This is a genomic window from Myroides sp. N17-2, from assembly GCF_002286775.1.
Classification (GTDB): Bacteria; Bacteroidota; Bacteroidia; order Flavobacteriales; family Flavobacteriaceae; genus Flavobacterium.
Genome location: NZ_NSGJ01000008.1, coordinates 1 through 57,671 on the forward strand (window position 1 = coordinate 1; position 57,671 = coordinate 57,671).

The 57,671-nt window shown below is 33.4% G+C and carries 50 protein-coding genes (1 of these 50 running past the window's edge); 31 read left to right on the plus strand and 19 right to left on the minus strand.

Annotated elements, in window-relative coordinates; translation table 11 throughout:
• Positions 1–108: 108 nt before the first annotated feature.
• On the minus strand, positions 109–621 hold the full coding sequence (locus CF599_RS05230) for a hypothetical protein (protein ID WP_121964992.1): 513 nt from the start codon (positions 619–621) through the stop codon (positions 109–111).
• Positions 622–666: 45 nt separating this feature from the next.
• Positions 667–936 carry a hypothetical protein gene (locus CF599_RS05235; RefSeq protein WP_121964993.1) on the minus strand — a complete coding sequence of 90 codons (270 nt, stop codon included), beginning with the start codon at positions 934–936 and terminating at the stop codon, positions 667–669.
• A 345-nt stretch (positions 937–1,281) separates the two neighbouring features.
• On the opposite strand from CF599_RS05235, the gene CF599_RS05240 reads away from it, so the two are divergent.
• From CF599_RS05240 to CF599_RS05280, 9 genes are all read left to right on the plus strand, one after another.
• Positions 1,282–1,581 carry a helix-turn-helix domain-containing protein gene (locus tag CF599_RS05240; RefSeq protein ID WP_121964994.1) on the plus strand — a complete coding sequence of 100 codons (300 nt, stop codon included), beginning with the start codon at positions 1,282–1,284 and terminating at the stop codon, positions 1,579–1,581.
• An 89-nt stretch (positions 1,582–1,670) separates the two neighbouring features.
• Positions 1,671–2,690 (plus strand): CBASS cGAMP-activated phospholipase, encoded by a 1,020-nt coding sequence (locus CF599_RS05245; RefSeq protein WP_121964995.1) that lies wholly within the window; start codon positions 1,671–1,673, stop codon positions 2,688–2,690.
• Positions 2,683–3,693 (plus strand): cyclic GMP-AMP synthase DncV-like nucleotidyltransferase, encoded by a 1,011-nt coding sequence (locus tag CF599_RS05250; protein WP_121964996.1) that lies wholly within the window; start codon positions 2,683–2,685, stop codon positions 3,691–3,693. The genes CF599_RS05245 and CF599_RS05250 overlap by 8 nt, the downstream gene beginning before the upstream one ends.
• A gap of 3 nt (positions 3,694–3,696) precedes the next feature.
• A complete protein-coding gene (locus CF599_RS05255) occupies positions 3,697–5,385 on the plus strand; it encodes a ThiF family adenylyltransferase (RefSeq protein WP_121964997.1) in 1,689 nt (562 codons plus the stop codon).
• Positions 5,375–6,013: a hypothetical protein gene (locus tag CF599_RS05260; protein ID WP_121964998.1), complete on the plus strand. Its 639-nt coding sequence runs from the start codon at positions 5,375–5,377 to the stop codon at positions 6,011–6,013. Before CF599_RS05255 ends, CF599_RS05260 begins: the two co-directional genes overlap by 11 nt.
• On the plus strand, positions 6,003–6,452 hold the full coding sequence (locus tag CF599_RS05265) for a diadenylate cyclase (RefSeq protein WP_121964999.1): 450 nt from the start codon (positions 6,003–6,005) through the stop codon (positions 6,450–6,452). Before CF599_RS05260 ends, CF599_RS05265 begins: the two co-directional genes overlap by 11 nt.
• Positions 6,433–6,897 (plus strand): Mov34/MPN/PAD-1 family protein, encoded by a 465-nt coding sequence (locus CF599_RS05270; RefSeq protein WP_121965000.1) that lies wholly within the window; start codon positions 6,433–6,435, stop codon positions 6,895–6,897. Before CF599_RS05265 ends, CF599_RS05270 begins: the two co-directional genes overlap by 20 nt.
• Positions 6,898–6,917: 20 nt before the next feature.
• Positions 6,918–8,369: an AAA family ATPase gene (locus tag CF599_RS05275; RefSeq protein ID WP_121965001.1), complete on the plus strand. Its 1,452-nt coding sequence runs from the start codon at positions 6,918–6,920 to the stop codon at positions 8,367–8,369.
• Between the two features lie 8 nt (positions 8,370–8,377).
• Entirely contained in the window at positions 8,378–9,205 is an 828-nt protein-coding gene (locus CF599_RS05280; protein WP_121965002.1) for a hypothetical protein, read from the plus strand.
• 781 nt (positions 9,206–9,986) lie between these two features.
• On the opposite strand, the gene istB is transcribed toward CF599_RS05280, so the two are convergent.
• The 5 genes from istB to CF599_RS05305 all read right to left on the minus strand — a co-directional run bounded on the left by istB (position 9,987) and on the right by CF599_RS05305 (position 15,633).
• Positions 9,987–10,715 (minus strand): IS21-like element helper ATPase IstB, encoded by a 729-nt coding sequence (gene istB, locus CF599_RS05285; RefSeq protein WP_121965003.1) that lies wholly within the window; start codon positions 10,713–10,715, stop codon positions 9,987–9,989.
• A gap of 18 nt (positions 10,716–10,733) precedes the next feature.
• Positions 10,734–12,287 carry an IS21 family transposase gene (gene istA, locus CF599_RS05290; RefSeq protein WP_121965004.1) on the minus strand — a complete coding sequence of 518 codons (1,554 nt, stop codon included), beginning with the start codon at positions 12,285–12,287 and terminating at the stop codon, positions 10,734–10,736.
• A 355-nt stretch (positions 12,288–12,642) separates the two neighbouring features.
• Positions 12,643–13,290 (minus strand): hypothetical protein, encoded by a 648-nt coding sequence (locus CF599_RS05295; protein WP_121965005.1) that lies wholly within the window; start codon positions 13,288–13,290, stop codon positions 12,643–12,645.
• Between the two features lie 5 nt (positions 13,291–13,295).
• Positions 13,296–14,402 carry an enoyl-CoA hydratase/isomerase family protein gene (locus CF599_RS05300; RefSeq protein WP_121965006.1) on the minus strand — a complete coding sequence of 369 codons (1,107 nt, stop codon included), beginning with the start codon at positions 14,400–14,402 and terminating at the stop codon, positions 13,296–13,298.
• A gap of 172 nt (positions 14,403–14,574) precedes the next feature.
• Entirely contained in the window at positions 14,575–15,633 is a 1,059-nt protein-coding gene (locus CF599_RS05305) for a DUF6266 family protein (protein WP_121965007.1), read from the minus strand.
• Positions 15,634–16,524: 891 nt separating this feature from the next.
• Between CF599_RS05305 and CF599_RS05310 the strand changes: the two genes are divergently transcribed.
• Entirely contained in the window at positions 16,525–17,433 is a 909-nt protein-coding gene (locus CF599_RS05310) for a DUF6268 family outer membrane beta-barrel protein (protein WP_121965008.1), read from the plus strand.
• Between the two features lie 215 nt (positions 17,434–17,648).
• On the opposite strand, the gene CF599_RS05315 is transcribed toward CF599_RS05310, so the two are convergent.
• Both CF599_RS05315 and CF599_RS05320 read right to left on the minus strand, forming a co-directional pair.
• Positions 17,649–18,392, minus strand: coding sequence for a LytTR family DNA-binding domain-containing protein (locus CF599_RS05315; RefSeq protein WP_121965009.1), 744 nt, complete (start codon positions 18,390–18,392; stop codon positions 17,649–17,651).
• Between the two features lies 1 nt (position 18,393).
• Positions 18,394–19,449: a sensor histidine kinase gene (locus CF599_RS05320; RefSeq protein ID WP_121965010.1), complete on the minus strand. Its 1,056-nt coding sequence runs from the start codon at positions 19,447–19,449 to the stop codon at positions 18,394–18,396.
• A 1,046-nt stretch (positions 19,450–20,495) separates the two neighbouring features.
• Here CF599_RS05320 and CF599_RS05325 point away from each other — a divergent pair.
• The gene (locus CF599_RS05325) at positions 20,496–20,963 is read left to right on the plus strand and encodes a copper resistance protein NlpE (protein ID WP_121965011.1); all 468 of its coding nucleotides are present in this window, start codon (positions 20,496–20,498) and stop codon (positions 20,961–20,963) included.
• A gap of 539 nt (positions 20,964–21,502) precedes the next feature.
• Here the strand turns inward: CF599_RS05325 and CF599_RS05335 are convergent.
• From CF599_RS05335 to tsaD, 6 genes are all read right to left on the minus strand, one after another.
• A complete protein-coding gene (locus tag CF599_RS05335) occupies positions 21,503–21,943 on the minus strand; it encodes a hypothetical protein (RefSeq protein WP_121965013.1) in 441 nt (146 codons plus the stop codon).
• Positions 21,944–22,230: 287 nt separating this feature from the next.
• On the minus strand, positions 22,231–22,809 hold the full coding sequence (locus CF599_RS05340) for a hypothetical protein (RefSeq protein WP_121965014.1): 579 nt from the start codon (positions 22,807–22,809) through the stop codon (positions 22,231–22,233).
• A gap of 156 nt (positions 22,810–22,965) precedes the next feature.
• On the minus strand, positions 22,966–24,144 hold the full coding sequence (locus tag CF599_RS05345) for a class I SAM-dependent methyltransferase (RefSeq protein ID WP_121965015.1): 1,179 nt from the start codon (positions 24,142–24,144) through the stop codon (positions 22,966–22,968).
• The gene (locus CF599_RS05350) at positions 24,141–25,235 is read right to left on the minus strand and encodes an AI-2E family transporter (protein WP_121965016.1); all 1,095 of its coding nucleotides are present in this window, start codon (positions 25,233–25,235) and stop codon (positions 24,141–24,143) included. The genes CF599_RS05345 and CF599_RS05350 overlap by 4 nt, the downstream gene beginning before the upstream one ends.
• Positions 25,236–25,245: 10 nt before the next feature.
• A complete protein-coding gene (locus tag CF599_RS05355; RefSeq protein WP_121965017.1) occupies positions 25,246–25,950 on the minus strand; it encodes a 16S rRNA (uracil(1498)-N(3))-methyltransferase in 705 nt (234 codons plus the stop codon).
• Positions 25,951–25,959: 9 nt separating this feature from the next.
• Positions 25,960–26,982, minus strand: a complete 1,023-nt coding sequence (gene tsaD, locus CF599_RS05360; RefSeq protein WP_121965018.1) for a tRNA (adenosine(37)-N6)-threonylcarbamoyltransferase complex transferase subunit TsaD — start codon at positions 26,980–26,982, stop codon at positions 25,960–25,962.
• 252 nt (positions 26,983–27,234) lie between these two features.
• Between tsaD and CF599_RS05365 the strand changes: the two genes are divergently transcribed.
• The 6 genes from CF599_RS05365 (at position 27,235) to CF599_RS05390 (ending at position 36,150) form a co-directional block, all read left to right on the plus strand.
• Entirely contained in the window at positions 27,235–31,620 is a 4,386-nt protein-coding gene (locus tag CF599_RS05365) for a translocation/assembly module TamB domain-containing protein (protein ID WP_254050241.1), read from the plus strand.
• Positions 31,621–31,691: 71 nt separating this feature from the next.
• Positions 31,692–32,678, plus strand: a complete 987-nt coding sequence (gene pfkA / locus CF599_RS05370; RefSeq protein ID WP_121965020.1) for a 6-phosphofructokinase — start codon at positions 31,692–31,694, stop codon at positions 32,676–32,678.
• A 23-nt stretch (positions 32,679–32,701) separates the two neighbouring features.
• Positions 32,702–33,703 carry a type I glyceraldehyde-3-phosphate dehydrogenase gene (gene gap / locus CF599_RS05375; RefSeq protein WP_121965021.1) on the plus strand — a complete coding sequence of 334 codons (1,002 nt, stop codon included), beginning with the start codon at positions 32,702–32,704 and terminating at the stop codon, positions 33,701–33,703.
• A gap of 13 nt (positions 33,704–33,716) precedes the next feature.
• Positions 33,717–34,562: a BadF/BadG/BcrA/BcrD ATPase family protein gene (locus CF599_RS05380; protein ID WP_121965022.1), complete on the plus strand. Its 846-nt coding sequence runs from the start codon at positions 33,717–33,719 to the stop codon at positions 34,560–34,562.
• Positions 34,563–34,570: 8 nt separating this feature from the next.
• Positions 34,571–34,957 carry a methylglyoxal synthase gene (locus CF599_RS05385; protein ID WP_121965023.1) on the plus strand — a complete coding sequence of 129 codons (387 nt, stop codon included), beginning with the start codon at positions 34,571–34,573 and terminating at the stop codon, positions 34,955–34,957.
• A 137-nt stretch (positions 34,958–35,094) separates the two neighbouring features.
• Positions 35,095–36,150: a linear amide C-N hydrolase gene (locus tag CF599_RS05390; RefSeq protein WP_121965024.1), complete on the plus strand. Its 1,056-nt coding sequence runs from the start codon at positions 35,095–35,097 to the stop codon at positions 36,148–36,150.
• A gap of 73 nt (positions 36,151–36,223) precedes the next feature.
• On the opposite strand, the gene CF599_RS05395 is transcribed toward CF599_RS05390, so the two are convergent.
• Both CF599_RS05395 and CF599_RS05400 read right to left on the minus strand, forming a co-directional pair.
• The gene (locus CF599_RS05395; RefSeq protein WP_121965025.1) at positions 36,224–36,604 is read right to left on the minus strand and encodes a Rid family detoxifying hydrolase; all 381 of its coding nucleotides are present in this window, start codon (positions 36,602–36,604) and stop codon (positions 36,224–36,226) included.
• 61 nt (positions 36,605–36,665) lie between these two features.
• Entirely contained in the window at positions 36,666–39,362 is a 2,697-nt protein-coding gene (locus CF599_RS05400) for a putative LPS assembly protein LptD (protein WP_121965026.1), read from the minus strand.
• Positions 39,363–39,484: 122 nt separating this feature from the next.
• Here CF599_RS05400 and CF599_RS05405 point away from each other — a divergent pair, with 122 nt between their 5' ends.
• From CF599_RS05405 to CF599_RS05445, 9 genes are all read left to right on the plus strand, one after another.
• Complete coding sequence (locus CF599_RS05405) at positions 39,485–40,660, plus strand: N-acetylmuramoyl-L-alanine amidase (protein ID WP_121965027.1); 1,176 nt, start codon at positions 39,485–39,487, stop codon at positions 40,658–40,660.
• Between the two features lie 56 nt (positions 40,661–40,716).
• Positions 40,717–41,682 carry an MlaD family protein gene (locus CF599_RS05410; protein ID WP_121965028.1) on the plus strand — a complete coding sequence of 322 codons (966 nt, stop codon included), beginning with the start codon at positions 40,717–40,719 and terminating at the stop codon, positions 41,680–41,682.
• Positions 41,683–41,746: 64 nt separating this feature from the next.
• Positions 41,747–43,072 (plus strand): (Fe-S)-binding protein, encoded by a 1,326-nt coding sequence (locus CF599_RS05415; protein ID WP_121965029.1) that lies wholly within the window; start codon positions 41,747–41,749, stop codon positions 43,070–43,072.
• Between the two features lie 49 nt (positions 43,073–43,121).
• Positions 43,122–43,913: a (Fe-S)-binding protein gene (locus CF599_RS05420; protein ID WP_121965030.1), complete on the plus strand. Its 792-nt coding sequence runs from the start codon at positions 43,122–43,124 to the stop codon at positions 43,911–43,913.
• 4 nt (positions 43,914–43,917) lie between these two features.
• Positions 43,918–44,403: an ABC transporter ATPase gene (locus CF599_RS05425; RefSeq protein ID WP_121965031.1), complete on the plus strand. Its 486-nt coding sequence runs from the start codon at positions 43,918–43,920 to the stop codon at positions 44,401–44,403.
• An 84-nt stretch (positions 44,404–44,487) separates the two neighbouring features.
• Positions 44,488–47,373: a glycoside hydrolase family 3 N-terminal domain-containing protein gene (locus CF599_RS05430; protein WP_121965032.1), complete on the plus strand. Its 2,886-nt coding sequence runs from the start codon at positions 44,488–44,490 to the stop codon at positions 47,371–47,373.
• Positions 47,374–47,787: 414 nt separating this feature from the next.
• Complete coding sequence (locus CF599_RS05435; RefSeq protein WP_121965033.1) at positions 47,788–50,148, plus strand: TonB-dependent receptor; 2,361 nt, start codon at positions 47,788–47,790, stop codon at positions 50,146–50,148.
• 9 nt (positions 50,149–50,157) lie between these two features.
• Positions 50,158–51,363 carry a YncE family protein gene (locus CF599_RS05440; RefSeq protein ID WP_121965034.1) on the plus strand — a complete coding sequence of 402 codons (1,206 nt, stop codon included), beginning with the start codon at positions 50,158–50,160 and terminating at the stop codon, positions 51,361–51,363.
• 315 nt (positions 51,364–51,678) lie between these two features.
• Positions 51,679–52,251, plus strand: coding sequence for a hypothetical protein (locus CF599_RS05445; RefSeq protein WP_121965035.1), 573 nt, complete (start codon positions 51,679–51,681; stop codon positions 52,249–52,251).
• 207 nt (positions 52,252–52,458) lie between these two features.
• Here CF599_RS05445 and CF599_RS05450 read toward each other — a convergent pair whose 3' ends face one another.
• Positions 52,459–52,986 (minus strand): thioredoxin family protein, encoded by a 528-nt coding sequence (locus tag CF599_RS05450; RefSeq protein WP_121965036.1) that lies wholly within the window; start codon positions 52,984–52,986, stop codon positions 52,459–52,461.
• A gap of 114 nt (positions 52,987–53,100) precedes the next feature.
• Between CF599_RS05450 and CF599_RS05455 the strand changes: the two genes are divergently transcribed.
• From CF599_RS05455 to CF599_RS05475, 5 genes are all read left to right on the plus strand, one after another.
• On the plus strand, positions 53,101–53,667 hold the full coding sequence (locus tag CF599_RS05455; protein ID WP_121965037.1) for a Crp/Fnr family transcriptional regulator: 567 nt from the start codon (positions 53,101–53,103) through the stop codon (positions 53,665–53,667).
• A gap of 67 nt (positions 53,668–53,734) precedes the next feature.
• The gene (locus CF599_RS05460) at positions 53,735–54,313 is read left to right on the plus strand and encodes an NAD(P)H-dependent oxidoreductase (protein ID WP_121965038.1); all 579 of its coding nucleotides are present in this window, start codon (positions 53,735–53,737) and stop codon (positions 54,311–54,313) included.
• A gap of 147 nt (positions 54,314–54,460) precedes the next feature.
• A complete protein-coding gene (locus CF599_RS05465; RefSeq protein ID WP_121965039.1) occupies positions 54,461–54,766 on the plus strand; it encodes a co-chaperone YbbN in 306 nt (101 codons plus the stop codon).
• 17 nt (positions 54,767–54,783) lie between these two features.
• Positions 54,784–55,284 (plus strand): DUF2938 domain-containing protein, encoded by a 501-nt coding sequence (locus tag CF599_RS05470; protein WP_121965040.1) that lies wholly within the window; start codon positions 54,784–54,786, stop codon positions 55,282–55,284.
• 10 nt (positions 55,285–55,294) lie between these two features.
• Complete coding sequence (locus CF599_RS05475; RefSeq protein ID WP_121965041.1) at positions 55,295–56,251, plus strand: helix-turn-helix domain-containing protein; 957 nt, start codon at positions 55,295–55,297, stop codon at positions 56,249–56,251.
• Between the two features lie 75 nt (positions 56,252–56,326).
• Here CF599_RS05475 and CF599_RS05480 read toward each other — a convergent pair whose 3' ends face one another.
• Positions 56,327–57,671 carry the 3' portion of a DHA2 family efflux MFS transporter permease subunit gene (locus CF599_RS05480; protein WP_121965042.1) on the minus strand. 230 nt of this gene lie beyond the right edge of the window, so the window shows 1,345 of its 1,575 coding nt (coding positions 231–1,575); its start codon lies beyond the right edge, outside the window; it ends in the stop codon at positions 56,327–56,329.

Below are 57,671 nucleotides of genomic sequence, written 5' to 3' on the forward strand. Positions count from 1 at the left end.
AAGTTACATTTGTCATAGAGAGAGTGTTTTTTGGTGTGCAACTCAAAGATAATTTGAGATCCTTAATTTACTCTCTTTTTTTTTGCCTTTTTTTAAGCGTTTAGGACGCTATTGATTCAAAATATCTTCATTACTTCTTTCTTTAGCATTAAATCTCAAAACTCTCTCGTATTCATCTTTAGAAATGAAAAGCTCCTTTATATCTAACCTATGTAGATTCTCTAAATACAAATAAAGTACTCTGTAGATAATAGGATCAACGTTACTACCATTTAAGAAGTCAAACATCATTTTATTGAATAACGCTTCGTTATTTTGATTAACGTTTAATGGCTTCTTAGATTCTATATGAACAGAAAATATTGCTGTCGTCAATAACACATCATTTTCAACTATGATTTTGATGATATCGGCTTTTTGCTGTTGTGTTATTGACTCCAAAAACTGATGAATACACTGGTAGAAGTGTTTACTTTGTTTTGCTTGAGCATACTCTTCCATAGATAAAAAGTACCCTTCAGATAATTTGATCCATTCATCTTCAATGACGACTTCTTTACTACTTGTTAAAATCAAGTTGATTAGTGGAACTATAACTGAATAATATTCTTTTGTTTTCATCAGCAATTAGATTTTAAAGTTTCTATTGAACATATCCTTATCAGTCTAATTCTTCCTTTCTTGACGTGTCGAATCTTTCTCTTGTTTAAATGCATCTTGAAAGATCTGTAGATCACTACGATGAGTTGAATCTTGCTCTCTTGCATTTAGATTAGCATTAAAGATACTGTCTTGTTTGTTTCTTTCTTTATAGAAAGCCTCTATACGCTGTTGCATACGTTTTAGACTTTCTTCCGCTAATTGCTTTTTTGTTTTCTCTTGTGCTATTGATGTAATAGAGAATAGAATTGATAATAAGAATACTGATTTTTTCATAGTGCCTTGATTTGTAGTTAATAAAAAAGCGTGGAACTAAAATCAATCGGAAACGGAGGTACTAGGATACCTTACACCACGACGACTCAGCCCACGCCAATATAAGGCACGGGCGTAAGTCTGTCGCTTTTTGGTGTATTGAGAAGATTCCTAGTTTTCCGTTACCAAAACGACAGCTCACGCTTGTTTGTAATATTTTCTAACGCAAATGTAGGAAATTATAGGTAATACTGAAAATGGTCTTTTTCTTTTCACAAGCTTTAATAATTTCATAGTTTTTCGTTACCATAAGTTTCTTAAATAAGAAACTTATGGTTAATTTAGTACTTATTAATTTATCCAAAAATGAAAACATATCCATTAGATCAAATTATTCAAGAACAAATAGGTTCTATTGGCACGAAGAAGAGAGATTTATTCGAATCTAAGATTCAATTTGAATTGATAGGTTCAAAAATTAAAGCTATCCGAAAAGAGAAAGGACTTACTCAAACTCAACTTGGTGAGCTCGTTGGAGTTCAAAAAGCTCAGATTTCAAAAATTGAGAATAATACATCTAATGTAAAGATTACGACATTATTAAAAGTATTGAATACTTTGGATGCTAAGCTGACTTGGGAGATTGAAGAAGAGCGTATAAAGTAAGTAACTTCTCTCAATTTTATAATAGTCTTACTCTTTTCTTTTAGTTTCTTATTTTTATAAATGCTATTTTAGCACTAAAATCTTATTTTATGAAAACTTTTAAAATTCTTTCAATAGACGGAGGTGGAATAAAAGGTTTATACTCAGCAAGAATACTTGAAAAATTTGAACAAAAATTCAAATGCAAAACATCAGATCATTTTGATATGATTTGTGGTACTTCAACAGGTGGTCTTATTGCTCTTGCTTTAACTAGTTTAATTACTGCTGAAAATATTTGCAAATTCTATGAAGATAAAGGAGAAATTATATTTCCTAGTTCTAAAGAATTCAAAATTCCATTTTTAGGAAAAACTAGCAAACGAGGAATTAAACAAATATTATGGAAAGGAAAATTTGAAAATGAAGGCTTAAAAAAATCATTAGATGAGATATTTGGTGATAAAATAATTGGTAATGCAAATAATCTATTATGCATACCTAGCTACTCCGTGACAGAAGCGAAACCTAAAGTGTTTAAATATGATCATAAAGAAGGTAACTTGTCTCGTGACAATAGAGCTAAGATGGTTGATATAGCTTTGGCTACATCTGCAGCTCCAACATACTTCCCAATGGCTGAGTTACCATATTATAATAATGAACAATTTATTGATGGAGGTGTTTGGGCTAACAACCCAACATTAGTTGGTCTCTTAGAAGCCTTAAATAATTTTGTTGGAAAAGATAAAGAGTATAAAAACATTAAAATACTATCATTAAGTAGCTTGAGCATTACTGGTGGAAATGCCACAGGATTAAAGAATGAAAGGTCTTTTAAAGATTGGGGAGCCAATTTATTTGAAACATCCATGAATGGTCAATCTTTTTTTACCGATTTTTTTCTTTCAAAAGTTAAAGAAATATCTGATATAGACATTGAATACACGCGTATACCATCTGCTGCCATTTCGAAAGAACAAGAAAGTATAGTCCAATTAGATGTAGCTAATAAAGAAGCATACAATTTAATGAAAATTAAAGCAGATGATCAAGCTTTAATATATGAAAAAACACCAGAAATAAAATATTTTTTCACAACTCCAAAAACCTATATAACTAATGGCTAATTTACATGATACATTTATAGAATTTAATGATATCGTTAAACTGAATTCTACTAAAAAAACCTCACTTAGAAAATCCAGAAATTCAATTCGAGATGATATAAAAAAATATTTTAACGATAAAAGAGAAAAACATTCCGTAAGTTTTAAAGGACAAGGTTCTTTTATGATGAACACTACAATCAAACCAATATCTAATGAATTTGATCTAGACGATGGTGTTTATATTTTCGGAAAAAAAGAAGATAGACCGACACCTCAAACTGCTCATAATTGGATTTTTGAAGCAGTTAAAAATAGAACAAGCTCCGAAAGTTTAGATAAGAACACTTGCGTGAGAGTAATCTATAAAAGTGATTATCACGTTGATTTACCAATTTATTATAAAGTAGATAAATCGGATGATGAATTTACTTTAGATGATGAAGTTCCTGAATTAGCACATTTATCGAAAGGATGGATTCAAAGTGATCCTTACGCTTTTAAGAAATGGTTTGATGAGCAAGCTAATGGTAAGCCACAGTTGAAAAGAATAGTTAGATATCTAAAAGCTTGGTCAGATAAGAAACAAGATGATAACGCAAAATTGAGATTTCCTAGTGGAATGATATTTACAATATTAGCTTCAAATAATTTTGTACAAGATGAAAGAGATGATATCTCTTTACTAGAAACAATGAAAGCTATCCAAAAAGAAATTGATGACACTAGATTTGATTATGCTTATTACGACTGTTATAGGCCAACTATAGATGAGAATGAGAATCTTTTAGATAAATATAATGCTAAAACTACTAAAGAAAATTTTCTAAATGCTTTAGATTCATTTATAAAATCTGGTGACCAAGCGATTGAGCTAGAATCTAAAAAAGATGCTTGCGCCAAATGGCAAAAACATTTAGGTGATCGTTTTCCATGTTCTTCTATTAAAGAAGAAGATTCAAAATCATCTGCAAAAATTTTCTCTAGCCCAGATCAAATTGGATTTGATAATAAATCTGCATAACTTATGATTGATAAGGTACGTGAATTAATTTCTAAAACTGAGAATACTAAGATTATAAACACAAAAGATATTGTAGGAAACAATACTATTAAAAAATATAATCAAGTTATATTAGTTGAAACTGAATTGTCTTTAAATAATGGTTTAAAGATAATTCAGTTATACATTGCCTTTAAAGAACCTTATTCTGTTTATTTACCTAAAATATATATTGATGAAAAATCATACGAAGAAATAAAATATCTTCCACATATAAATGGTGATTTAAGTATTTGTATTACTGAAGAAAGTGATAGTTTCTATTTTAATGTAGAAGAGTTACCTCAAATTGTTGTACAATTAATTTCTAATGCAAAAAAGATTCTGCGAGGTGCTGATGATGAAAATTATTTAAATGGTGAATTTGAAAAAGAGTTTCAAGCTTACTGGGATATTCAATATTCTAGTAAAGATAAATCACAAGAAATAGGGCTCGCTTTAATCGATTCTGATAATTTTGAAAACTTAAAAGGAATTAAGTTTGTTCAGGAATTTGGTATTTATAAATACTTGGTATATAATGAAAGTGACGAATTTACCTTGTTTAAAGATTATTTAAAATTTAGAAACATTAAATATCTTGAACTCCAAGTTTATTCAGCAAAATTTGACGACTTTAAACCACCCTATGATTCATCTATTCATAAATCATTAGATTTCCTAGATGGCAATAGTGATTTTAAAAATGAAATTAATAAGTTAAAAGCACATGATTTTCTAGTTGTTTTTAAAAACAATCATAATGAGCTATTTGGATGGTCTTATCCAATTATTAATAAAGCAATTAAAGGATTTAGACCTTTATCAAATTGGCAGTTTTTAAATTTAAAATTGTCAGAGCAATATTATATTGAACGAATCAGTTTTGCTAATATCTCTCCTAAGAGATTAGATGTTAGAACTAGTGGAATAGAAATTAATAGAAATCTAAAGGTAGCAATAATAGGTTTAGGTAGCGTTGGCTCGAATCTTTTACATTATTTAACTAAGTTTTCAATTTCGGAATACTGTATTATAGACCCCGATATTCTGAAAGTTGAAAATGTATTTAGAAATAAATTTGGTTTTAATTATTTAAATAAATTTAAAGCTTCTATTAGTAAAAACGAAATCTTGTCAAAAAATCCATTTACCAAAGTATTAAGTTTTAATAAAAACATTATAGAGATTTTAAATAACTCTTCTACAGCTTTAGAACAATATGATTACCGTTTTATTATTTTAGGAATTTCAAGAATTGAAAAATATCTAATTGAACATTTTATTAATATAACATCTAATAAACCTGTAATTCTAATCTGGGTTGAACCATACATGGCAAGTGGTCAATTAATCTATTTACGTCCTGATGATTTTCAAAAAGGAATAGATTTAATCAATGAATATCCTTATCATGTTTTAAAAAAGAATCAAAACTTATCAAAAAGAGAAGGTTCCTGTCAAACAGGATATATGCCATATTCTGATATGCACTTAAATTTATTTTTGAGTAGTATAAATGTGATACTCTATAATCTTATGATTGAAAAAAATAACAATACTTCTAAAATATTTTCTTGGATTGGAAATATTGATGAATTAGAAAATTTAGGTTTTGAATTTGAAGGAATATATAAAAATAAAAAATTTACAATTATAGAAAATGAATTTTAAAAATTATAAAACAAGTACATTAGTTTCCTTTATTGTAATTTTAGCAATATTTTGTAATTTTATTTATTTACAGCTAGACGATTTCTTAATGCAATTTCCTAAATTAAAAGAGATCTCAAATTATATTGAGTTCTTATCAATTTTAGGTTTAATGACATTAGTAATTAAATTAATTGATTCACATTTTTGGGCATTTGAAATAACAAATCTCATTATTGAAATTCCTGATTTAAATGGAAGATATGAAGGTATTATGACTTCATCTTATATTGATTCTGAGACACAAGAACCAACACAATTAGAGTGTGTTATGGAAATAATCCAAAATGCCTCTAGTATACATGTTTTTACTTATATCGGAAAAAAAGGTATTCTAACATCAAGCTCTGAGACTATTTGTGAAGTTTTAAAGAAGAAAGAAAATGGTTTTTACACACTCTATTACAATTATGGAAATAACTCAAATTTAAATGTAGAATTTAATGATCATAAAGGAACAGCTTATTTAGAATTCTTTCCTGATATAGTATCATTACGAGGTAATTATTTTAATGAGAGAAAAAATAACGGTACAATAGATGTGAAGTTAGTATCTAAAAAAATAATTGGACGATTCAATGAAAAATAATAAACTAATAAAGATAATTGATTTAATAATTAGTTCTAATAAATCTGACTTCACTGGATTAGGAATTATTATTTATGAAGATAAATTAGACTTACCTATTGAATCAATGAATGATAATTGTTGTTTAAAAAATTTAATCGATGAATCAGAAAATATTTCTAGCTTTTTAACAAAAATCAGTAACAAAAACAATGATTGTCATGATGGTTTTCATTTGATAAATAGTGATTTTCAGCTTACTGATATTTCATTTTATTTTTCAACACCTATAATATCTAATATAAAACCTAAGAAAAAAAAAGGAAGCAGATATAGAACTGCCTTTTATGGTTCGATGCTCAAAAACATTGTTTGTACAATTTCAATTAGTTCTAATATGGAAGCTTATATATTTATTAATGGAAAAGAATATACTATAGATGAATATAGAATGCTATAATTTTACTCTATCTTTATCGGATATAGTTCTGAATATCTTTAAAAAGCATGTTCAATATGATGTCCATTTACCTGAGTCTGGAGGTATTCTTACTGGTAAATTATACGAAGACTTAGTTGAAATATTAAACTGTTCAGAACCTACAGTTTCAGATAAACAATCTAGATATAATTTTAATAGATCATATAAAGCAGCTCAAATTTTTATTAATGAAAAGTTTGAGAAATCTAAAGGCAAGGAAATATATTTAGGAGAGTGGCATACTCACCCAGAAGATAATCCAACCCCTTCAGTAACTGACATTAAGAACTTTACAAAAACTATTTCTAAGAATAAACTAAACTCCAATACTCATTTTATGATTATAATAGGGATAAAAAGTATATATATAGGAATATACACAGAACGTAAATTAATTGAAAATAAAAACTTTATTATTGAATAATAATATAAATTATACTAAAAATGAGACTTATAAAATCTACTTTCAATAACTTCAGATGTTTCGAAAATTATAGTTTAGAATATGCTAAAGAATGTACTGTACTCATTGGTAAAAATGGCTCAGGAAAATCGAGTATATTATCAGCTATTCGAAGAGGAATGAGTTTTATGTTTGCTCAACCTAAAAATTTTGATCTATATCTTTCTACATCTAATAATTCAAAAGCAAAAGCATTCTATGCTTTAGAAGCTAATTTTGATCCGATAATAAGAACTTATAAATATCCTATTAAAAATACTTTTTCTGCTATTTATAAAGAAAGTGAACTTAATTGGTCTATGGCAATAAATGGTGAAGGAAAAGGTTTACTGTCTTCAAATTATTCAAATAGTTTAAATACTATACTATCTGACTATAATAAAAATCCAACTAGTAACTTGCCCTTGTTAGCTGTTTTTTCTGACTCATATCCACACCAGTTAATTAACTTGGGCGCAAAAGTAAAGAAGATTATCAATAATAATATATTACCAAGAGATTTTGGATATTATGGTTGGGATGATAGAACAAATTGTATTGAAATATGGATTGAACGATTTAATAAGATTTTTTTTGAAGAAAAAAATCTTTTGAATGAACTTGATAAACTTGAAAATTCAAAAAAATCTTTTGAAGAAAATGGTAATAGTGAAGAAACAGTTAAAGCTAAAGATACAATTCAAAAATTAGAGGAAACAATTTCTACACTTAAAAACACTATAGTGTTTAAAGAATTCCCTGAAGAAAGAAAATTTGTGCAAGATATATTGATTAATTTTACAAAAAAGACAAATTCCTATTCAGAATATGCAGGATATGATATAGAATTAATTAAAGTAGACGCGCATAAAATAGGGAATAAAAAAACTTTAGAATTTACATTTTCAGATGGAAGGATAATGAATTTTGATACTTTACCAATGGGGTACAAAAGGCTTATTTCAATTGTTTTTGATATTGCGTATCGTTCTTATACATTAAATAAAAATACTAATACAGAAGGAATAGTATTAATTGATGAATTAGAATTACACCTTCATCCTGCATTACAACAAGATGTCTTACAGAGATTTAAGACAACTTTCCCTTCCCTGCAGTTTATTATCACAACACACTCGCCTATAGTCATCACTAATTTAGAATTAAACGATAAGAATAAAATTATAAAATTAAAACAAGAGAAAAACAAGTATTCATCTGAAGAAGTTGTAAACACTTTTGGTCTTGACTATAATGATGGAGTTAGTGAAATTATGGGAGCGAATTATAGACAGGTTGAAATTGATAAACTAATTGACACTATTGTGATTCTTAAAAAATATGACAAATCAGATCAAGCTGAAAAACTATTAAATAAATTATATGATATAGTAGGATCTGAGAATCTTCATATCAATAAGGAAATTAATAAAAGAGTAAATCAAAATAAATAAAATTAATTATGATTTATTTAGATAAAACAAACACTTCGGCCATAAAATATGTAGAAGACTTTATTAATAATAATTGGCTTCCTTATAATGATAACGATGATTGTAAATATATAAATATTGATTTTCGTGATATAAAAAATCCTGTATCAACTTTTAAAGCTTTCTTTGTTGAAGAACAAGAGAATATATGTTGTTACTGTAGTAGAAAAATCTTAAATGATAACAATACAGAATTAGAACATATTATTCCTTACGCTTTATCTGATATACTAGAATTTCAACTTTATTATGACCTGAGTCCTATTTTAGAAAACAATGTAATGCCTCAGGATACTTTCATAAATACGCTTACAAAACGTATACTTCCTAAGTATCCTCATCGTATTGCATATCATAACATAGTCGCTTCATGTAATGGACAAACATTTAAAGGAAGTGAAGGTTTTACTTGTTGTAATCGAGAGAGAGGCAATGAATTCATTCCGCCTTTTAATTTAATACATAATAGTATTTCTTATCTTAAAGATGGAACAATTGTTTATTTAGAGGATTTAGAAAACCAAAATGGCATTAATATTTTAAATCTTAATAAACCCTTATTACAACATATTAGAAGATTATGGTATTTATTTTCTTTATCGGATTTAACTATTAATGAAATTTTTCAATACGAACTTCCTTTAGATGAACATATAGTTATCAATGCTATAAATCATTCACCACAAATTGAAAAAGATACAAACCTATTAAAAGTATTTACAAATGGACTATGGGATATTTTCACGCAATATTCTTTCTTTTTCAATTATTATAGAATAAATTATCCTTCTAATTAAACACCACATCCGCATCATATAATCCATACAAAACCCTGTAAATCAAAGTATATAAGATATTTTATCGAAAAAATTAAAATAAGTACATCTAAAAGTATCTTATATTACTAAATGTACTTATTCTGTACTAATTAGAGTAGCTAATTGACTGTATATTAGTATAGTATTACTTTCTGTATCGGTAAATAAAACAACAAAAACCCTCTACATGGGAGATGTAGAGGGTTTTTTTGTGCAACTGTATTTCCTTAATCAAGTTATAGTAAAGAGAGAGATAAACAATAATTGTGCGCGATTGTTTATTTAGTAAATTGGCTACTATCTCACTTGGGAATTGTAGCATACAGTTACTTTTAAGTTTTGTAGCCTAGGCTACTATATTTATATTACGTAAAGTCTAGTTAAAAAAAGCAGGAGTATTAATCACCTTAGCGCTATAGTTAAGCATGGGGATGTACTCTTGACTTTTGAGCAAATGTTCATATAAAGCTGTCGCTTTTTACAACAAATAGTAGTATTTGTTGTCCGTCTTATACTTATACAATCTTGTTTTTGGGGGAAGAAGTACCGTATCTTTTAATTATGGTACAAAATACGAAATTTATACGGATAAAGAATATGATTTAAAGCAGTTATTCTTAATTTAAATTGTTGTATATTAAGGAGTTTGGTAAAATCACCATACGTGATGGGTATTTCGGTCTGACCGTGCCACTCATTTCGGTCAAATGGTGCCACTTTGAAAAGTCTTACAATAATACAAAAAAAGTTACATCAAACTTTAAAAGTTTGTCTTTCTCATAGAATCACCGTTAAGTTCAATTCTATGAGAAGAGTTTACGATACGATCTAAAACTGCGTCGGCTATGGTGTTCTCGCCAATTAGTGGATACCATGCAGATACTGGTATTTGAGAAGATAGAACAATTGAGGCTTGATTATACCTTTGATCAACGATATCGAAGAGTACTTCCCTAATAAGATTATCAAAGGGTTGTAATCCAAAATCATCAAGAATAAGTAAGTCACATTTGAGTATTTTCTTCATTTCTCTTTGGTAAGTGCCATCTATTTTACTTGATTTAAGTAGATTAAAAAGGTTAGCTGTATTAAAATACAGGACTTTGTGTTCCATTAAACAAGCTTGATATCCCAGTGCTTGTGCTAAATAGCTCTTACCAACACCACTAGCTCCTGTTATGATAATGTTTTGTTTTTTAAGCATAAAATCTAATGTTGCTAATCGGCTAAACATATTCTTATCTAAACCTCTGTGATGGGTGTAGTTGATATCAGCTATACTGGCATTTTGCCTAAAATTAGCTTGTTTGATTAGTCTTTCTACTTTTCTATTCTGTCTGTTTTCATATTCGTGATCAGTTAATAATGCAATGTATTCATCTATAGTAAAGGATGTTGTAGTACTGTCCTTTAGGTGTCTGCTGTGCAGTGTAGCCATATCGTTTAATCGCATAGCTTTTAGTTTTTCGATCGTTTGATTGTTATCCATATAATTGATTATTAAAGTTTATTGATAAGAAGAAGCTCCTCTGATGTTATTATGTGAAGGGATGTGAGGAGTATCGGCATTGAGTTCTTGTATCGTTTCTTGGTTTAGATCCATCTTGTTCTTAAGGATGTTTTGAATATGGTTATAAGTAGCAATATTCTCTTTCAAAGCAAGTTCGCAAGCTTTGTCAAGTCTATGTGAACCATAGCCGCGATGTAGTTGTATAATCCCTAAAACTCGCTTATAACCTATCTCTGGATATTCAACATTATCCAGTGTTTTTTCAACGCACTTAACCACATTCTCACCATGTGCTTTAGCTTGTTTTTTAAAGTACTCAGGGCTCCAACTAGAATAAAACTGATGTGTACTAGATAGATGTTCCTTATCTGTGGTATAAATTCCTTTTGCAAAACTTCTTTTATGTGATGCTATGCGCAAATGATTGTAATAAATTTCTACCGTAGTATTGGTGTAATGAATAGTGGTTTGATTCCCTATATAGCGATATGGGACACTGTAGTAGCTCTTATCAGGTGAAAAATATACATAGCCTATCTTTTGGACTTTAGCTGTCTTATAATCCTTGATTTGATAATTAGTACTTGGTAAAGGTTTAAGGTATTGTCTTTCTATGGATTGATAAAGCTCTACACGACTTGCTTCTTTGCGTTGAAACAGAAGTTGATTATAATAAGTTAGTCTATTTCGTATCTCTGCGTTTAGTTCTTCTAAGCTAAAGAATGTCATTTCTCTAATGGGATAAGATATTCTTTGATACACTAGGTGAACTGCATTCTCTACAAGGGCTTTATCTTGTGGAGAGTAGGCTCTAGTTGGATTTACAACACATCCATAATGAGAAGCAAAGTCTTTAAAACTTCTATTTATTTCAGCCTCATATTTACTAGAACGAGAAACAGCCGATTTTAAATTGTCTGATACAATAGCAAGAGGAACTCCTCCATAAAAACTAAGTGCGTTAGCACAACATATTATCAAATCCTCTTTTTTCTGACTCTGACAGACTTGCACATAGGTGTATTGACTATGAGGTAGAATAGCTACAAATACTTCTACAGGTATTATTTCACCAGTACTTTTGTCAACATAAGAAAGTTTTTTACCTGCAAAGTCGATATACATTTCTTTTCCAGGTTCATGTTCTAATTTCATAGAACCTTTTATCTCTTTATACTTTCGATTATAGTGTTCCATAAACTGAGTATAACTATAGGGATTTACAACTGTATCAGCGTATTGACTATAATGATATAAAAAGGTAAAACCTGGGTGATTACGAGCTTTATTAACTGTTTCGAAGTACAGCATCAACTGGTTATGACGTTGTGTATCAACAGTTGTAAAACTTGAGAAAAGCTCTGATAATTGAGGTGTTTCAAACGATAACAATTGCTCTAATGAATAATCACTAGCAGCAAATAATTGCATATAGGTATTAATGGTGTTGCGGGAAATACCTAATGTATTGGCTATTTTTCGGTTGCTATAGCCATCTAAATGCAAGGTAATAATTTGTTTTAAGTCCATTGGATCAAGTTTATTAGCCATCTCTTATCGTTTTATAAACAACAAGATAGATGTAATTAACTTTCCAAAGTGGCACGGTTTGAACCGAAATAACTTTAAGAGTTATTTTTAGTGGCACAAATCAAACCGGAAATTGGCACCATTCGAAACGGAATAATGGCACGGTTTGACCGAAATAGGTGGCACAAGTACTCCGAAATCACTGGCACTAATCGAACCGTAATATCCACGTGAAGAGCGTGACGGTTTTATCACCAAATATCATATTACTTAGTCGTACTTGAGGCTTTTGGAACCTGTTTATTTATCCCAAAATAGGCAATAGACTAATTAGCTTGTAGTATTTAGTCTTTGCCTATTTTGGGTGTATATGAAGCTATGCGTTTTTTAGCATTGTCTCTGCTACAGTATCATAATCCAAGATAAGTGTATTCTCTGGTTTATATGTTTGTTGCCAAGGGAAGTTTACAATAGAAATCTTTTGAGTAGCGCTTTCATCCCATTCGGTATGAAGGCCGTTTTTATTTAGTATCTCTATTATTTTTTTACCCACAGCGATAGAGTCCTCATCTTTCTCTGAATTCATATCTTGGAATGCAAGTGTTAAGAAAGGATCTTTCTCTCTAAACGCACGTTGTAAGTCTTGTTCGTGGTAGAAGCATATCCCTGCTGACTTTTTACCTTTAGCCACTAGTTTTGTCTCTACTTGTTCTACTTCATAATATCCATCATCTACTGTATATCCTGTATAGTGAAGCGCTATGATATTGTGTTCGACTAATTGATCAAATGCCTTGATTAACTTTTGTGTAGTAGTAGGAACGTGCCAGTTTTTACTAGCTTTAAGAAGTTGTCTCTGTTCCTTTTGGATCATTTCTTGTATCCATTTGTCACTTACTGTACCTTCCAATTCATTATCGCGAATCTCTTCAGCGATAAATTCTGCTATCTCTTCAGTATCCCAAAACCCAGATTTAACTAAATAGCTTATAGAGTCAGCTATAAATTTTTGTTCTTCTGTCATATATGTTATTTTTTTAAATTTTTAAATGGGTGGTTATCCTCTGTCCACAGTGGTGTGAAGTGACTATCTACCCATTGTGAAGTAACTTGATTAAAGTTCTCAGGAGACCACTTCGGAGACTGATCTTTATCGATTAACAGTGCTCTAACTCCTTCAGAAAAGTCTGGATGTATAGTAAATTGACAAGTTAGGTTAAGCTCAGATCTAAATACTTCTTCTAAACTGTAGTTTTTACTCTCACTAAGTTGTCTAAATATTACTTGAGTAGAAGTAGGTGAGCCTTTAGTGAAGAAGGCATATCCTGCCGCAACCCATTCATCAGTCTTGGCTAGAGGCTCCACGATAGTGATGAACTCCTGTACTGAAGTGATCCCTTCTAATGCAGTTATTAGAGGCTGGTGCTCCATTGCTTGTGATAGAGGTAAGTCAGTCGTAGCTGTGCTTGCTTGTTCTAATAAAGCATTGATCTTTTCTGTAAGGTTATCACTACTACTTATTTGTATTAAATCATTTACAAGTGTTTCTTTTGCAGTAGAAGGTAGGCAATAGTCCGCTATACCTAGATATAAGGCGTCTGCTGCCGTAAATCTAGTTCCTGTTAGCCCAAAGTACATTCCATAGGCTGATGGCATCTTATTTAGGAAATAGGAAGCTCCTACGTCGGGATATAATCCTATGCTGATCTCAGGCATCGCTAATAAGCTGCGTTCTGTAACGATGCGGTGTGAACCACCTGCTAATAGACCTAGTCCACCACCCATCACGATACCGTCTCCCCATATAATTATAGGTTTAGCATACGTATGGATTAGATAATCGACACTGTATTCTGTAATAAAGTATTCCACACATAATGGAGGTACTTGTGTAGGATCTATTAAACGCTGCTCTTCTATAGCACCGCGTACTTGGCGAATATCTCCACCGGCACAAAAGGCTTTCGGTCCCGCACCTTGCAAGAATACACAGGTAATGGCATCGTTATGCAGCCAATCTTCTAGTGTTTGCTTTAGTGCGGTGACTATTTCTAAAGACAATGCATTAAGTGATTTCTCAGAATTAATAGTTATAATCCCTAAGTTGTTTTTTATATCTGTAAGTACTACACTCATAGTCTAAATGTTTTGTTTATAGGTTTTACCCTAGCTATATCAAAGTAACAAAGATAATCATACCAAACTGAACTTGTAAAGTAGAATCACTTTTATATGATAAGGTGTTGTGGCTTATGAGGTAATGTAAGCGAATACCTCTTATACACAGGGCTGTCATAACCTATTTACCTCATTCTTTCTGTTCCACTCTGATATCTGAAATTTCTAAAATAGAACGTGCGCCATCAATTATTCCAAAAGGTGAAGTGGGTGTATATTCTTTTTTATCTCCTTTTTCTTTTACCTCTTTAGGGTGTTTTATTATTTGTTTATTTATTCGACGTGTATAGCCTGGTGGGGTCCACTTTTTTAATTCCCCTTCATTGAAGGGGTGCCTAACAGGCGGGGTAGTCTCTCCTTCTTTTAAAGGTAGAGAACTTTCTGCTTCGGTAGTCGAAACCACCTCTTCTAGATACTGTTTTAAAGCTATTTCTTGTACTTGTTCAAGAGGCATAACCTCTGTTATTTCTTGTTGTCTGTTACCAGTTTCCTGCTCCCCGTTCCCCGTTTCCTGCTCTCCGTTCCCTGTTTCCTGTTCCCCGATAAGCTCTATCATCCCATGAAAACAGCTGGTACTATGTATGCTACCATCAGCAGACTTCCACATACTCCAAAAGTAAACTTTCCCTTTATTCCATTCTTGAGGTAGGCTGAAGTGAGCATATTTATCCCCACGATTTCCTATGTTAGGAATCGCAGTGAACAGATCCAAATCTTCGTTATACAGCATCATTGTAAGGGAATCGGTATCTAGTGTCAAGGCATTAACCAAGCTATTATCCCATTGCACTTTGAATTTGCCTGTTTTGAGGATATTGATTTTTCTAATCACAGCAGGAGCAAGGTTTCCGATAGATAAGATCGTTTTTTCTATAACGATATGTTGTAAGCCATCGATTATCGTAATGCCTTGCTTCATCAGTCTTGAGATCATTTGTTCTTTTCCATTCATCCATTTTTCACCATTGTGAACAGCAGGACAATGCGCATTGACAAAGTCTCTAAACTTGCTAGCATAGGTAGATACTAAACTCATCTTGTCCCACTGAAGTAATTGTTTCGGGGTTGCCTTTTTACTTGATTTTCGAGGTTTAGTGCGCAAATAATTTACTCCTCTCCAAATACATCCTACTACTGGACCTATTTTTCCTCTTACTGCACCTAGTATTCCTTGTTTAATTTCTGCCATGATCTATGTTTTTTTTGTGATGTTGTGATTTTGTTTTTTCGTGATGCTGTGATGTTGTTTTTCGTATTTGTAATATATAAAAATCAGCATACCAAGCACATAACTAATGAAAAATATTTATAGAGCATTCAGCCCAGTCATACTCTAGCTTGATCTTGATTAGCAGATAAATAGATCGGAATAAAAAGAGAAAAATGTACATCCATTTAGTCAAATACCGCTAATCTTACCCTCATTTTACTTCAAGAAAGTCTTAGTGTAGTTGTCCCACTAAAGGACAGTAAAAGATGAATAACAAGAGGATAGACGGGCAAAAATTTCTCAGCCCCTGTATAGTCCTAGTATTCTCCTATAAATGTCCTACAATTGTGTATCTGTACCCTAATTTACTAGGATTAAAGGGTGTTTTAGATAATAGAGGTAATTGGTGGTTATGAGTTAATGTGTTGTTTATTAGTTCATTGTGTTTAATGCTGTTTGAAAAAAATGTGCAAAAAAGCATGAGGGCATTATGCCAGATCGTCTGTAGAGCAGGTAGGTGAAAAAAAGTGATGTTTTAGAAAGGTGAAAAAGTGCTTTTATACTAAAAAACAGAAACTAATCTAAGAAAAGTGCGTGAAATAATGAGAGATGTAATTTAGGACTAACCCCAATTGCATTAGCTAAATATAACAATGCAATACTACTTTATAGCTCTTTCATTAGCTCTGGAGCTATACTATAATATGCTTGTATTGCTAATTCAAACCTATCTTGTAGTTTATATGTCTATCGAGTATTTCGGTTTTAAGGTAGTTCTATTGCTTATTTACGTCAATTAGAAATTACCATATGTCAAAATATTTTTACCACATGCTGATTCTATTGTTTGTTTGCACCAAAATGAATTAAATGAAAGCAATAAAGTATTTAGTAGTCGCTATAACATTGTGTTTAGGGATACTATCTGTGCAAGGGCAGAGCAAGTTTTTAGGAGAGTTTAAGATGGATTACGTACCGATGTCTAATTACATCAGACCGATTGATAGTGTGAAGACCGATTCTAAGAGTGATTTTAAACGAGCTGAATTAGCGATAGAGATTCCTATTTCGACTACTACAGATCACAGGGGAAAACCTAAAGTGTGGTCTATTGTGGGATATGGGGCATATGCTAGGATGGGGCATAAGGATTATGAAGAGCCACTATTTCCATCAGAGTTATTAAATGCTAGTATAGGAGTGAAGCACATCCGATCTATTGGTGATAGTTGGTCTTTAATGATTATGGGGTCTGTAGGGGTGTATACTGATATGGAACAGATTAATAAGGATGCTATATTAGGACAAGGGGGAGTCTTTTTTATTAAACACTTCCGACCTAATTTTGCACTTGGAGGAGGACCTGTTCTGACAAATAGCTTTGGGGTGCCGATGGTGCTACCGGGGATATATATTAACTGGGAGACGATGGGAGATTTTTACGTGAAGGTAGCTTTCCCAAAAGGAGTAGAGGCAGGGTATAAGTTCTCAGAGATGCTTAAGCTCAGCGCTGCTATTGATCTTCAAGGGATGACTGCTATCGTCAAACAAGACGGGGAGACAAAATTGCTAGGATTTCAACAGATAGTAGCAGGGTTAAGACCTGAGATCAAGTTTAGTGATAAGATGACTTTATCACTTACAGCAGGAACTACTTTAGTGAGATCATTCTCTTTTAATGAGAGAAAGATTAAAAATATCTTTAAAGAGAAGAAAGAAGCTGACCCTAAGTTCTCAACGACTTTATATGCGGCAGTATCCTTTAAATGGAGTTTATAATTTGCCCTTAAATCTGCAACTACCATTTACTGCGAATAAATTTTACTTTACATAGCTTCAATTAGCTCTTAAACCACACTACAGTGTGCTTTACTCACTAATTTTGCTCTGTTTTGTACAATATATTCTCGTTTAAATGTTTTCTGCAGATTTAAGTGTCAACAAGGGGTTGTCTATTAAGACAACCCCTTGTTGATTTATAATATTAGCAAAGGTTACTTACTCAATAAGTTTTTATAAACTACTTCATTCAGTAGGCTTTCTTTTCTCATTCTAGAGATTGGTAGCTCGATATCCTTGATGATGACTCTACCTCCTGATATAGAGTCGATGTGGTTGATATTGATCAGATATGATTTGTGAATTCTAAAGAAGTGATCTTTAGGGAGTAGTTCTTCTATCGCTATCATTGTTTGGTGGATGATTAGGCAGCGATCTTTAAGGTGTAGCTTTAGGTAGTTTTGCATTGCTTCGATATACATTATCTCTGTCCATTCTATTTTTACATAACTATCATCGTGCTTGACATAGACTGAGTTATCAGTGGTTGCAGGTGCCTCAGCTTTACTGCTAGTGGTTAAGCAGTATAGATCTTTTGCTTTAACTACCGCTTGGTAAAAACGCTTAAATGCAATCGGTTTAAGCAAATAGTCTACTACTTGTAATCTAAAACCCTCTAAGGCGTATTCAGAATAGGCAGTAGTAAAGATAACCATAGGAGGTTGCTTAACAGATTCTAAAAAATCTATACCGGATAGATAAGGCATATTGATATCTAGGAACATCAAGTCGTATTTGTTTTGTTCTATTAGTTCTAATGCCTCTATAGCAGAGGAGCATGAGTCTGTCACTTCTAAGAACTCTACTTTAGCGATATAATCTATTATAGCTCTTCTCGCTAGAGGTTCATCATCTACCACAAGGCATTTCAGTGATACTATTTTTTTATCTATTGACATTTTAGTTCTCTTTTAAGTTGACAGTAAGTTCTACTATGTGTTTTTCATCACTGTGACTGATGTTTAAAGTATGTGCAGTAGGATATTGCATTTGCAAGCGTTCTTGTACATTAATTACGCCTATACCTCCTTCTTTTTTATTGAGTTTATACTTATCACTGTATGAGTTTTCTATGTATAGGTTAAGTGTATCATTCTTTTCAGTAAAGTTAATGATGATATACCCTTTCGTATTAGGGAGCCTAGATACGTGCTTAAATGCGTTCTCTATTAAGGGTACTAAAAGTAGAGGAGCTATGACTAGGTCTCTGTTAGAGATATTCCACTGGCAGTCTACGTCTAACTCATCTCCCCATCTAATCTGTTCTATCGCTACTAGATCTTGTAGATACTGAATCTCTCTGTGAAGTAGCACCATCTTATGATTGCATTCATAGAGTTGATATCTCAGAATATCTGAGAATTTTAGCAGTACAGTAGAGGCTAGTTCTACATCACTCTGCATAAGCGTATGGATGTGATTTAAGACGTTAAACATCAGGTGAGGATTTATCTGATCCTGAAGTAGTTTTAAATGAGCCTCTAAGTGTTCTTGTTTTAGTTTAGCATTGACCTTTTCTATTTTATGGTGTTCCTCGTAGAATCTAATACCACAAGTAGTAGTGATAATAGCCATCGCAGAAGGGAATGCTTTATATAACTCAGATAAAAATTGTGCTTGTTGAGATAGGTGTATCTGTTGCATAAGCATCTTTTGCTGACTAAAGGAACTCGGAAAGAAGCTAAAGTTTAGGGCTAAGGTAAGTGATAAAAGCAAAGTGAAGAGTAACGCTTTTACAATAAACTTTTTTAGCTCCCCTTTTTTAAGTGCTTTAGGTAGTTCGTAATCACTTACATAGTGAGAGATGCTTATGGCTAAAATTATAAAAATAAATGTGGGTAATAAGGCTTTAAGAGGATTATTTGGATCTAGTATTTGAAACCCTACTGAGATAAATAGGGTTGTCCAAAATATAAAGTAGAATATCTTCTTTGGTGAGATGTTGTATTTTTTCACAAGATAATAAGTTTAGATCACAGTAAGCCTAGAATGAGTGTTAGCTATGTACTACAAAGGAATTTTACGTTGTCGCTCTTTCATTAGCTTTATTCTGTATAATTACTTTTCATTTATCTGTTTAATGTGTATTCAGGGTTAAAGTTAGAATATACAGTAGACAAATTGGTTTGTAGCATTTGACTATCACTTATCTAGTGATTAAAAGTTACCCTAAGGTATGATTAATAATAATGAGCAAGGTATGATTTCTTACTAAATTTAAAATGGGTGTTTGACTAATGGTAGTTTCTTTTTGACCAATGACATATACGGTGAATAGGTATAAATAAAAAATCCGAGCATGGAGTACTCGGATTTAAAAGCGCTAGTAAGAAAATTAAAATACTCTTTATTGTTTTGATAGTTCTTCGCTATATGTATGGATAGCGAAAATTCTATACTACTTTTAAAATTGTGTGCAACAACAAATAACTACAATAATTAATCAAATATAATGATTTTAATAGTAGCTTTCTTGTTGTGTTGCATATTTTTAGCACTTTTACTCGAAGTATCCATAATAAAGTAATTGCATAAATGTTAAATAAATTAAAAAAAAGTGTCAAAATAAGAATAAATGACACTGTTTGGCAGATATTGCTGTTTGAAGAAAGGGAAAAATATAATAATATAGGGTGAAGATATTTTCTAGATATTAGAAAAAAAAGGGGGGGATAAGTAGTGATAACGCGTTGTATTGAGTAATATTATAAAAAGTAAGGTAAGTTTAAAAGAGTATATTTTGTATGAATACAGTGCATATTAGAGCTGATTAGGTAGGTTTAGGGCACTTGATATAAGATACTCTACTAAATTAGAATAAGTATGAATGTTAACTTTTAAGTAATAAATGTAAACAAAAAGGATGTGTATATGTCTGTTTTTGTCGTAATTGTTAAAAAACAGGATAATACTATAATATTATCAAAAAAATAAGTAGACTTGTTGGGAGGAATGGAATTTGTTGTACTTTTATTACTCCAAATAATAAAAAAAATATCAAAATGAAAGGAAAAAAAATGTTAGCATTAGCTGTATTAGTTACAGGTATTGCATTCGTAGGATGTAAAGAAGAGAAAAAAGAAGAAACTGCTGCTCCAACTGAGCAAGTAGCTACTCCTGAAGTAGAAACTACTCCAACAGCGGATACATCTGAAACTTCTTTAGACTGGGCTGGTACTTATGAAGGTACTCTTCCTGGAGCTAACAGTGACATTAAAACTACTGTAGTATTAAACCAAGACAAAACTTTCGCTAAAACTTCTATCTACGTTGATAAGAAAGCAGGTGAGAAATTTGAAGAGAAAGGTACTTTCACTTGGAATGCAGAAGGAACTATCGTTACTTTAAAAGCTGAAGGTGGAGAAGCTGTTCAGTACAAAGTACAAGAAGGAAGTCTTTTACAGTTAGATCAAGAAGGTAAAGAAATTACTGGAGATATGGCTAAGCTTTATGAATTAAAGAAAAAATAATATATACACTTTAGTGTAAATAGAAAAACCTTTCGAAAGAAAGGTTTTTTTTGTTATCTATTGTTTGTAATTAGGACCACTTGTTTGGTTGACCTAGATTATAAGGTTTTACTTCATTCTTTTATACGAGTTGATCTTAAAAACATAGTTGATCCTATAACAAGCATTAAATTGCTAATTAAGATCTCCTTATCTAGTTCAGATGTGTTTAGTTGCTGTATAGCATCTATGTTGTCATTATAAAAATAGAGTTGAAACCCTAGTATAACTAGAGATGCAATTATGATAATGCAACTGGTGATTTTCAATTTTCTTTTCATACTACCTCTTTTTTATTATAAATTGAATATACTGAAAATATGTTAATTTCCAATACTTTTTGTTTTAATTTGTTTCTTACAGTATGTTTAGTGTTTAATTAGGTAACTGTTATTTATGTGTTTGCAAATTTCAGGCCAAAAAAAAACTCCCAATAAAAGGAGTTTTTATGTAATCAATATTATTTAAAAATATGTGGTGTTTTATTGCCGTAGCTATGATTATTTTATAGATATCATTTCTACAGTCGTTATGTCATTGTGATTTAAGGCAGTTAGGTTTGCTTCGTTATGAGTAAGCTTTTCAATTTTGAATTGTATCGTTTCTTTCGAAACACTAGAAGTAAGGATCAGTAGATTTTTATCTAGACTGTATGACCCCTTATCAGTTTTCTCACTATATCTATCATAGATACTGTAAGTGCCATTATCTAAACTAACTTCTACTGAAGATACCTGATAAGCCGTTTTAGTAGCTTGACTAACATTAGGTGTAAATTCGTAGAAAGTAGTGAGCCATTTTTTCTCAATATTACTATGAGTGATAGTTACAGTTTGTGGTTCTTGTAACTGGTTATTATCATCTGTTGAAGAACAGCTTTGTAGCAATGTAATCGTCAATATCGATAATAAGGAAACGGAAAGAGCAATTAATTTCTTCATAGTTTGTAAGTTTTATTATAGTATTATGTGGTGTCTTTCTTTATTAATTGTAATTAAAATTATTATAAAATTTTAACAAAAACAAATAATTTTTAGATAAATACTAATAAAAATAAAAAATAGTTATAACGCTATTCCTTCCTCGTTTCGCTAGTTCGGTATTTTATAAGAGCTTACGGTGTCAATATTTGACGTATAAAGATAAAAAAAGGTTTTTAGAAATACTAAAAACCTTTTAATTAAAATCGAGCAATGTGATTTTTTACAACAAAATAATCACATTTACACTATTCGATACACGGTATATTATCTATGAAAAAGTTCGTTGGCTGTGTTTTTACGTCAACTATTGTAGATTTAAGTTCGTTGTGGATATTAAATAATTCTGTTGTTCCTGCAAATCTTATTTGTATAATTGAAATCGGAGACTCCTTTAATAATTTTAGATGTTCTTTCTTGATGTAGAAGTTAGCATCTAGTATGCGGATATTCTTTTTGCCTACATTATCATAAGTGTAGGTGTCACATACATCCTGATCTATATAATGACCTGAGATAGTAGTACCGTTAACAAGTTTAATAGATATAATACTTTTCTTAGCTAAACAGTTAATTGGAATAAAGTCAGGACTCTTCTGTAAGTATTGAATATTTAAGAAGGGTACTCCATTGTTAGAGATAAGTGAGAAGAATAATGAACTAGTTGCAGAGACTCTGTCAAATTCATAAACTAGTACGTTGTTTGTCTTTTTAAAGTTAATCGAGTCATTGACTTCTTCATAGTCAATAGAGCATTTTTTAGTCTGTGCCGTAACAACAGATGTAAAACTTAATAGCATTAATAGTAAGAGTGCTGTTTTTTTCATTTGTATTTTGGTTTGGGGACAAATTATAATTTATTTTCTGAATAATCACCATAGTAATTAAAATACTACTGTATTCTTTAGATTTAAGTGTGTATGTAATAAAAGTAGGGAAATAAAAAAAGTCAAACTACATTATTATAATTTGACTTTGGATAGTTATGCTTTACTGCATACGATTATAATGCGTTCATTCTTGATATTGGTGGTAAAGAAAAGATAGCTATCTCCACCATCTTTCATTTTCCATTTCTTTCTTATTTCTTCTACCTTGATCGGGAAGTTACGTGTGGTAACATTTGCCTTGAGATTCGTTAAGTATTCTTTACCGACCTGTTTGTTATAAGGGAGTACTTGCTCTATCTTAAAACTTCTACCTGAGAAGACTATTAGGCTATCACTAGTGTAGAGATGGCTATGAGGATGAAGTTTAGCTAGGTCAAAATATTGACTTACTGCATCAAATTTACCCGTCTTTAAGATAGCTGCATTAGGTTCATATAGGTAGGCAAGTGGCTCGCGAAAAGTAGAGATAGATTCCTGCTCTAAAGGAGTAGAGAATACTTGTGTGTCTTCTTTTGTAATATTGACAGCTACTAAGTCTATACTTCCTGTGTATCCTTTCTCTAATACCCACAGTAGCTCTTTCACTTCATTCTGAAGAGCGACGATATGAATAGCTTTTACATTTCTCAGTTCACCTAATCCTGCTTGTATATCTAATAGGGGAGAGGTCTTGATAAGGATGTTATTACTTCTAGAGAATAGAAGATCTAGATGTTCTGGTACATTAGGCGCACAGTCGCTTAAGAAGAATACTTTCTCTTTCGCATCATTACGTCTATGTGGATCTACATAGATATAATCCCAAGACTGCGGATGCTCAGTTAGGTATGCTAAACTATCTCCTGTATGACAGTCAATATTAGATACTCCTAGTGCTGTAAAGTTAAGAGCGACTGTTTCACTTAGGTCTTGCTGCATCTCACAGTGTAGTACCTGTTTAATACTTTTGCTAAAATAATAACAGTCTATGCCGAAGCCCCCTGTTAGGTCTATCAGACTATCTCCTGATACTAATGATGCTTTATATGCTGCACACGCTTCAGAAGAGGTCTGTTCTATAGATAGCTTCTTAGGAAATAAGATGTTATCCGTCTTAAACCAAGTAGGAAGCTTGTCTTTTGATTTCTTTTTAGATTCTATTTGTGTCAAGAGGTCACTCATTTCTATGTGTTCAAAAGGGCTTTTCTTAAAAGCAATTTGAGACAGATTTGCGTCTAAGTGATCTTGTATATATTGTTGTACTTCTTGTGATAAGAATAGATTCGTTTTCAATATAGTTTTTTTGTAAGTAGTTGTACGAATTGGTTATTAGGTAAGAATTCTTTACCAATCACTTTAAGACAAGTATAAATAGGTATCGCTGCTATCATTCCGAATATTCCTCCGAACATACCACTCGCTAATATTACGATAAATATCTCTAAAGGATGAGACTTCACACTATTAGAGAATATTAAGGGTTGATTTACAACATTATCGATAAGCTGAATAGCTAAGAACCCAATCATTACTGTTATCGCTTTAGGTAGTGTTACTTCACTAAAGTTATCTCCTATAAAGCTAAGCATAGTAAATACTACAGATAGTATATTACCAATTAGCGGACCTATATAGGGTATGATGTTTAGGATAGCGACTAAGAAAGCAATCATCAGACTTCCTTTAACTCCAACTACTGCTAGTAGAATAAATGAAAGAACAAATATAATAGACATCTGAGCTACCAAGCCTAAGAAATAACGAGATAAAAGGTTGTTAATCTTATCGATAGAGTTTAGTACTTTATTCTCGTGTTTTAGTGGGAAGATCTTTTTAAACTGGTATTCTAGTAATACTTGGTCTTTTAAAAAGAAGAAAGTAATGAATAGTATAGCAAAAACGCCCATTCCGAACTCACTAAGTAAACCTAGAATAGTATTAAACAAATTAGGTACAAAGTCAAGCTTAAGATGTGAACGTACATTAGCTCCCTCAATAATCTTGTCTAGGCTAAATCCTTTAGTATCTAGGTAAAAGTCTATCTTCTGAATTAATCCATTAAAATCTTCTTGTAAATGAGATGTGTTTAATACAGAAAGGTTTTGCGCCTGAGTAGTAAACAAAGGAATAAACATAAAGATAAACCCTAAGAAAAAGGTTAAGAATACGAAGATAGTTAGCGTAACTGCGATTACTTTAGATAGACGTAATTTCTTTCTAAGGAATTCGACAATAGGTTTGCCTATTAATGCTAAAACAAAAGAGAATCCCATATAAACGAAGATTGAGCTTATTTGTAAAAGCATTGCACCTAATACTGTAAGGGCAAATAAAATCAAAACTGCGCGTACTATTCCATTAGAAATCGTCTTAGCATCTATCATAATGTGAGTTTTATTCGTTTGTAAATACGAAACTATGTACAGCTACTAGCGCTGCTGTTTCCGTTCTTAATCTTGTGTGTCCTAATGATACTGGACGATATCCTTTCTCTAGTGCTAAGTTTATTTCTGCTGTAGAGAAGTCTCCTTCTGGACCTACTAAAAGTAAGTAATTTTTATGAGTGTCTATACAGTCCTTTAATAATACTTTCTCTGTTTCTTCACAATGAGCAATATATAATTCCCCTTCGTGGTTTTGATTTAGAAATTCTTTTAATGTAATAGGTTCATTAAGAATAGGTAAATGATACTGTAACGACTGCTTCATAGCAGACTGTAGTATCTTCTCGAAGCGTTCTGTCTTTACTATTTTTCGCTCAGAGTGATCACAGATAATAGGTGTGATCTCGTGAATCCCTATTTCTGTTGCTTTTTCTAAGAACCATTCATAGCGCTCATTCATTTTAGTAGGCGCTACTGCTAGGTGTAGACGAAAGGGTGTAGGAGTCTGATCTTCTGAAGATACTATCTCTGTTACACATTTCTTATCTGAGTCTAGAGTTATTTTAGTTGTAAACAAGGTACCCTTGCCATTAGTAACGTGTAGGGTATCACCCATTTTACGTCTAAGAACTTTGATGATATGTTTGCTTTCATCTTTATCAAAAGTGAAAGTAGTTTGACCTTTTTCTATTTCAGGAGAATAAAATAATTGCATAGTGATAGATTAAAATTCAATACGAGCTTTAGATACAACAGATGAATCAGCAAAAAGAGATTCTTTATATTTATAATACCCTACAATACCTATCATAGCAGCATTATCAGTTGTGTATTCAAACTTAGGAACAAATGCCTTCCATTTGTACTTCTGTTCGCCATCTTTCAGGGCTTGTCTGATCCCTGAGTTAGCGGATACACCACCACCGATAACTATCTGTTTAATCCCTGTCTCTTTAACAGCAAGTTTAAGCTTGTCTAATAAGATTTGGATAATAGTGTATTGGATAGAAGCACATATATCTGCTCTATTTTCTTCAATGAAGTTAGGGTTTATCGCTACATTCTTCTGGATGAAATATAATATTTGTGTTTTAAGTCCACTGAAGCTAAAGTTAAGCCCATCCACTTTAGGTTTGGTAAAAGGGAATGCTTTAGGGTTTCCTTCTTTCGCATACTTGTCAATTAATGGACCTCCAGGATAAGGAAAGCCTAGTACTTTCGCTGACTTGTCAAAAGCCTCACCTACGGCATCATCAGTAGTCTCTCCTAAGATTTCTAAGTCAAAGAAGCTCTTTACTTTTACGATTTGCGTATGACCACCAGATATCGTCATTGCTAAGAAAGGAAACTCTGGTTTATCATAACCATCTTCTTCTATAAAGTGACATAAGATATGAGCATGCATGTGATTAACCGCTACAAGAGGAATGTCAAGTGCTAGAGATAAACTCTTAGCAAAAGAACCACCTACTAATAGAGATCCCATAAGCCCAGGGCCTTGCGTAAATGCGATGGCATCTAGGTCATCTTTAGAGATACCAGCTTTTTTAAGAGCGACATCTACTACTGGTACGATGTTCTGTTGGTGAGCACGAGAAGCTAGTTCTGGTACCACACCACCATATTCTTCGTGTATTTCTTGTCTAGCTACGATGTTAGACAATACTTTGTTGTCAGCCATAATAGCTGCGGAAGTATCATCACAAGAACTTTCTATGGCTAAAATATAGGTAGGTTTTGAAGACATTTTTTTATTCTATCTTTAGATAATTTATAAGGCTAAATCTACCCAACCCTATGGAAAATTATATAAATTTGCTAATTGTTGAGTTTCTTAAAGAAACGAAGGGTAGATTGGGGCAAATTTAAAACATTAAACGTTATCAAAAAATTTAATAAAATACTTTTTCGCCTGATATTAGGTGTGTTTGGCTTGATCATAATCATTGCGGGAGCATTGGCTTTACCTATGGTTCAAACCTTTCTAGCTCAGCAAGCTATGGACAAGATCAATAGTGAGTTTGGGACAAGATTAGAAATTGAAAAGCTATATATAAACATATTTGGGCAAGTAACGTTAAAAGAGGTTACAGCGAAAGATAATCACGATACCAACTTCATAGAGATAGAGGCTTTCTCTACTAATATACTAGATTTTAATGAGCTAATACAGGGGCGACTTTACTTTGGTAAGGCATCTGTAGATGGATTATATCTAAGAATTCATAAATATAAAGGAGAAGAACTGACTACATTAGACCATTTTATCAATGCTTTTGACGATGGTAAAGAGGGGCAAGGTAAGTTTAGATTAAAGTCTTCTAAAGTCAGTATAAAAAATACACATTTGATCATATCAGATGATACAGCAGCTACTCCTGTAGCTATAGATTTTAAAGATATTAATGGAGATGTTGAGGACTTCTTTATTAAAGGGCCTAATATCTATGCGACTATCTTAAAGTCTAGTTTTAAAGATAATTGGGGGTTAGGTGTAAAGAATCTGTCAGGTAAGTTTACACATACCAAGACTAGTATCTCTATGGAGAAGTTAGATCTTAAAACAAAAAAATCTGCTATAGAAGGGGATCTAGAGTTTACATATGCTTTAGGGGATATGAAGTATTTCGTAGATAAAGTAAAGTGGAATTTCGAGATACGTAAGGCTGCACTTAATTCTTCTGATATCAACGCCTTCACAGGAATATTCTCACAAAACAAAATGGTCTATGTAAGTGGGCATATTGATGGTGTGATGAATGATTTCTATATGAAGAATGTAAATCTAGTGGATCAGAATATGTCTAATGTCAGAGGATTGTTTCACTTTAAGAATGTGTTTGATAAAGACAAGCCTTTCTGGATGAATGCTAATGTCGATAGACTGTTTATCACAAGAGATAATATAGTAGGGCTAATGCCTGAAATATTAGCAGATAAACTACCTGCTGAGTTGTCAACTCTAGGAAGTGTAGATCTTCACGGTGAGATCGAGATGACTAAGCGTACCTTAAAGACTAATGTGGAAATGTTAACTGGTATCGGTAAAGGTAAAGCAGTAGTCGAAATAGAGAATTTAGATAACCCAGATCTGGCAAAGTATAAGGGTAATGTAGTATTAGAACAGTTTGACCTAGGAGGGTTTATTAAAGATAATAATTTCGGTGTTACTTCATTGGATTTAGAGATAGACGGTGTTGGTTTTAATCAAAAATCACTAAATACTTCTATTAAAGGAGATGTATTCTCATTTGTATTTGCTAAGTATAAGTATACTAATATTGCGATAGATGGGTTGATGAAAATGCCATACTACCGAGGGCTTGTACACAGTGAGGATCCTAATTTAAAACTTGATTTTAATGGGATGATTGACCTTAGTTCAAAGATTAAGAATTACGATTTTATTGCTCAGGTAGATTATGCTGACTTACACGCACTGCGCCTTGTGAATGATACGCTGTCTAAGTTTAAGGGAGAGTTTGAGTTTAAAGCTACAGGTAATACATTAGATGATCTAGCAGGAACATTTACAATGAAGAATACTGAGTATACCAATAGTAAGGATACTTATATATTCGAACACTTTACTTTGAATTCTGCTTTTAATGAACAAACTGAACGTCATATTTCTTTTAGTTCAGAAGAAGCTATTGATGGTTATGTAAAAGGTAAGTTCTTGTTTAAAGATCTAAGAGCATTATTTACGAATGCATTAGGTAGTTTGTATACAAACTATTCGCCTTATAAAATTAAAGAAGAACAATATTTAGACTTTGATATTACTGTACATAATAGATTAATAGAGGTTTTCTTACCTCAATTAACAGTAAGTGCTTCTACACACGTGGAAGGAAATATTGATAATGATAATAATGTATTTAAGCTAAACTTCTCTTCACCAAGTATAGGTATTGACGATTTTAACTTCTATAATATATTATTAGATGTTAATAATTCTAACCCATTGTATAATGCCTTTGTATCAGTGGATAGTATGAAGTCTAAGTTTTATAAAATATCAGACTTTAACTTACTTAATGTAACGCATAATGATACTTTATTTGTTCGTTCAGAGTTTAAAGGAGGTGCACATGGTAAGGATAAATTTAATCTGAACTTATATCATACTATTAATGAGGAGAATCTTTCTGTAGTAGGGTTTAAAAAATCAGATGTATTCTTAAAAGACTTTTTATGGAGTATTAACGAGAAGGATAATAAAGAGAACAAGATTGTCTTTAATAAGAAGCTAGAGGACTTTACGATAGATAACCTATCGTTATCTCATAATGGGCAAGAGGTTAATTTGAATGGGTCAGTGAAAGACTCTACTTATAAGCACTTTGATTTAGATTTTAGAAAAGTTGACTTGGCTAAGATTATGCCTGATTTAAGTAATCTTGAGTTTGCAGGTAATATAGATGGTGAAGTACATTTCTCTCAAATAAAAGATGTGTTCCATCCTAAAGTTAATATTGGTATCGAGAATCTAGCGATTAATAAAGTTAGGTTAGGTGATTTAGCTTTGAATGTAGATGGAGATGACCGATTAAAGAAATTTACAGTCAAATCTACTATTGTAGATAATGAAAAAGAGAAGTTCTATTTGAATGGAGATTTGGATATTGTCAATAAACAAATGCAGTTAAACTTAGAGTCTGGATTTAAAGATTTTGCAGTGAAGCCAATAGAGCCTCTATTAGCGTCTATTGTATCTAATGTTAGAGGAACGACTTCTGGTAAGATAAATATTCAAGGAACAGCTAAAAAACCTGAAGTTAATGGTCGTCTTCACTTGAATAATGCAGGTATGAAATCTAAGTTTACAGGTGTAGATTATAACTTCGAAGAGGATGCGGCATTAGACTTAACAGAGAGACAATTTATCCTACGCAAAGTCCGCATCATTGATAGTAAGTATAAAACAGAAGGTATTATAGATGGGGATATTTCTCATAAGATGTTTAATGAATGGGCATTAAACCTGTCACTATCTTCACCTAATTTATTCGCTTTAGATACGAAATATGAAGAGGGTAGTATTTATTACGGAACTGCTTTTATAAATGGTCTAGCTAAACTAAGTGGACCTGTTGAGATGTTGGCTATTTCTATTAATGCAACATCTAATAAGGGAACGGCAATTAAGATACCGCTGAAAGAAGCGCAAGGAACAGGAGAGAATAATTTTATCTACTTCTTATCTCCTGAAGAGAAAGCACTTCGATTAAAAGGAAAAGAAACTGATAATTATAGATACAGAAATAGTGGTATAGAGCTTGATTTTGAGTTTGTACTTACGCCAGATGCTCAGATAGAGATTATATTAGATAGAGAGTCTGGACACGCTATGCGTGGTAAGGGAGCTGGATTTATCACGATGGAGATAAACACACTAGGTAAGTTTAATATGTGGGGAGATTTCCAAGCGTATGAAGGAGAGTATAACTTTAGATATGGAGGACTTATAGATAAGAAGTTTATCGTTAAGAAGTATGGTACTATCCGTTGGGATGGGGATCCGATGAATGCGATACTAGACTTACAAGCGATTTATCATACTGATGCAAATCCAAGTGTGATTATCGACAACTCTATTATTAATAGAAAAGTACCTACGGATGTAGCTATTGTGTTGAACGGAAGTTTAAGTAGTCCAGAGGTTGACTTTGAGATTAACTTCCCGACAGTTAGTTCGGTTGTGAAGTCAGAGTTAGATTATAAATTAAGTGATCGAGACACTCGTGAGCGTCAAGCGATGGCTTTATTGGCTACGGGTGCTTTCTTCTCATCAGATAATTCTTCATCTACATTAGCAGGAAGTTTATTTGAGCGTGCAAGTAGTATTTTTGATGACTTGTTCTCTGATGAAGATGATAAGTTTAGAGTAGGATTAAACTATGCTCAAGGAGAGCGTAATCCTTATACACAAAGTGAAGGACGTGTAGGGGTGACATTCTCTACGAAGGTTAATGATCGCATCTCTGTCAATGGTAAACTAGGGGTACCTGTAGGTGGTGTAGAACAGTCTGTAATCGTTGGGGATGTCGAGGTAATGCTTCGTCTTAATGAATCAGGATCGCTAAGTGCTAGAGTGTTTAACCGTGAGAATGATATTAACTACATAGGAGAGGGAATCGGATATACGCAAGGTGTAGGATTATCATATGAGGTAGATTTTGACACTTTTAAGGAGTTACTTTCAAAAATCTTAAATAAAGCGGACGAAAAGGAAAAGGATAAAGGAGGTAAGACTAAGAAAGAAAATAGCAGATCAGAAGAATTGCCTGACTCTGATTTTAATAGAGACTTTATCAAGTTTTACGAGAATAGAAGAAAGAGTTCAGGGCCGTCAACAGAGAGTTATAATTTAACAAATTAGTAGTGTAATAAAGACAATCTAATTTTGTTAAAATGGTCTATTATTCGTAAATTTACTCAAAACGATAAAATATGAGTAAGGCGATTAAAAAGATCGGTGTCTTAACTTCTGGAGGAGATGCTCCAGGAATGAATGCAGCAATTAGGGCAATTGTTCGTACTTGTTCTTTTCACGATGTAATGTGTGTGGGAATATTTAGAGGGTTTCAAGGTTTGGTAGAAGGTGACTTTGAGGTACTTGGGCCCCGCGATGTAAATTATATCATAAATAAAGGAGGTACTATTTTAAAGACTGCACGTTGTGTAGCTTTCCGTACAGAAGAAGGACGTAAAGCTGCCTACGATAATTTAAAGAATGCAGAGATAGATGCACTTATAGTTATAGGTGGTGATGGTAGCTTTACAGGAGCGATGATTCTTAGTAAAGAGTACGATATCCCGGTAATGGGGATCCCAGGAACTATAGATAACGACATTCACGGTACAAGCCACACTATTGGGTTTGATACTGCATTAAATACAGTGGTAGATGCTGTAGATAAAATTAGAGATACTGCCAGTTCTCATAAGCGTCTATTCTTTGTAGAGGTTATGGGAAGAGATGCTGGACATATCGCGTTAAATGCTGGTATAGGAGCGGGAGCAGAAGAGATTCTTATTCCTGAGGAAAATATGGGTATGGAGCGTTTACTTGAATCACTTAAGAAGAGTAAAAAATCAGGAAAATCATCTAGTATTGTTATTGTAGCGGAAGGTGAGAAGTTAGGGAAAAACGTATTCGAAATAGGAGAGTATGTGGAGACTAATTTGCCAGAATACGAAGTGCGTGTGTCGGTTTTAGGACATATGCAACGTGGAGGTGCACCATCTTGTTTTGACAGGGTATTAGCAAGTAGATTAAGTGTTAAGGCTGTAGAGACACTGTTAGAGGGAGGTAGTAACTATATGGTTGGTTTAATCAACGATCAGGTAGCACTTACTCCATTAGAGCAGGCCGTTAAAGGACATTCACCTATCGATCAGGAATTATTAAGAGTTTCTGATATCATTACAATTTAAAGAAATAATAAAACATAAAGATTATGAAAACAAGAATTGGTATTAACGGTTTTGGACGTATTGGGCGTCTAATGTTAAGAGAAGCTGCTAAAAACCCTAACGTTGAGGTAGTGGCTGTAAATGATTTAATGGCAGTAGAGCACTTAGCTTATTTGATTAAATTTGACTCTGTACATGGGCGTTTTGACGGAACTGTTGAAGTAAAAGATGGTCATTTAGTAGTTAATGGGCAAACTATCCGCGTAACAGCAGAGAAAGATCCATCATTATTAAAATGGAATGAAGTAAATGTAGATATAGTAGCTGACTGTACTGGTATTTTTACAACATTAGAAGGTGCGCAAAAACACATCGATGCTGGCGCTAAAAAGGTATTGATTTCTGCTCCTTCTGCTGATGCTCCTATGTTTGTAATGGGGGTTAATGATAAACAATTAAAAGCGACAGATACAATAATCTCTAATGCTTCTTGTACGACAAACTGTTTAGCTCCGTTAGCGAAAGTTATCAATGATAACTTCGGAATTGTTGAAGCTCTAATGACAACTATTCACGCAACTACAGCAACTCAATTTACTGTAGATGGACCTTCTAAGAAAGATTATAGAGGTGGACGTTCTGCTTTAACTAATATTATCCCTGCTTCTACAGGTGCTGCAAAGGCTGTTGGTAAAGTTATTCCTGAATTAAAAGGTAAACTTACAGGTATGTCTATGCGTGTTCCTACAGCTGACGTATCAGTAGTAGATTTAACTGTAAAAGTGGCAAAAGAGACGTCTTATGAAGATATTTTAGCTGTACTTAAGAAAGCAAGTGAGAACGAGCTTAAAGGAGTTATGGCGTATACAGAAGATGCTGTAGTGTCTCAAGACTTCGTATCTGATACACATACTTGTATTATAGATGCTAAAGCAGGTATTGGATTAAACAGTACTTTCTTTAAATTTGTAGCTTGGTATGATAACGAATATGGTTATTCAGCTAAGATGGTAGAAATGGCTGTTTTAATGAATAGCTTAAAATAATTAATTTTTTTGAATGAAGATAATCGTCGATAGTGGTTCCACTAAGGCAGATTGGATTTTCTTTGACCAAAATAATAATGTTATAACTTCGGTGACTAGTCTTGGGCTAAATCCCGAAGTTATTACTTTAGATGAGTTCTTTACCCGTGTTAATACAGTGCCTGATATCTGTAAAAACAAAAACGAGGTTAAAGAACTTTATTTTTATGGTTCAGGGTGTGGATCTGATCGCACAAAGAATATAGTAAAGAATTTTGCAGAAGATTATTTTATCAACTGTACTAATATCAATATCCACGAGGATACTTATGCAGCTATTTATGCTACAGTAGGTAGAGGTGAATCTGGTATTGTTTGTATTAATGGTACGGGATCTAATGTCTCATATTTCGATGGCATGAAAGTACATCAACGTGTACAATCTCTTGGGTTTATGGCTATGGATGACTGTAGTGGTAGTTCATTAGGTAGGATAATGCTTAAGAGTTTGTTTTTAAATATGATGCCTGCTGATTTAGCTTCTGCTTTTAAAAGCAAATATGATCTGGATGCAGATGTGGTAAAGTATAACTTCTATAAAAAAGAGAATCCGAATGCTTATATGGCATCTTTTCTTCCTTTTTTGATAGAACATAGGCAAACTCCATTTTTTAAAGAGATGATTAGAAAAGAGATTACATTCTTTGCTAATCACTATATTAAAAATCATCCTGAGTATAAAGAGGTGCCAGTTCACTTTGTTGGTTCTGTCGCTTATTTTTTGCAAGATGACTTTAGGGAAGTTATGGCGGAGCAGAATATTGAAGTAGGTAAAATAATTCAGAAACCATTAGATGGTTTAATAGAATATCACAAATAAGATAAATTATGGAAATAGCTATTGTAGCACACGATGCTAAGAAGAAAGAAATGCTGGAGTTTATCAAAAAAAATAGAGCAATCTTATCGGCAGATGGAATTCAGTTAATTGCAACTGGAACAACAGGAAGCATGGCTCAAGACGTAGGTTTTGAAGTGAGAAGAATGCTTTCAGGACCTTTAGGAGGGGATGCTCAGATAGCTGGTCGTGTGGCAGAGGGAAAAACAGAAATGGTTTTGTTCTTTAAAGACCCACTAGGAAAACACGCTCACGAACCAGATATTAATATGTTACTTCGCGTTTGTGACGTTCACAACGTTCCTTTAGCGACAAATGAAGCATCAGCTCAACTGTTGTTAAATGCGATAAGTATGAAGAATGTAACTACGGAGTAGATTATTATTATAGCAAATAGATAAGGTGCATGGTGTTGCACCTTTTTTTATTGGCTTTAATTGGTATTGTTTTTGATTTGTAAGTATTAATCGTTCGAATAAAAAGATTAAATTAGTAGAAACAAAACTTGGTAAGTATGAATAGAATAAAAAGAGTATTAATGAGTGCTTTTGTATTTGGAGCATTCATATTTGGCTTATCTGAAGCTGAAGCCTGTACACGTGTTGTTTATAAGGGACCGAATAATACAGTAATTACTGCACGTTCGATGGACTGGAAAGAAGAGATTATGCCGAATATTTGGGTATTTCCTAGAGGTATGGAACGTACTGGTGAGGTAGGGAAGGCTTCTGTTAAGTGGAAATCTAAGTATGGTAGTGTGATTACATCTGCATTTGACATAGCTACAACTGATGGAATGAATGAAAAAGGAGTGGTGGCTAATATTCTATGGTTAGTAGAGTCTCAGTATCCTGATTATAATCCAGAAGGTAGTAATAAAGGGATTAGTTTAGCTGCTTGGGCTCAGTATGTATTAGATAATTATGCTAGTGTAGATGAAGCTGTAAGCGACTTACAGAAGAATCCATTAGTAGTCGTAACTGCAAACACGCCAGGTCGTACTACATTAGCTACTGTGCATTTAACAATATCTGATGCTAAAGGGGATAATGCTGTTTTAGAATATATAGATGGGAAATTAAAGGTATATCACGATGCTTCATATACAGTAGTGACAAATTCTCCAACATTTGATAAACAATTAGCGATAAGAGATTATTGGAACTATTTGCCTGGAAATAAAGTATTACCAGGTACAGGTAGATCAGAAGATCGATTTGCACGTGCTTCTTATTATGCAACGGCTGTAGAGCAAAGTGCTGATGAACGCGTATCTGTAGGTGCTGCTTTCAGTATTATAAGAAATGTATCTGTGCCTTATGGTGTGCATATCGATGGCGAGCCTAACTTGTCTTCTACTAAGTGGAGAACGGTCTCTGATCAAAAGAATTTAGTGTATTACTATGAAGATCCGATTGCATTAACGCCTATGTGGCTAGATTTAAAAGCAATTGACTTTAGTGCTAAAGGAGGTGTTAGAAAATTAGATGTATCTAAGAAACAACAACACGCAGGTTTAGTAAATAACAAATTAGAAGTAACGAAACCATTCCAGTTCTTAGGAATTTAATCGTTTCTATAGATATAAAAAGAGGCTATTTTAAGTAATTAAAATAGCCTCTTTCTTATGTTGTAAAGGATCCTTATTTAGAAGCGATCATTGATATTTCCACATTTACGTTTCTAGGTAGTTTTACTACTTGGATGCATTCTCTTGCAGGTGCTGTAGCTGCTGTAAAGAAGCTTCCGTATATCTCATTAACTTTAGCGAAGTCATTCATATCAGTTAAGAAGATAGTTGCTTTAACTACATTTTCGAAAGTCATATTAGCTGCTTCTAGTATAGCATTTAAGTTAGCCATTACTTGTTTTGCTTCATCCTCTATTCCTGTTGTTATAAGAGTCTCTGTAGCTTGGTTAAATGGGATTTGTCCAGAGATGAATAATAAGTCACCAGTCATAACTGAGTGATTATACGGTCCGATAGGAGCAGGTGCTTTGTCTGAATTGATTATTTTTTTCATAAGTTATCATTTAGATAAGAAGAGGAGGAGTATATAATACGCCTCCTCTTAAAAAGTTATTTTATCTATATAATTTGTCTGGAGCTTTTCGTTTCTCCCACTTGATATCACTTAACATTGAAGAGCGAATACCGATGAAGAATCCCCAGCTAGTATACGTTCCGATAGGTACCCAAGAGAAGTCCATTCTCCAACTCTTTAAATCACGTTCAAAACGCAACTGCGTAAAAGTAACCCCTTTTTGAACAAAATCATAACCGGTAGAAAAACCTACTTTCCAGTTAGGTGTGACTTCTATGTTACCAGACATCATGACTGAGTTATTGACTATCTCGTTTTGCCTTGATGAGTTATTATATGTCATGGAGTAAGCAAATGTCAAGTCCCAAGGGAGTTTTGCATTAAAGAATCCACCAAATGGTTTGTCATCATTCTCATCACCTAGTGTACTTTTGCGCTGATTACCTAGGTCTACCGCTCTACCAAATAAGTCATCTGCACGTCCACCATTATCTACCGAGTTCTGGTTCTTTTTGTCTTCAGCTCCACCGAACATTGCATCTTTACTAGACATTGACCAGTTTATGGTCATATTAGCACTTGTTAGACGAAATAAACTACCACCATTATTGATGTTATAAGTATCTATACGGCGGTTGTTGTTGTCTAATGCATACGGGTCAAGCGTAGCACCAAAGTTAATCTGCATCTTGTCTTTAAATATTGCTGTTCCTGCACTTAAACGCATTGGAGCCCATTTAAGAGAGTCAGCAGACATATTATAGCTTGTAGAAAGGTTAAGGCTATTTAAAAGCATTACCTTCTTTGGTTCTCCTTTTTCATTTTGATCATCACGAACTTTAGCTTCAAAAGTGTTGCTTAAGTTGAACGACATCATATTAGAGTTATATCTACCTGGTGCTCCGAATATACCTCCTTGGAATCGGGTATAGTCTTGCATTGTTTGTCCAGTAGCATCTATTGCATAGGTGTCGTAGTATTGCTCAAAACTAGGTGTGTATGAATACCCAACACTAGGACGCATTACGTGACGAATAGCTTGAATCCTTTTGTCTTCTCCAAAGTTGAAAGTACCATAGATAGTGGTACCAACACTTGCATTTGCACTATATGTTCTAAAACTATCAAATCCATTTACACGAATGTCATCTACTTTATTAGATTGAGCATTGTATTTTTTCTCTATTGTGTTAAAGTACCATACCTCGTTATAAGAAGCTCCTGCTGTAACTGAGAAGTGTTTAAACACTTTAAAGTTAGTAGCAATAGGAATACTGTGTTGGAATGCAGTGTTTAAACTGTCAAACATTTCTCTTTTAAAGAAATAGTCTTCATGTGTCTTAACACGGTTCTCTCCACGAACAGAGTATGAGAAGTTTAAGTTTTTGATGATTCCTTTTTTAGAACCAAATTTAGGAGCAAAAGGGAATACACGGTCTACGTTCACTTGTAGTGTAGGTAGAGTCATATTGATCTCTTTTGTATTTGTCGATTGAGAGTGTGTTGCTGTAAGTGACATATTCACTTGAGGTACACTTTCGAAGGTACGTTGGTAACTAACAGATGAACTCATCGTGTTGTTCATTGAAGCACCTACGTTATATGTGTTATTTGATTGTCTAAAGTATTGGCTACTACCTAAGTTAACAGAAGCAGAGAATCTTGAGTTAGGATTAGCTTTACCATCTTGACTGTGATTCCACTGGATGTTATAAAGCTTACTAGACATATAGTCTGGTAGACCTCTCTCTGAAAAGATATTATTCTCGTATCTAATTAATACTCTACCGTTATACTTATATCGCTGTGCGTATGAACTGTTTAAGCGTATTCCCCAACTTCCATTGGTATAGTAGTCTCCTAATACATTTAAGTCCATCTTATCGCTAATGGCAAAATAGTATCCACCATTTTGGATATAATAACCTTGTTGGTTTGTATCTCCGAAACTTGGGAATATAAATCCAGACTCCGCTTTCTCAGACATAGGGAAAAAAGCAAAAGGAAGTCCTAGTGGAGTAGGTACATCAGCGATAACCATATTAGTCACCCCTGTCACTACTTTTTTACCAGGTACTAGTTTTACTTTATTTGTACGGAAGTAGTATTCAGGATCATCTAAATCTTTAGCAGTAGTAAAGATTACATCTTTCATAAAGTAAACAGAGTCATTCTCTTTTTTACTTACTTGAGCTTTGATTCTGAATTCACCTTGAGAAGTACGAGATTTAAATACAAGGGCTTTTTTCGTTTTTGTATTAAAACGAATAGAATCAGGTTCTACAACTTGACCTCCTTGTTTAAATACTGGATATTGAGACATTTTACCAACACTATCTTTAATACCACCAGCATATATTTCGTTTTTCTCATAGTTGAAAACGATTTTACCAGCAGTAAGTTCATAATCTTGATATTTTATCTCAGCCTCATTATATAATGTAATTTCTTTTTTGGCTAAGTTTAGAGATTCATAGTCTTTAGCTTTTCTATAGACCATATCTTCAAGTAGCGCTTTTTTCTTAGGAGCTAATGTGTCTTTTGGGGTTTTAGTAATGTCTTTTTTAGACACAACAGGTTGTTCCATAGTATCTTTGATAGTTACTATAGAGTCTTTTTTGATTGTAGTATTTACAGTTGTAAATTTTTTATTGTAGTCTTGTGCAATACTTTTTTGAGTTAAAGTTGCTCCGAAAACAGATAAAATGAAAACGATATTAAAAATATTTGTTCGCAAACCTATATATATGCTATTTTTGTAAAATTAAGCGCGTTGTTTTTAACGTGTCAAACTTACATATATTTTTTTTGAAAAATGTATTTTTATTTAAATTATAAAACACTATAAATATCCATTATATGAATTACAGTCGTTTTAAGCTGTTTGCTTTATTAGCCGTTGTATTATTAAGTTTTTCTGTAAGTGCACAGAATGGTAAGAAGTTTAAGGTTGTTTTGGATCCTGGACACGGAGGAAAAGACACTGGTACTAACCATAAAAAGAATGTTGAAAAAGATATTGTACTTGCTGTTGCGTTAGAAGTAGGGAGAATATTAGAGAGACAATCTGATATTGATGTATATTATACACGTAAGACTGATGTATTCGTTCCTGTGAAAGAACGATCTGTACTTGCTAATAATAATAACGGTAATGTCTTTGTATCTATTCACTGTAACGGTGTGAATTCTGAAGCTGCATCAGGTACTGAAACTTACGTAATGGGTCTTAGTAAGAACAAATCTAATTTAGATGTTGCCAAAACGGAGAACTCGGTAATTATGATGGAGGACGATTATAAGACTAAGTATGCTGGATTTGATCCGTCATCACCAGAGTCTATTATAGGTCTAACATTAATTCAAGAAGATTACGTACATCAGAGTATTGATCTTGCGAGTAGAGTTCAAGATGGCTTTACTAATGATTTAAGAAGAAAGAATAGGGGAGTGAAGCAAGGACCTTTCTGGGTATTGCATGGTGCTTTTATGCCTAGTATTCTTATAGAGCTTGGATTTGTATCTAATACAGAAGAGGGAAGCTATTTGACATCAAGTAGAGGACAGAAAGAGTTAGCTACTTCTATCGCTCAAGGAATTATTAATTATAAAGCAGCATACTACGGGGGAAGTAAAACTTTAGTAGTGGCTGATTCGTCAAGTAAGACTGTTGCTAAAGATTCTAGTGCAACTAAAAATAATACTAGAGAAGTGAAAAACACTTCAAAAGAAGTAGCAAAAGAAAATACAACGCCGCGAAAAGAAAGTAGTTCAAAGAATAATGGTATCATTTTTAAAGTGCAAATTGCAGCTGGATCTAAAGAATTATCACTTAGACCAGAAAATTTTAAAGGACTAAGAGGAGTTACTACAATGAGAGCGGGTAATCTAAGTAGATACTACTATGGGGAGACAAGTGACTATGATACAGCGAAAGAGAATTTGAAAGTAGCGAAGAATAGTGGACATAGTTCTGCTTTTATCGTTGCATTTAAAAATGGTAACTCAATCACAGTAGAGGAAGCAATAAAATAATATCAAGCGCTTTAGAAATAAAAGTTTATTTTTGTGTGTTATAAAAATGGAAAGTTTTGAAAATATCAAGAGAAATTAAAACAGCAATTTTAGTATTAGGAGCAATTGGTTTGTTCATTTGGGGATACTCATTTTTAAAAGGAAGAAACCTATTTGATAATAGTACTAGATATTATGTAGAATATGATAACGTGGAGGGACTGACAATGTCTTCAACAGTTACTATTAATGGTCTAGTAGTAGGAAAAGTATCAAAAATAGAATTGGATAATGTTAGCGGGAAATTAAAAGTAGAGCTTTTAATGACTCAAAACGTTGATATCTCTAAGAACAGTATTGCTAAAATATATTCTCCTGGTTTGTTAGGAGGGAAGAGTATTATGATTGATCCTATTTTTGGTGAGACTACTTATGCTGAATCTGGACAAACTTTAAAAGGTGAAGTAGTACAAGATATGACTGAGAAATTAGCTGGTCAGATCGCACCATTACAACAAAAGGTAGAAGAGGCTTTAGCTAATTTGAATACCATGTTAGCATCTGTTAACAATATAATGGATGAGAATACACAAGCTAGTCTTAAAAGTGCCGTTAATCAATTAGATGGTACCTTAACAGGAGCAAATACTTTAATGGCTACTACCAATAAATTAGTTGCGTCTACACAACCTAAGTTAGATGGTACTTTATCTAACTTAAACACGATGAGTAGTAACTTCGCTTCTCTGTCTACTGATTTAAAAACTTTGGATATCAAATCTACTTTTGCTAACTTAGATAACGCTACAGCTAGCATGGATAAAATCATGGGTGATATTCAAAATGGTAAAGGATCTGTTGGTAAATTATTAAAAGATGAACAGCTTTATAGTAATTTAGAAGGAGCGAGTAAAGAGCTAGAAGGCTTATTACGAGATTTAAAAGAAAATCCTAAGCGTTATGTTCACTTCTCTTTATTTGGTAAAAAGGCGACACCTTACCAAGAAACAAAAGAAGAGGCGGCACCTGCTGTGGAGAAATAGATTACAAACAAGAACTAACCAACTAACAAAAAACTAACAATTTACTGAAACAATTATTACGACTATGGAGTATTTAGGCCAAGTATTATTTTTACTTCTTTTAGTTGTTGGGTTTGGATTCTTTATTAAAAATATAAAGAAGCTAATACGCAACATCAAATTAGGAAGGAATATTGACAGAACTGACAATTCTTCTGCTCGCTGGAGAAATATGATTCGCGTGGCATTAGGACAATCAAAAATGGTGAAAAGACCTATTCCTGCTATTTTGCATATTTTCGTTTATGCAGGGTTTGTGATTATTAATATTGAGATGCTAGAGATCATTGTAGATGGTTTGTTTGGTACTCATCGTGCTTTTAGCTTTTTAGGTACAGCATATAATGCTTTAATAGGAATCTTTGAAGTACTTGCTTTCTTGGTAATCTTTGGAGTAGTAGTATTTTGGATTCGTAGAAATGTACTTAAGTTAAAGCGTCTTAATCAACCTGAGTTAGAAGGATGGGCTAAACGTGATGCGAATAACATTATTTACATCGAAACGATATTGATGTGTTTCTTTTTAATCATGAATGCTGCTGATTATTACTTACAGAGTATTGGTTATACACATTATACTGCAGTGGGATCTTTTCCTATATCAGGTTTAATCAGTCCTATCTTTGATGGTATTAATCCTGCTACTGTTGCATTTATAGAGCGTTTTTGTTGGTGGGCACACATTGCGGGTGTAATGGTGTTTATGAACTACTTATACTATTCTAAGCACTTACACATTTTCTTAGCTTTCCCAAACACATATTTTGCAAACTTACAACCGAAAGGGGAGTTTGATAATCTTGAAGCAGTTAAAAAAGAGGTTTCTCTAATGATGGATCCTAATGCTGATCCGTATGCGGCGCCTGCTGAACCAGTAGGAGAACCAGAAAAGTTCGGAGCACAAGATGTTATGGATTTAAATTGGGTTCAGTTATTAAATGCGTATTCATGTACTGAATGTGGTCGTTGTACTTCTTCTTGTCCACAGAATATCACAGGTAAAAAACTATCTCCACGTAAGATTATGATGTCTACACGTGATCGTTTAGAAGACGTTAGTAAGATAATGGATGCTAATAATGGTCAGTTCGTAGATGATGGTAAGACATTATTAAATGATTATATTACTCCAGAAGAGTTATGGGCTTGTAATACATGTAATGCATGTGTGGAAGAATGTCCTATCGATATTAGTCCTCTTTCTATTATTATGGATATGCGTCGTTTCCTTGTTATGGAACAAAGTGCTGCTCCAATAGAGTTGAACAACATGATGCAGAATGTCGAGAACAATGCAGCTCCATGGCAGTATAGCCAAATGGATCGCTTAAACTGGAAAGACGAGAATTAAACATTAACTATCATAATCCCTAGTGGATTATCTCAATACATACAATATTATGTCAGCAAATTTAGTAGTGTCTACAATGGCAGAGATGATGGCAAGAGGAGAACAACCAGAAGTACTTTTTTGGGTTGGTTGTGCAGGAAGTTTTGACGATAGAGCAAAAAAGATTACAAAAGCATTCGTAAAGATATTAAATAAAGCTAATGTGTCATTCGCTGTACTTGGTACAGAAGAAGGATGTACTGGTGATCCAGCAAAAAGAGCTGGTAATGAGTTTGCTTTTCAAATGGCAGCTATGATGAATATCCAAGTATTAGATGGATATGAAATAAAGAAGATAGTAACGGCATGCCCTCACTGTTTTAATACAATCAAAAATGAATACCCTGATTTAGGAGGAAAATATGAAGTAGTTCACCATACACAATTTCTAAAATCTTTACTTGATGAAGGAAGATTAACGATAGAAGGTGGACAATTCAAAGGAAAGAGAATTACTTTCCACGATCCATGTTATTTAGGGAGAGCTAACCAAGTGTATGAAGCACCTCGTCAACTAATCGAGAAGTTAGATGCTGAGTTAGTGGAAATGAAGCGTTCTAAACAGAATGGATTATGTTGTGGAGCTGGTGGAGCACAGCTTTTTAAAGAGCCAGAACACGGAACGAAAGAAGTACACGTAGAACGTACTGAAGAAGCTATAGATACAAATGCAGAGATTATCGCTGCAGGATGTCCATTCTGTAACACAATGCTTACAGATGGAGTTAAGTTTAAAGATAAAGAAACCTCAGTGAAAGTATTAGACGTAGCTGAGTTAATCGCTAACGCAGAAGATTTATAATATTATGTACAAACCATTTGAAGAGATGCCTGATCATTCGAGAGTTTGGATTTACCAATCTAATCGTAAATTCTCAGATGAAGAGGTTCAAGATATAGATAAAGACTTAGCGGCATTCGTAGCTGAGTGGGCAGCACATGCTACGCCTTTAGAAGCTTCTTATAAGATATTCTATAATCGTTTTATCGTTTTAGCAGTAGATCAAGAAGTTCATCCTGCTTCAGGATGCTCTATCGATGCATCTGTACGCGTGATACAAGACCTTGAGCAGAAGTATAGTGTAGATTTATTAGATAAGATGAATGTAACCTATAAAACAGGTGAATTTATCGCTTTTAAAACTTTAATTGAATTTAAAAGCCTTGTAAAATCAAAAGCAGTTTCTGCTAATACGATTGTATTCAATAATTTAGTTAATAATTTAGGAGAATTTAGAGAATTTTGGGAGGTTCCGGCAGAGGAAAGTTGGCATTCACGCTTTTTTAAATAGAATCTAATAATTATATTTACGATATCAAAATCATCATCAAATAGACTTTTGGTGATGATTTTTTTTTGACTTAAAAAAGAACTGATGAAAAGACTGACTGTAATACTACTTTTAGTAGCGTCTAGTGCTTTCGGACAAGCGAAAGTGAATACTACTAGACAAACGCAATGGGTAGATAGTGTATATAATAAATTAAGTGTAGAAGAAAGAATAGGTCAGCTCTTTATGATCGCTGCTTATTCAAATAAGAACGAAGCGCATGTGCAGAGTTTGGAGAAACTTGTGCAAGAACAACATGTGGGAGGTTTGATCTTCTTTCAAGGAGGACCAGTGAAGCAAGCTAATATGACTAATCGTTTACAAGCTCTTAGTCGTATACCTATGTTAGTAGGGATCGATGGTGAATGGGGATTGAGTATGCGTTTAGAAGATACCTATCGCTTTCCCTTTAATATGACTTTAGGAGCTGTTCAAGATCTTGACTTAATTGAGAAAGTGGGGGTGGCTATGGCTATGCAAACAAAGCGTTTAGGTATGCAGTTTAACTTTGGACCTGTATTAGATATTAATATCAACCCTAAAAACCCTATTATTGGTGTTCGTTCATTTGGTGAGACTAGAGAGATAGTTACAGATAGAGCAGCAGCATTTACAAAAGGATATCAAAGTCAAAATATCTTTGCGACAGGGAAACACTTCCCAGGACATGGTGATACATCAACTGATTCTCACCATAAGTTGCCTGTTATTGATTTTGATAAGACACGATTAAATAAAGTTGAGTTATATCCTTATAAGAAGTTATTTGATGAAGGATTGTCAAGTGTAATGATTGCTCATTTAAACTTGCCGGCGATTGAGCCTGATCCTAATGTGCCAAGTTCACTTTCATATAATGTAGTGACTAAACTATTAAAGGAGGAGTTAGGATTTGAAGGATTAGTTTTTACAGATGCTTTAAATATGAAAGCAGCTTCTAACTTTCTTAAACCAGGTGAGGTAGATTTAGCCGCTTTTAAGGCAGGTAACGATTTATTGTTATTTTCAGAGGATGTTCCTACTGCTTTAGCGAAGATATTAGAAGCTTATAATCTAGGAGATATTACAGAGGAGCGTTTAGCCCATTCTGTAAAGAAAGTATTGGCTTATAAGTATAAGTCAGGAATGAATAAATTCACTCCGATCGAAGTGAATAAATTAGTAGAAGATTTAAATGCGCCTATATATGATGATTTAAATCAACAACTTTACCAAGAGGCAATAACGATTGTTAAAAATGATGATAAACTTATTCCTTTTAAACATTTAGAGAAACAAAAGATAGCCTATGTAAAAATAGGTGATGATGATGGACGTGGGTTTTTAGATATGATGCGTAACTATGCAGATGTTACAGAATTAAACATTATAAAACCCGATAGTTTAGGCGATCTTTCAGGATTTAGTACTATCGTTGTAGGATATCATAAAGTAGATAACCCTTGGCGTAAGCATGATATGTCTGATAGTGAGAAAGCTTTAGTACGCAACCTATCTAGTAAAAATAAAACGGTACTAGTGTCTTTTGCTAAACCTTATGCACTATCTAGTGTTCCTACTAACAATGTTAACGCTGTAGTAGTTGGTTATCAAAATAATAAGTTTGCTCAAGATGCAGCTGTACAGATTCTTTTTGGAGCGATAGGTGCAAAAGGAAAGTTACCAGTATCTATCAGTAATCAATTCACAGTGGATACAGGGATTACAACTAAAGCGATTGACCGTTTAGGTTTTTCTACAGCAGCTAATGAGGGAATGGATCCTAAGGTTTTAGCTAGGATAGATGGTATCGCTCAGAGTGCTATTGATAAGAAATATACACCGGGAATTCAAATAGTGGTAGCTAGACATGGTAAGGTAGTTTATCAAAAAGCTTTTGGATACCATACTTATGATAAAGCAACTGCAGTACAAAATACTGATATATACGACTTAGCTTCTCTGACAAAGATATTAGGAACTCTACCAGTATTGGTTAAGATGTATGATGAACACAAGGTTAAGATGGATTCTAAACTTGGAACTTTAGTTCCTGCAATGAAGCATACAGATAAAGAAGATATTACGTTTAAAGATTTATTGACGCACCAGTCTGGTTTAGTAGCGTGGATTCCTTTCTACAAAAGAACATTGGCAGAGAATAATCGTCCTGATCCTAGTTTATATAGTTATTTTTATACACCAGAGTATCCTACGCAAGTGTCAGAAAACCTTTATATTAAAAAGGGGTATACTAATGAGATGCTTAAGCAAATAGGAGAGTCAACATTGAGTTCTAAAAAAGACTATAAGTATAGTGATTTAGGATTTATTATGATGAAAGAGTTTGTAGAGAGTAAGTATCATAAACCTCTAGACCAAGTAGTAGATAGTGAGTTTTACAGCAAGATGGGAGCTTGGCGCTTGACTTATTTGCCATTGCGTAAGTTTGATATTAATGTGATTCCACCTACCGAAGAAGATAATTATTATCGTTATACTACAGTTCAAGGATATGTACATGATATGGGAGCAGCTATGCAAGGCGGAGTAGCAGGTCACGCTGGGCTATTTGGTTCTGCTTTAGATGTTGCTAAGATGATGCAACTATATTTAAACAAAGGAGAATATGGTGGTGAGCGTTTCTTCTCTACGAGTACTTTTGATGCGTTTAATGAATGTGTTTACTGTGCTAAAGGAAGTAGAAGAGGTGTTGGTTTTGATAAACCACAAAAACCAGGTGCTGCTGGACCTACTTGTGGATGTGCTTCAATGTCAAGTTTTGGACACACAGGATTCACAGGAACAATGGCTTGGGCAGATCCAGAGAAAGATTTAGTATATGTATTCTTGTCTAATCGTACTTATCCAGATAGTAATGTAAATAATCTATCTAAGGCAAATACTAGAGAAGATATTCAGAAAGTGATTTACGAGTCGATTAAAGACTAATCAAATAAGAATGGAGCACAGCTTAGGCTGTGCTTTTTTTATGGCTTAAAATGGACGAGTTATTGCCTATTTGCTTATTGGAGATTGTTTATAGTGGGTTCTACGACTACAAAATCCTTGCACTATTCGTGAGGAATTCCTTAGGTATTGCTAGAAAAAGGGCTTTTTTGTCGAAGGATTGTTCTCGTATTCTTCTACTGTCGGGCTTGGAGTTAGAGCAGAGTTAGTTTTAAGTTAAAGGTGTTAATTCTGACAATCAAATGGTTTCCTTATTTTCCTTTGTAAGTAGTCGTTTATAAGAATGTTGTTCTAGGTGAAGGCTACTGTTAATTAGACTCTTTAAAAATAAATACGTATTTCTTTGGTTTTTATTAACAATGCCAATACTTTTGCTATTTATAACAAATTTAAATAATGAGACCGTATAAGAAAGTATTTTTATGTTTCTTGTTACTTGTTTTCCCTTGTGTAATAAGTGCTCAAGGAACTTTAAATAAAGTTCAAGGAATCGTTCTAGATTCACAAAAGACACCGATAATAGGTGTATCTGTAACCATTAAAGGAAGTACAGTAGGGGTTCAAACTGATTTAGATGGTAAGTTTGAATTGCAGTACTCTGCTGGACAGCATACTATATTATTTAGTTATGTTGGTTTTGCTGAGGAGAGCCGAAGCGTACAGTTTAATGCTAGTCCTAAATCTTTAAGTATTACTATGCAGGAGGATTCATCTGTCTTAGATGATGTGGTGGTAAGTGTGAAGGGTAAAGTGGATGCATTAAAAGAGCAAGCCTTTACTGTTAGTGCTGTGGATATGCAGAAGATGGCGAATAGTACTTTTGACTTAAACCAGATACTTAATAAAAGTAGCGGAATTAAGGTTAGACAACAAGGAGGTGTAGGATCAGATTACAACTTCTCAGTTAATGGTATGTCAGGTAAGTCTGTAAAGTTCTTTATAGATGGTGTTCCTTTAGAGATGTTAGGAAAAGGTGTAGATATGAATACGCTACCTATTAATATGGCTAAGCGTGTGGAGATTTATAAAGGTGTGGTACCTGTACACTTAAGTACGGATGCTATGGGAGGTGCTGTTGATATTATCACTAACGGAAGCTCTAAAGATTATTTAGATGCCAGTTATACTACAGGTTCGTTTAATACACATAAAGTGAATCTAAACGGTCAGCTTAAGGATCAAAAGACAGGTATTGTAATGAGGTTAAATACGTTCTATAATTATTCTGATAATGATTATAAGATGCGTGATATGAAGATCTATAACGCTACTGCTGGTAAGTATGAGTATAGAGATGTGAAGCGCTTTAATGATCAATACAAATCAATGTTCGTGATGACCGAATTCGGTATTGAAGATAAGTCTTGGGCTGATATGTTATTTGTAGGGTTATCACATTCTCTTTTTGACAAACAAATTCAAACAGGTTCTAATCAAGAGGTTGTTTATGGTGGAGTAAAGCAAAAAGGTGATGCGAATAACTACTTCTTAAAGTACAAGAAGAAAGACTTAATGAATGGTCGATTTGATATTAATTACTACTTAGGATATTCTAAAAGCCTTGACAAAGGGACTGATACCTTGATGCGCAAGTATAGTTGGGATGGTAGTTACTTACCTTCATCTGCTAGTGAATTAGGTGGATTATCATTAACTAGACAACATACAGAACGCGTATTCTCTCAGTTGACTACGGAGTATCGAATTAATGATTTTCATAAGTTTAATCTAAATTATATGTTAGATTATAACAAGAACACTACTTACAATGCGGTGTATGAAAGTAAAGAAACGACTCCTCCAGCTAAGATGGCAAAGCAAATATTCTCGTTTAACTACCAACAGGATTGGTTTGATAAGCGTTGGACTAATTTGTTCTTTGGGAAATACTATATGGTTGATTTGCAAAAAACAATATGGAATGCATGGACTAAAACTGGTACATCTGTAAAAAATCAAACTGGTAACTGGGGATATGGTGTAGCTTCTACTTTTAAGATAACGAATGAGTGGGGTGTTAAAGCATCTTTCGAGAAAGCGTATCGATTATTAGAGACACAAGAGATATTCGGTGATGGTATATCTATTACAAGTAATATGAATTTACTACCGGAGAATAGTAATAATTATAATTTAGGGACGTATTATAGTCAGAGTTTTGGAGATCACTTTATGCGTGTGGATGTGGCAGGTTATATTAGAGATACGAAAGATTACATCTACACTGTTCCTAACTTATATAGTAGTACTTTTAAATATGAGAACTTGTCTAATATCTTTACTAAAGGGGTAGAAGGGGAGTTTAATTATAAGTATAAGAATATCGTGAATGTAATGGCTAACATTACTTATAATTATGCGTATGATAATACACAGTATGCTAATAAGAGCGATAATGTAGAGTCAGCTACGTATAAAAAAGAAGTACCTAACCAACCTTGGTTATACGGAAATATAGATGTGAGTGTAGGACAGGATGATTTGTTTCAGAAAGACTCTCGTATCGAAGTGTCTTGGGGAGTTAGTATGACAGAGTGGTTCTATAAAAACTGGCAAGCGTATGGAAACAAACGCAATATACCAACTATCCCTCGTCAGACGCTACACGATGTAGGTGTTAGTTACTCTATGGCAAAAGGAAAGTATAACTTTGCTTTAAACTGTACTAATGTTGGCGACGCTCTTGCTTATGACAATTTTAAGTTACAAAAACAAGGTAGAGCCTTTTATTTCAAATTCAGATATTCTTTAAAATAGACATTACAGATGAAACATAAAATATATTCAATCGTCTCTGCTTTATTACTTGTATTAACAGCAGTAGGATGTAGTAAAGAACCTTCGTCAAGTGGAGGATTTGAAGGAGAAGAGACCTATAAGTACTTTTTATTATCTGCACTAGGTAGCTGGCCTAATACTGTACATTATATGACGGGTACTAATGATGTTACTCAAGGAATAATCGACTTAAATAGAGAAGGGGATGAGATTAACTCTAAAGGTACCTATGCCTATATTGTAAAGAATGGGTATATCTATAACTATAAGACTGATCAGGGGGTATTTAAGAAAATGAAGTACACAAAGGATAAGTTAGTGACCGAATTAGAAGTGCCTTTTACCTATATTAATGATGTTTCTTCTTTTACGTGGGTTGATAGTAAGACTTTATTGGTATTGGGATTACCAAATGATTCTGCACAAATTCGTTACGCTGTATTTGATACCACGACATTAAAAGTTATTAAGCAAGGAGTAATAGAGGGATTAGAAACGTTCCCTCAAGGTTATAACCATTATGACATCGGAGCAATAGCTTATATGGACGGAGTGGTGTATATGCAATATGGGTTTAGAGATGATAAATGGCTTACTCCGAAGTTTCATAATTTTGCTACAGTAGCGTATAGCGACTTTAAGGTAATTAAGACTGATAAAGACACACGTAGCCTAGGTATAGGAAGTGGTTCCCCTTATTTTAAAAACTCATTTATTAAAGATAACGCTACGTTTTATTACACTTGCTATCCACGTCCTGAGACAGGTCAAAATGATATATATTTATTTAGAGCGAAGACAGGTGAACAAACTTCAGATCAATCCTATAGTATGAATTTATCTCAAGTATTAGGTGGTATAAGACCAGAGACTGCTTTAGATTATATAGGAGATAATAAGATGATAATTTCTTATAGAGATACTTCTAAAGGCGGAAGTTATAATGCGCGTTATGCTATTATTGATTTAGAAACTAAACGTGTCGTTAGAACATTGACAGAACTACCATTAGACGAACCTTATGAGTTAGGGTTCTTTACGGATGATAATAAAGCTTATATAGCGATTAATAGTGCTGAAGGGGGTAACTATGTTTGGATCTATGATCTGAAGACAGATAAGGTAACTAAAGGGATGTCTATTCCAGATAAGATATCAGGTTTTGCAAGATTTGATAAGTTTTATGACAAATAATACCTCAAAAATGCAACTACCATTTACTGCTAATTAATTCTACTTTACATAGCTTTAATTAGCTCTAAAACCACACTACAGTGTGCTTTAATCTAATCTTGCTCTGTTTTGTACAATTCATTCTCGTTTAAACGTTATCTGCGGATTTAAGGTAATAATAATTTTTTTGTATGGTGATTAGGCATAGGTGTTATATCTATGCCTTTTCTAATAGTATCAAATGGATTTTATACTTTTTCTAGATTTAATTAGAAATATTTATATATTTGATATACTACAGTCTATATTAATGAAAGTTTGCTAATAGATACTCTTATGAATGAGAATATTATTAAAGAGATTATAAACAAAGTACTTAAGTCAATGCAACTTGTACTTACTCTAGCTTATTTAATGGCTATAGGGATAGGAATGCTGTTTAATAATCAGAAGTATGATGCCTTTGGTATTAATATTTTTGATTATGCTTCTATCTTTGATTTTTTGATAGCCCCTTTTGCTGATTTTAAAATTATAGCTTTTACATTTCTGACGATACTAATAACATATTCGCTATTTAAAGTTGATTTATATTGGCAAGAGAAGTTTCCACTTAGTTATAGTAAATCTACTTTTAATCTAGAGCGTTACTCTTGGTATAAAAAGGTAAAAGGGATTATGTATTTTGTTGTTTTTGTATGGTATCTCATTATGGCATCTTATTATTATGGAAAAGTGTCTTATAAACATACATTGATGCAACAATCCATTAAAATAGAATATATAGGAGGAGAAATACTTGAAGGAATATTAATAGGTAAAACGAGTGATATGCTTTTCTTATATGTTGATAACGATGTAAAAGCTGTGCCTATTTCGGCAAACTTAAAAACAATACAAGTTAAGTAAACCTTAAATCTGCAACTACCATTTACTACTAATAAATTCAACTTTACATAGCTTCAATTAGCTCTAAAACCACACTACAGTGTGCTTTAATCACTAATTTTGCTCTGTTTTGTATAATTCATTCTCTTTTAAATGTTATCTGCAGATTTAAGGTAAAACAATAAAGGCTGTCGATTGACAGCCTTATTTATTGATATATAATATACGTTATTTCTTAGCGACGTTGTCTAAGAATAGTTTTTTCACCTTAGCTACATCATAGCTTTTACCTGATTCTAGATCACCAGAAGCGATAACGTTAGTTGTTTTTCCTTGTCCGTTGATTACGATAAAGAAAGGGTATCCTAACTTCTGTCCTTCAGGAGCATATTTTTCAAAAGCCTTAGCATTCTTATTTTTAGCTGTATAGTTTAAGTGATAGTATACGAAGTTCTTATCTACTATCGTTTTGATGTCTTTATCTTTCTGTACGAAGTCGTTAAAACGAAGACACCAGATACACCAGTTTCCTCCAGCTTGTACGAATACGTTCTTACCTTCTTTTTTGGCTTGAGCGATAAGTTTAGTCAGTTTAGCATCAGCATCTTCTAGCTCATCGTATGGCTTAGGTAGTGCTTCTTTCTCTTGTTGAACGGCTTCTTTTACAGCTGTTTTTTCTACTTTGTTACCTGTTTTAGGTAAAGCGAAAGTTAGTGTTGCTGTAAATAATAAGGCTGATAGAATTAGTTTCTTCATAAAATTCAAGTTTATCTATTTGTTGTTTTGTAGTCAAATAATGGCGAAATGTAATAAAAAATAATAAGATATTGTATATATAGAACTACATTTACCATAAAGATGGTATGCCTTATGCTAAATGTGTTTTTTAAACGTTTCGATTTATTCTCTGAACTAGAGATCTCTTCTATAGTTGCTTTATTTGAAAAGCGTACTATAGGTAAAACAGATTATTTGGTAAGAGAAGGAGAGAATTGTGAAGAGATAGCATTTATAGAGTCAGGAGTTTTTAGATCCTTTTATACTAGTGAATCAGGAGAGGAGCTAACCTATTGTTTTCGCTTTCCAGACGATTTGATAGGAGCATATTCTGCATTTATAACAGGTGGCAAAAGTATTGAGAGTATTCAGGCGATAGTTCCTACTGTCGTATGGACTATCAAGAAGAAAGATCTAGATGCTTTAGCGAATACACTTCCACAGTGGAACACCTTTTTAAAAATAATAGCAGAGCAGCAGTATCTAGAGTTAGAACAGCGTGTTATACAGTTTCAGCGTACTACAGCTCAGGAGCGTTATAGAAATCTGCTACTTAATCATCCTACTTTTATTCAGTACATCCCTTTACAGTATCTAGCTTCTTATCTAGGGATCACACAGCGTCACCTTAGCCGTATTAGGAAGGAGATTACTTTTTAGACATTTGTCCAGTATTTGAGGGGAGGTGGTAGAGTAGTTTTGTCTGCAAATAAAATAGTGTAAGACAATGAAGAAAATAACCATAATCAATGGACATCCTAATCAAGAATCACTGTGCTTCGGCATCGTAGAGGCATATAAAAAGGGAGCTCAGTCTAATGGGGCTGAGGTGAGAGAAATCACATTAGCGAAGATGAGCTTTAACGCAAACTTACAATATGGCTATCAGAAGCGCATAGAGCTAGAACCGGATCTATTAAAAGCGATAGAAGATATCAAATGGGCAGATCATCTCGTATGGGTGCATCCCGTGTGGTGGGGCGGTGTACCTGCGTTACTTAAAGGATTTATAGATAGAACTTTCTTACCCAGTATTATGTATCAGTACAGAGAAAATAGTATGTTATGGGACAAACTGCTGAAAGGAAAGACCGCACATATTATCACTACTTTAGATCAGCCAGGATGGTATTATCGCCTGATGTATGGAAGACCTAGTGTGAATCAACTAAAGAAATCAACACTACAGTTCTGTGGGGTATCTCCTGTCAAAGTCACGTATATGGGGATTATCAGAAACTCTACAGATGTACAAAGAGCCAAATGGATAACTAAAGCAGAGCATTTAGGTGCTCAATTAAGTTAGTTATCATAATCTGTACTTTGTCCTATTTTATCTCCCATAAGAGTAAGAAGAAATAATTTGAACGCTATTAGTTTTGTATTGTCAAAATAATAGCGTTTTTTTATGTACTACAACGTTATTATTCAATTTTAAAAAAAGACAAGAACAATGGAAGAGTTTATAGACTTTGACAATTTAAAGCGCCCTGTGTTAGTACAGTTTTATGCGGATTGGTGCTCACCGTGTAAGACATTATCAGGAATAATAGACCATATAGAGGCGGATATAGAAGCTGAAGTAGATTTGATAAGAGCAGATATAGATCAAGCTAAAGAGCTAAAAGAAGAGTTCTTTGTTCGTTCTGTACCTACGATGATTTTATTAAATAAGCAGGGAGATATTTATTGGCGTCAAACAGGTGTGGTTTCTCCTGAAGAGATAATGAAGCACGTGTGGAATGTAGATAAGGAATAGTTTAAATAATTAGAATAATGAATAACGTTGTATTATTAGTGGAGTATGCTTTATTACTAGGTATTGGAGCGACTATATTTATGGATGTGTATGCAGTAGTGATTAAGAAGCTATTTAATATCCCTTCTTTAGACTATGCCTTGTTAGGTAGATGGATAGGTTCATTTCCTAAAGGAGTGTTTAGTCACCCAAATATTATGCAAGCTACCCCTGTGAAGAATGAGCGAGCATTAGGTTGGTTAGCGCATTATACGATTGGTGCAAGTTTTGCTTTTGTATTATTGTTAATTTGGGGGATAGAGTGGCTTTCTGCGCCTACTTTATTGCCTGCCTTAATCATAGGAGTAGGGACTACAGTGTTTCCTTACTTTATGATGCAACCTGCTTTTGGCTTTGGGATAGCAGGATCTAAGACACCCAAACCGAGTACAGTAAGAATAAAAAGTCTTATGACACATACTATATATGGTATCGGACTATATGTAGCAGGAGTAGTCATATCAGTGATAATAGGATAGAAGATAGCAGATGAGTCAAGAGAACAAAGAGATTAAGGATTTAGAGACGATACAGGATTTTAAGAATCACTTCTTAGTATCTGACGACAGTAGTTGTGAAGAATGCAGTACACTCCGTTATAAGGATGGGGCAGGGTATATGGAAGTCTTCTCTTTAGCGGATTTAAAGCAGAGAGGTGACTTGTTTTTAGGAAGCCGTACACGCAAGCGTTTTTACAGTATGGTACTTGTGACTAAAGGCTCAGTGACAGAGACTATAGGGCATAAAGAGTACAAGTTCGGAGAGCAGATGATGTACTTCGTATCAGATAATCAGTTGCATCAAATTAAAGCGTGGACAGAAGATCTAGAGGGGATTATGTGTCTATTTGATTCAGATTACTTCTTATTGTGTATTAAGCATCAGATAAAGCTAAATAGCATTCAATTCTTTCAGATGGATAAGGCACCTTATATAGCGCTTGGAGAAAGAGAGGTAGAGATGATGAGTCACCTATTTTGGAAGCTAAACCAAGAGCAGTGCCAAAAGGAAACCTTCAATGATGATTTATTAGTGAGAATGTTCTTGAACATCATCCTTATTGAAGCGGAGCGTATTTACAACAAACAAGCTACAGCAACTCCCTTTGTATTATCTAGACAAGAACAGTTAGTAGCGAAATATCAACTCTTAGTGACTCAACGTGCGATAGAGTTAAAGCAAGTGTCTCAGTATGCGGAACTGCTCAATGTACACCCTCATTATCTTAATGATCTAGTAAAAGAAGTATCTAGTCAACCTGCTAGTTATTTTATCCATAAATACTTGATAGAAGAATCTAAGAGTAGATTGATACAGACTAATGCTACGGTATCTCAAATCGCTTTAGACTTGAACTTTGCGGAAGAGTCATACTTCGGACGATTCTTTAAGAAGAAGACAGGGCTGACTCCTATGCAGTATAGAAAACAACATAAGCAACATTAATGTTTGTGACTCTTTATAAAATAAAAACAGAGACCACTTGGTCTCTGTTTTTTTGTATGTAATATATTGTATTTATTAGTGTCCTGCACCAGCAATAATCTTACCAGCTCCTTTTTTAATCAATAATAGAATAAACGGAATACAAATAAGAAATAGCACTCCTAAGAACATAAATACGTCCATATAGGTTAGTACAGCCGCCTGCTTCGTCACTCCTAAGTCAAGCAGTGTATATGCTTTTTGTAATGCTTCATCTGTAGTAAATCCCTTTGCCATAAAGCTCTGTTGTAAGGTAGCTACACGAGTCTGCACTTCATATGAAGCCGTGTCTAGATGACTTACTAACCCAAGTCTGTGGTTAACTGTCCATCTAGAGATAAACGTCGTGATTAAGGCGATACCAAATGATCCTCCTAACTGACGCATCATACCTGTAAAGGCTGCTCCTTCACCGATCTCTCTATTTCTCAAGTTAGATAACGACAGTGTCGTAATAGGTACAAATAACAGACCTAATCCCACTCCTCGGACTACTAGTGGCCAGAAGAAATGCTCTGCTCCTGTATCAGGTGTAAGTACATTACGCGCCCAGAAACTGTATAAAAAGAACACTAAGAATCCCGCTGATACTAAGTATTTAGGTGGTACTCCTTTTTGTAACATCCTAGCGATAAACGGCATCATAAATGCGGTCATTAATGAACTAGGTACTAATAGCATCCCTGCATCTGTAGCTGTCCATCCTAAAATAGACTGTGTATAGATCGGAATAATAAAAGTAGAACCATATAGTCCAAATCCTAAGATAAAGGACAGCACAGTACCTATGGCTAAATTAGAATCCTTAAGTACACGTAAGTTCACAATCGGTTTAGCACAGGTGAGCTCTCTCCAAACAAAGAAGAAGAACCCCAATACTGACGATATAGATAAGGTCAGGATAGTTGTGTTCTCAAACCAGTCATCTTGTTGCCCGTGTTCTAATACATACTGTAGAGAACCTACTGCTATGGCTAATAATATAATTCCTAAGAAGTCTATCTCATTTAGTTTGCTCTTCTCAGCGTATTTAGGACTTCTAACATATAATATCGCTAATGTAGTTGCGATAATTCCCAAAGGGACATTGATGTAAAAGATAAATGGCCAAGAATAATTGTCTATAATATATCCACCTAATGGCGGACCTAATGTAGGCCCTACGATTACCCCCATACCGTAAATTGCCTGTGCAACACCTCTTTTCTCTACGGGATAACTCTCCGTAATAATAGTCTGAGAAGTTACTAATAAAGCTCCTCCTCCTAGACCTTGTATAAAACGAAAAAGTATAATCTCCCACAGGGTAGTAGAGTATCCACATAAGAACGAAGCTACGGTAAAGATGATGATGGAAGCTGCAAAGTAATTACGTCTTCCA

Coding starts and splice junctions, on each gene's coding strand:
- CF599_RS05335 (WP_121965013.1), bottom strand. CDS start 21,943: ATGAAGAAATTAATTGCTCTTTCCGTTTCCTTATTATCGATATTGACG.
- CF599_RS05440 (WP_121965034.1), top strand. CDS start 50,158: ATGAAACATAAAATATATTCAATCGTCTCTGCTTTATTACTTGTATTA.
- CF599_RS05450 (WP_121965036.1), bottom strand. CDS start 52,986: ATGAAGAAACTAATTCTATCAGCCTTATTATTTACAGCAACACTAACT.
- CF599_RS05270 (WP_121965000.1), top strand. CDS start 6,433: ATGAATATAGAATGCTATAATTTTACTCTATCTTTATCGGATATAGTT.
- CF599_RS05300 (WP_121965006.1), bottom strand. CDS start 14,402: ATGAGTGTAGTACTTACAGATATAAAAAACAACTTAGGGATTATAACT.
- CF599_RS05355 (WP_121965017.1), bottom strand. CDS start 25,950: ATGCAATTATTTTATTCTCCTGAAATAGAAAAAGGTCAAACTACTTTC.
- istA (WP_121965004.1), bottom strand. CDS start 12,287: ATGGCTAATAAACTTGATCCAATGGACTTAAAACAAATTATTACCTTG.
- CF599_RS05230 (WP_121964992.1), bottom strand. CDS start 621: ATGAAAACAAAAGAATATTATTCAGTTATAGTTCCACTAATCAACTTG.
- CF599_RS05415 (WP_121965029.1), top strand. CDS start 41,747: ATGGAGTATTTAGGCCAAGTATTATTTTTACTTCTTTTAGTTGTTGGG.
- CF599_RS05305 (WP_121965007.1), bottom strand. CDS start 15,633: ATGGCAGAAATTAAACAAGGAATACTAGGTGCAGTAAGAGGAAAAATA.
- CF599_RS05275 (WP_121965001.1), top strand. CDS start 6,918: ATGAGACTTATAAAATCTACTTTCAATAACTTCAGATGTTTCGAAAAT.
- tsaD (WP_121965018.1), bottom strand. CDS start 26,982: ATGTCTTCAAAACCTACCTATATTTTAGCCATAGAAAGTTCTTGTGAT.
- CF599_RS05365 (WP_254050241.1), top strand. CDS start 27,235: ATGGACAAGATCAATAGTGAGTTTGGGACAAGATTAGAAATTGAAAAG.
- CF599_RS05325 (WP_121965011.1), top strand. CDS start 20,496: ATGAAAGGAAAAAAAATGTTAGCATTAGCTGTATTAGTTACAGGTATT.
- CF599_RS05340 (WP_121965014.1), bottom strand. CDS start 22,809: ATGAAAAAAACAGCACTCTTACTATTAATGCTATTAAGTTTTACATCT.
- CF599_RS05235 (WP_121964993.1), bottom strand. CDS start 936: ATGAAAAAATCAGTATTCTTATTATCAATTCTATTCTCTATTACATCA.
- CF599_RS05470 (WP_121965040.1), top strand. CDS start 54,784: ATGAATAACGTTGTATTATTAGTGGAGTATGCTTTATTACTAGGTATT.
- CF599_RS05455 (WP_121965037.1), top strand. CDS start 53,101: ATGCTAAATGTGTTTTTTAAACGTTTCGATTTATTCTCTGAACTAGAG.
- CF599_RS05460 (WP_121965038.1), top strand. CDS start 53,735: ATGAAGAAAATAACCATAATCAATGGACATCCTAATCAAGAATCACTG.
- CF599_RS05240 (WP_121964994.1), top strand. CDS start 1,282: ATGAAAACATATCCATTAGATCAAATTATTCAAGAACAAATAGGTTCT.
- CF599_RS05295 (WP_121965005.1), bottom strand. CDS start 13,290: ATGACAGAAGAACAAAAATTTATAGCTGACTCTATAAGCTATTTAGTT.
- CF599_RS05315 (WP_121965009.1), bottom strand. CDS start 18,392: ATGTCAATAGATAAAAAAATAGTATCACTGAAATGCCTTGTGGTAGAT.
- CF599_RS05475 (WP_121965041.1), top strand. CDS start 55,295: ATGAGTCAAGAGAACAAAGAGATTAAGGATTTAGAGACGATACAGGAT.
- CF599_RS05420 (WP_121965030.1), top strand. CDS start 43,122: ATGTCAGCAAATTTAGTAGTGTCTACAATGGCAGAGATGATGGCAAGA.
- CF599_RS05260 (WP_121964998.1), top strand. CDS start 5,375: ATGAATTTTAAAAATTATAAAACAAGTACATTAGTTTCCTTTATTGTA.
- istB (WP_121965003.1), bottom strand. CDS start 10,715: ATGGATAACAATCAAACGATCGAAAAACTAAAAGCTATGCGATTAAAC.
- CF599_RS05445 (WP_121965035.1), top strand. CDS start 51,679: ATGAATGAGAATATTATTAAAGAGATTATAAACAAAGTACTTAAGTCA.
- CF599_RS05250 (WP_121964996.1), top strand. CDS start 2,683: ATGGCTAATTTACATGATACATTTATAGAATTTAATGATATCGTTAAA.
- CF599_RS05255 (WP_121964997.1), top strand. CDS start 3,697: ATGATTGATAAGGTACGTGAATTAATTTCTAAAACTGAGAATACTAAG.
- CF599_RS05390 (WP_121965024.1), top strand. CDS start 35,095: ATGAATAGAATAAAAAGAGTATTAATGAGTGCTTTTGTATTTGGAGCA.
- CF599_RS05280 (WP_121965002.1), top strand. CDS start 8,378: ATGATTTATTTAGATAAAACAAACACTTCGGCCATAAAATATGTAGAA.
- CF599_RS05245 (WP_121964995.1), top strand. CDS start 1,671: ATGAAAACTTTTAAAATTCTTTCAATAGACGGAGGTGGAATAAAAGGT.
- CF599_RS05465 (WP_121965039.1), top strand. CDS start 54,461: ATGGAAGAGTTTATAGACTTTGACAATTTAAAGCGCCCTGTGTTAGTA.
- gap (WP_121965021.1), top strand. CDS start 32,702: ATGAAAACAAGAATTGGTATTAACGGTTTTGGACGTATTGGGCGTCTA.
- CF599_RS05380 (WP_121965022.1), top strand. CDS start 33,717: ATGAAGATAATCGTCGATAGTGGTTCCACTAAGGCAGATTGGATTTTC.
- CF599_RS05350 (WP_121965016.1), bottom strand. CDS start 25,235: ATGATAGATGCTAAGACGATTTCTAATGGAATAGTACGCGCAGTTTTG.
- CF599_RS05425 (WP_121965031.1), top strand. CDS start 43,918: ATGTACAAACCATTTGAAGAGATGCCTGATCATTCGAGAGTTTGGATT.
- CF599_RS05405 (WP_121965027.1), top strand. CDS start 39,485: ATGAATTACAGTCGTTTTAAGCTGTTTGCTTTATTAGCCGTTGTATTA.
- CF599_RS05310 (WP_121965008.1), top strand. CDS start 16,525: ATGAAAGCAATAAAGTATTTAGTAGTCGCTATAACATTGTGTTTAGGG.
- pfkA (WP_121965020.1), top strand. CDS start 31,692: ATGAGTAAGGCGATTAAAAAGATCGGTGTCTTAACTTCTGGAGGAGAT.
- CF599_RS05395 (WP_121965025.1), bottom strand. CDS start 36,604: ATGAAAAAAATAATCAATTCAGACAAAGCACCTGCTCCTATCGGACCG.
- CF599_RS05435 (WP_121965033.1), top strand. CDS start 47,788: ATGAGACCGTATAAGAAAGTATTTTTATGTTTCTTGTTACTTGTTTTC.
- CF599_RS05385 (WP_121965023.1), top strand. CDS start 34,571: ATGGAAATAGCTATTGTAGCACACGATGCTAAGAAGAAAGAAATGCTG.
- CF599_RS05430 (WP_121965032.1), top strand. CDS start 44,488: ATGAAAAGACTGACTGTAATACTACTTTTAGTAGCGTCTAGTGCTTTC.
- CF599_RS05265 (WP_121964999.1), top strand. CDS start 6,003: ATGAAAAATAATAAACTAATAAAGATAATTGATTTAATAATTAGTTCT.